General features: G+C 68.1%; 46 protein-coding genes, 1 pseudogene and 1 riboswitch (1 of these 48 running past the window's edge). Of the genes and pseudogenes, 32 read left to right on the forward strand and 15 right to left on the reverse strand.

Annotated elements, in window-relative coordinates:
• Positions 1–123: 123 nt before the first annotated feature.
• Positions 124–306 carry a Rossmann-fold NAD(P)-binding domain-containing protein gene (locus Aco03nite_RS47680; RefSeq protein WP_239146027.1) on the forward strand — a complete coding sequence of 61 codons (183 nt, stop codon included), beginning with the start codon at positions 124–126 and terminating at the stop codon, positions 304–306.
• A gap of 22 nt (positions 307–328) precedes the next feature.
• Here Aco03nite_RS47680 and Aco03nite_RS47685 read toward each other — a convergent pair whose 3' ends face one another.
• The 3 genes from Aco03nite_RS47685 to Aco03nite_RS53800 all read right to left on the reverse strand — a co-directional run bounded on the left by Aco03nite_RS47685 (position 329) and on the right by Aco03nite_RS53800 (position 2,010).
• Positions 329–817, reverse strand: coding sequence for a hypothetical protein (locus Aco03nite_RS47685; RefSeq protein ID WP_203808936.1), 489 nt, complete (start codon positions 815–817; stop codon positions 329–331).
• Positions 818–945: 128 nt separating this feature from the next.
• Positions 946–1,800, reverse strand: coding sequence for a lytic polysaccharide monooxygenase (locus Aco03nite_RS47690; protein ID WP_239146028.1), 855 nt, complete (start codon positions 1,798–1,800; stop codon positions 946–948).
• Positions 1,801–1,809: 9 nt separating this feature from the next.
• Positions 1,810–2,010, reverse strand: a complete 201-nt coding sequence (locus Aco03nite_RS53800; RefSeq protein WP_239146029.1) for a hypothetical protein — start codon at positions 2,008–2,010, stop codon at positions 1,810–1,812.
• A gap of 507 nt (positions 2,011–2,517) precedes the next feature.
• On the opposite strand from Aco03nite_RS53800, the gene Aco03nite_RS47695 reads away from it, so the two are divergent.
• Positions 2,518–3,852 (forward strand): hypothetical protein, encoded by a 1,335-nt coding sequence (locus tag Aco03nite_RS47695; protein ID WP_203808938.1) that lies wholly within the window; start codon positions 2,518–2,520, stop codon positions 3,850–3,852.
• Between the two features lie 510 nt (positions 3,853–4,362).
• Positions 4,363–9,318: a HEAT repeat domain-containing protein gene (locus Aco03nite_RS47700; RefSeq protein WP_203808940.1), complete on the forward strand. Its 4,956-nt coding sequence runs from the start codon at positions 4,363–4,365 to the stop codon at positions 9,316–9,318.
• Positions 9,319–9,435: 117 nt separating this feature from the next.
• On the opposite strand, the gene Aco03nite_RS47705 is transcribed toward Aco03nite_RS47700, so the two are convergent.
• Complete coding sequence (locus tag Aco03nite_RS47705) at positions 9,436–10,098, reverse strand: TetR/AcrR family transcriptional regulator (RefSeq protein ID WP_239146030.1); 663 nt, start codon at positions 10,096–10,098, stop codon at positions 9,436–9,438.
• A gap of 89 nt (positions 10,099–10,187) precedes the next feature.
• Here Aco03nite_RS47705 and Aco03nite_RS47710 point away from each other — a divergent pair, with 89 nt between their 5' ends.
• On the forward strand, positions 10,188–10,820 hold the full coding sequence (locus Aco03nite_RS47710) for a DsbA family oxidoreductase (protein WP_203808942.1): 633 nt from the start codon (positions 10,188–10,190) through the stop codon (positions 10,818–10,820).
• Positions 10,821–10,840: 20 nt separating this feature from the next.
• Positions 10,841–11,518, forward strand: coding sequence for an SDR family NAD(P)-dependent oxidoreductase (locus Aco03nite_RS47715; RefSeq protein WP_203808944.1), 678 nt, complete (start codon positions 10,841–10,843; stop codon positions 11,516–11,518).
• Between the two features lie 4 nt (positions 11,519–11,522).
• On the opposite strand, the gene Aco03nite_RS47720 is transcribed toward Aco03nite_RS47715, so the two are convergent.
• The 3 genes from Aco03nite_RS47720 to Aco03nite_RS47730 are packed head-to-tail and all read right to left on the reverse strand — an operon-like array spanning position 11,523 to position 13,311.
• Positions 11,523–11,753: a hypothetical protein gene (locus tag Aco03nite_RS47720; RefSeq protein ID WP_239146031.1), complete on the reverse strand. Its 231-nt coding sequence runs from the start codon at positions 11,751–11,753 to the stop codon at positions 11,523–11,525.
• Positions 11,750–12,283 carry an alpha/beta hydrolase gene (locus Aco03nite_RS47725; protein ID WP_203808946.1) on the reverse strand — a complete coding sequence of 178 codons (534 nt, stop codon included), beginning with the start codon at positions 12,281–12,283 and terminating at the stop codon, positions 11,750–11,752. The genes Aco03nite_RS47720 and Aco03nite_RS47725 overlap by 4 nt, the downstream gene beginning before the upstream one ends.
• Entirely contained in the window at positions 12,280–13,311 is a 1,032-nt protein-coding gene (locus Aco03nite_RS47730; protein WP_203808948.1) for a LacI family DNA-binding transcriptional regulator, read from the reverse strand. Before Aco03nite_RS47730 ends, Aco03nite_RS47725 begins: the two co-directional genes overlap by 4 nt.
• A 241-nt stretch (positions 13,312–13,552) precedes the next feature.
• On the opposite strand from Aco03nite_RS47730, the gene Aco03nite_RS47735 reads away from it, so the two are divergent.
• The 7 genes from Aco03nite_RS47735 to Aco03nite_RS47765 all read left to right on the forward strand — a co-directional run bounded on the left by Aco03nite_RS47735 (position 13,553) and on the right by Aco03nite_RS47765 (position 25,082).
• A complete protein-coding gene (locus tag Aco03nite_RS47735; protein ID WP_239146032.1) occupies positions 13,553–14,422 on the forward strand; it encodes a carbohydrate ABC transporter permease in 870 nt (289 codons plus the stop codon).
• Positions 14,419–15,240 (forward strand): carbohydrate ABC transporter permease, encoded by an 822-nt coding sequence (locus tag Aco03nite_RS47740; RefSeq protein ID WP_203808950.1) that lies wholly within the window; start codon positions 14,419–14,421, stop codon positions 15,238–15,240. The genes Aco03nite_RS47735 and Aco03nite_RS47740 overlap by 4 nt, the downstream gene beginning before the upstream one ends.
• Positions 15,237–17,834, forward strand: a complete 2,598-nt coding sequence (locus Aco03nite_RS47745; RefSeq protein ID WP_203808952.1) for an alpha-L-rhamnosidase — start codon at positions 15,237–15,239, stop codon at positions 17,832–17,834. The genes Aco03nite_RS47740 and Aco03nite_RS47745 overlap by 4 nt, the downstream gene beginning before the upstream one ends.
• 25 nt (positions 17,835–17,859) lie before the next feature.
• The gene (locus Aco03nite_RS47750) at positions 17,860–19,113 is read left to right on the forward strand and encodes an ABC transporter substrate-binding protein (RefSeq protein WP_203808954.1); all 1,254 of its coding nucleotides are present in this window, start codon (positions 17,860–17,862) and stop codon (positions 19,111–19,113) included.
• On the forward strand, positions 19,110–22,190 hold the full coding sequence (locus Aco03nite_RS47755) for an alpha-L-rhamnosidase (protein ID WP_203808956.1): 3,081 nt from the start codon (positions 19,110–19,112) through the stop codon (positions 22,188–22,190). The genes Aco03nite_RS47750 and Aco03nite_RS47755 overlap by 4 nt, the downstream gene beginning before the upstream one ends.
• A gap of 67 nt (positions 22,191–22,257) precedes the next feature.
• A complete protein-coding gene (locus Aco03nite_RS47760; RefSeq protein WP_239146033.1) occupies positions 22,258–23,457 on the forward strand; it encodes a glycoside hydrolase family 1 protein in 1,200 nt (399 codons plus the stop codon).
• A complete protein-coding gene (locus tag Aco03nite_RS47765) occupies positions 23,454–25,082 on the forward strand; it encodes a carboxylesterase/lipase family protein (RefSeq protein WP_203808960.1) in 1,629 nt (542 codons plus the stop codon). The genes Aco03nite_RS47760 and Aco03nite_RS47765 overlap by 4 nt, the downstream gene beginning before the upstream one ends.
• On the opposite strand, the gene Aco03nite_RS47770 is transcribed toward Aco03nite_RS47765, so the two are convergent.
• Together Aco03nite_RS47770 and Aco03nite_RS47775 are read right to left on the reverse strand one after the other, a co-directional pair.
• Positions 25,055–26,539, reverse strand: a complete 1,485-nt coding sequence (locus Aco03nite_RS47770; RefSeq protein WP_203808962.1) for a GGDEF domain-containing protein — start codon at positions 26,537–26,539, stop codon at positions 25,055–25,057. The two genes, Aco03nite_RS47765 and Aco03nite_RS47770, sit on opposite strands and share 28 nt — an antisense overlap.
• A 144-nt stretch (positions 26,540–26,683) precedes the next feature.
• The gene (locus tag Aco03nite_RS47775) at positions 26,684–27,661 is read right to left on the reverse strand and encodes an aldo/keto reductase (RefSeq protein WP_203808964.1); all 978 of its coding nucleotides are present in this window, start codon (positions 27,659–27,661) and stop codon (positions 26,684–26,686) included.
• Between the two features lie 155 nt (positions 27,662–27,816).
• On the opposite strand from Aco03nite_RS47775, the gene Aco03nite_RS47780 reads away from it, so the two are divergent.
• Positions 27,817–28,707, forward strand: a complete 891-nt coding sequence (locus Aco03nite_RS47780; protein WP_203808967.1) for a helix-turn-helix transcriptional regulator — start codon at positions 27,817–27,819, stop codon at positions 28,705–28,707.
• On the forward strand, positions 28,704–29,939 hold the full coding sequence (locus Aco03nite_RS47785) for an MFS transporter (RefSeq protein WP_203808969.1): 1,236 nt from the start codon (positions 28,704–28,706) through the stop codon (positions 29,937–29,939). Before Aco03nite_RS47780 ends, Aco03nite_RS47785 begins: the two co-directional genes overlap by 4 nt.
• Before the next feature lie 634 nt (positions 29,940–30,573).
• Here the strand turns inward: Aco03nite_RS47785 and Aco03nite_RS47790 are convergent.
• Both Aco03nite_RS47790 and Aco03nite_RS47795 read right to left on the reverse strand, forming a co-directional pair.
• Positions 30,574–31,677, reverse strand: a complete 1,104-nt coding sequence (locus Aco03nite_RS47790) for a nucleoside hydrolase (RefSeq protein WP_203808971.1) — start codon at positions 31,675–31,677, stop codon at positions 30,574–30,576.
• 302 nt (positions 31,678–31,979) lie between these two features.
• On the reverse strand, positions 31,980–32,972 hold the full coding sequence (locus Aco03nite_RS47795) for a LacI family DNA-binding transcriptional regulator (RefSeq protein ID WP_203808973.1): 993 nt from the start codon (positions 32,970–32,972) through the stop codon (positions 31,980–31,982).
• Between the two features lie 353 nt (positions 32,973–33,325).
• Between Aco03nite_RS47795 and Aco03nite_RS47800 the strand changes: the two genes are divergently transcribed.
• Genes Aco03nite_RS47800 through Aco03nite_RS47815 form a run of 4 tightly spaced genes read left to right on the forward strand, consistent with a single transcriptional unit; the run spans position 33,326 to position 37,353 of the window.
• Positions 33,326–34,210, forward strand: coding sequence for a nucleoside hydrolase (locus Aco03nite_RS47800; protein WP_203808975.1), 885 nt, complete (start codon positions 33,326–33,328; stop codon positions 34,208–34,210).
• A 22-nt stretch (positions 34,211–34,232) separates the two neighbouring features.
• Positions 34,233–35,540, forward strand: coding sequence for an ABC transporter substrate-binding protein (locus tag Aco03nite_RS47805; RefSeq protein WP_203808977.1), 1,308 nt, complete (start codon positions 34,233–34,235; stop codon positions 35,538–35,540).
• Positions 35,541–35,548: 8 nt separating this feature from the next.
• Complete coding sequence (locus Aco03nite_RS47810) at positions 35,549–36,460, forward strand: carbohydrate ABC transporter permease (protein ID WP_239146034.1); 912 nt, start codon at positions 35,549–35,551, stop codon at positions 36,458–36,460.
• Positions 36,457–37,353 (forward strand): carbohydrate ABC transporter permease, encoded by an 897-nt coding sequence (locus Aco03nite_RS47815; RefSeq protein ID WP_203808979.1) that lies wholly within the window; start codon positions 36,457–36,459, stop codon positions 37,351–37,353. The genes Aco03nite_RS47810 and Aco03nite_RS47815 overlap by 4 nt, the downstream gene beginning before the upstream one ends.
• Positions 37,354–37,387: 34 nt before the next feature.
• Here the strand turns inward: Aco03nite_RS47815 and Aco03nite_RS47820 are convergent, their stop codons facing one another.
• Positions 37,388–38,395 carry a sugar-binding transcriptional regulator gene (locus Aco03nite_RS47820; protein WP_239146035.1) on the reverse strand — a complete coding sequence of 336 codons (1,008 nt, stop codon included), beginning with the start codon at positions 38,393–38,395 and terminating at the stop codon, positions 37,388–37,390.
• A gap of 333 nt (positions 38,396–38,728) precedes the next feature.
• On the opposite strand from Aco03nite_RS47820, the gene Aco03nite_RS47825 reads away from it, so the two are divergent.
• The 10 genes from Aco03nite_RS47825 to Aco03nite_RS47870 all read left to right on the forward strand — a co-directional run bounded on the left by Aco03nite_RS47825 (position 38,729) and on the right by Aco03nite_RS47870 (position 49,653).
• Positions 38,729–39,394: a DUF2291 family protein gene (locus Aco03nite_RS47825; protein ID WP_203808983.1), complete on the forward strand. Its 666-nt coding sequence runs from the start codon at positions 38,729–38,731 to the stop codon at positions 39,392–39,394.
• Positions 39,394–40,908 carry a sugar ABC transporter ATP-binding protein gene (locus Aco03nite_RS47830; protein ID WP_203808985.1) on the forward strand — a complete coding sequence of 505 codons (1,515 nt, stop codon included), beginning with the start codon at positions 39,394–39,396 and terminating at the stop codon, positions 40,906–40,908. The genes Aco03nite_RS47825 and Aco03nite_RS47830 overlap by 1 nt, the downstream gene beginning before the upstream one ends.
• A 37-nt stretch (positions 40,909–40,945) precedes the next feature.
• Entirely contained in the window at positions 40,946–42,028 is a 1,083-nt protein-coding gene (locus tag Aco03nite_RS47835; protein WP_203808986.1) for an ABC transporter permease, read from the forward strand.
• Positions 42,029–42,080: 52 nt separating this feature from the next.
• The gene (locus Aco03nite_RS47840) at positions 42,081–43,073 is read left to right on the forward strand and encodes a D-ribose ABC transporter substrate-binding protein (RefSeq protein ID WP_203808988.1); all 993 of its coding nucleotides are present in this window, start codon (positions 42,081–42,083) and stop codon (positions 43,071–43,073) included.
• Between the two features lie 71 nt (positions 43,074–43,144).
• Entirely contained in the window at positions 43,145–44,026 is an 882-nt protein-coding gene (locus Aco03nite_RS47845) for a transketolase (protein ID WP_203808990.1), read from the forward strand.
• A complete protein-coding gene (locus Aco03nite_RS47850) occupies positions 44,023–44,985 on the forward strand; it encodes a transketolase family protein (protein WP_203808992.1) in 963 nt (320 codons plus the stop codon). Before Aco03nite_RS47845 ends, Aco03nite_RS47850 begins: the two co-directional genes overlap by 4 nt.
• Positions 44,978–46,354 carry an FGGY family carbohydrate kinase gene (locus tag Aco03nite_RS47855; protein WP_203808994.1) on the forward strand — a complete coding sequence of 459 codons (1,377 nt, stop codon included), beginning with the start codon at positions 44,978–44,980 and terminating at the stop codon, positions 46,352–46,354. The genes Aco03nite_RS47850 and Aco03nite_RS47855 overlap by 8 nt, the downstream gene beginning before the upstream one ends.
• 5 nt (positions 46,355–46,359) lie before the next feature.
• A complete protein-coding gene (locus tag Aco03nite_RS47860) occupies positions 46,360–47,340 on the forward strand; it encodes a TIM barrel protein (protein WP_203808996.1) in 981 nt (326 codons plus the stop codon).
• Positions 47,340–48,848, forward strand: coding sequence for a DUF1593 domain-containing protein (locus Aco03nite_RS47865; protein WP_275415990.1), 1,509 nt, complete (start codon positions 47,340–47,342; stop codon positions 48,846–48,848). The genes Aco03nite_RS47860 and Aco03nite_RS47865 overlap by 1 nt, the downstream gene beginning before the upstream one ends.
• A 139-nt stretch (positions 48,849–48,987) precedes the next feature.
• Positions 48,988–49,653, forward strand: coding sequence for a TetR/AcrR family transcriptional regulator (locus tag Aco03nite_RS47870; RefSeq protein ID WP_203809000.1), 666 nt, complete (start codon positions 48,988–48,990; stop codon positions 49,651–49,653).
• Positions 49,654–49,678: 25 nt separating this feature from the next.
• On the opposite strand, the gene Aco03nite_RS47875 is transcribed toward Aco03nite_RS47870, so the two are convergent.
• Together Aco03nite_RS47875 and Aco03nite_RS47880 are read right to left on the reverse strand one after the other, a co-directional pair.
• Complete coding sequence (locus Aco03nite_RS47875) at positions 49,679–50,527, reverse strand: SDR family oxidoreductase (RefSeq protein WP_203809002.1); 849 nt, start codon at positions 50,525–50,527, stop codon at positions 49,679–49,681.
• A 174-nt stretch (positions 50,528–50,701) separates the two neighbouring features.
• Positions 50,702–51,619: an NADP-dependent oxidoreductase gene (locus Aco03nite_RS47880; protein WP_203809004.1), complete on the reverse strand. Its 918-nt coding sequence runs from the start codon at positions 51,617–51,619 to the stop codon at positions 50,702–50,704.
• A 100-nt stretch (positions 51,620–51,719) separates the two neighbouring features.
• Between Aco03nite_RS47880 and Aco03nite_RS47885 the strand changes: the two genes are divergently transcribed.
• Both Aco03nite_RS47885 and Aco03nite_RS47890 read left to right on the forward strand, forming a co-directional pair.
• Entirely contained in the window at positions 51,720–52,400 is a 681-nt protein-coding gene (locus Aco03nite_RS47885; RefSeq protein ID WP_203809006.1) for a TetR/AcrR family transcriptional regulator, read from the forward strand.
• 362 nt (positions 52,401–52,762) lie between these two features.
• Entirely contained in the window at positions 52,763–54,265 is a 1,503-nt protein-coding gene (locus tag Aco03nite_RS47890) for a multicopper oxidase family protein (protein ID WP_203809008.1), read from the forward strand.
• Between the two features lie 201 nt (positions 54,266–54,466).
• Here the strand turns inward: Aco03nite_RS47890 and Aco03nite_RS47895 are convergent, their stop codons facing one another.
• Positions 54,467–55,876 carry an MFS transporter gene (locus Aco03nite_RS47895; RefSeq protein ID WP_203809010.1) on the reverse strand — a complete coding sequence of 470 codons (1,410 nt, stop codon included), beginning with the start codon at positions 55,874–55,876 and terminating at the stop codon, positions 54,467–54,469.
• 180 nt (positions 55,877–56,056) lie between these two features.
• On the opposite strand from Aco03nite_RS47895, the gene Aco03nite_RS47900 reads away from it, so the two are divergent.
• The gene (locus tag Aco03nite_RS47900; RefSeq protein WP_203809012.1) at positions 56,057–56,902 is read left to right on the forward strand and encodes a helix-turn-helix domain-containing protein; all 846 of its coding nucleotides are present in this window, start codon (positions 56,057–56,059) and stop codon (positions 56,900–56,902) included.
• A gap of 127 nt (positions 56,903–57,029) precedes the next feature.
• A riboswitch (FMN riboswitch) is annotated at positions 57,030–57,173 on the forward strand.
• A 131-nt stretch (positions 57,174–57,304) separates the two neighbouring features.
• Positions 57,305–57,671: pseudogene (gene ribB / locus Aco03nite_RS47905) on the forward strand (3,4-dihydroxy-2-butanone-4-phosphate synthase); its annotated part runs 260 nt beyond the window's last position; the annotation flags it as partial.

Genomic DNA, 57,671 nt, shown 5'->3' on the forward strand with positions numbered 1-57,671 from the left:
CACAGGATCGCATAGGAAAACCGAGACGCTGCGGAATGGTCTCTCACGAACGGTGTCCGGCTCGAACTGGCCGACCAGAAGACCCAGGTCACCGCTCTGGCCCTGGCCGTCGCCGACACCGACATGATGGCCGGTTACGACATCCCCAAACTGCCGCCCCACGAGGTGATCGCCGCGGCCCTGGACGGCCTGGAAGCCGGCAAGCTCGAAGTCATCGCCGACGCTCCCACCGCCAACGTCAAAGCATCCCTGTCCCGCGATCCCGCCCTCTTCTACGCCGACATTCCCGCCGCCCTCTTCGGCTGACCCGGTCGCGGACCCGGCGGCATCAGCGCCGCTCGCCATCGCCTCCGTCTGCGGGGCGCGGCTGTTCACGGGCGGCGGCCCGTAGCGTCTCCAGACGTGCCTGCGCACGTTGGACGGCCTCTCGGGAGCGATGCAGGAAGGCGTTGCTGCGGTCCAGGCGTGCGACTTCCCGGGCGAAGGCGTCTTCGATCTGTTGCATCGGATCGCGGTTGGTCGTCTCGGGCGCCGTCCGGTTGTCGAGAGAACGCTCGCGGGCCGTGGCGTACTCTTCCCGTCCGTCCGCGGCGAGGTCACGCTCATCGGCGACCTGTTCGCGCTGGTCCGCCGCCGTCTCGCGATCAGTGATCGCACGTTCCCTGGCCGTCAGAACGTCATTCCTGGCTGCCAGCTGCGTTTCCCGATGGGACAGGCGTTGTTCACGGGCGTCGAGCAGCCGCTCCCTGCTGTCCAGTTGTTGTTGCCGCTCGTCGAGATGGCGATCCCGCGCGTTCCATCGGTCATCGGGAAACACGAACTGATCATAGACAGCTTCGTGGTCCGGGCGCTTCGTGCCACGATGCCGACCTGACCGGCGACGATACGGCCCGGCACGACCGGTGGGTGGACGGCGGCGTGCCGGGAATCGTACCGGGAGGGGATCTATGTGGTGGCCTTGCAGCTGAGCCGGGGCGGATAGTTGGTGACCAGCCAGTAGCCCGGGAACCGGAAGGTGGCGCCGGCTCCGGCGGCCAGGGTGCCGTTGTAGCCGACGTTGGTGGCCCGCCAGTTCGGGCCGTCCGAGGCCACTGTCGCGTCCCAGGCCGAATCCATCACCTGGCCGTTCGGGAACTGCAGGGTGACCGCCCAGGCCCGGGTCGCGGCGGCTCCGGCGGTGACCGTGACCTCGGCCTGGAAGCGCCCGGTCGACGTTTCCTGCTGGGTCAGGCGGTAGGTGGCGTGGCAGCCGCTGTCGGGGTCGAGCGGGGGCGGTGTGGTGGCGTTGCCGGGGTCCGGGCGGCCGCCGGGGAAACGTACGTCGGAGCACATGTAGTAGTTCTGGTCGGCGTGCCCGGCGTGCCAGACGGCGTACACGACGTGCTGGCCCGTGCGGCCCGGCGCGCTGAGCTGGAACGAGTAGTCGACGCCGTTGAGCCACGGGTCGTTGGGCCGGGTCGGCCAGCCGGATTCCGGGAACGGGCCGGTGTCCTTGACGAGTTCGAGATCGGCCCAGGTGAGCTGCTGGGTGGCCGGGTCGAAGCCCTGCCTGGTGACGTAGAAGCGGATGTACGCGGCACCGTGCCGGGCCTGTCGTGCATCGTCCAGGTGAACGTGTTGGCGACGTCCTGGGCGCGCCAGTATCCGGGGGGCGTTCAGGGCGTCGAAGGTGTTGTCGCCGCCGCCGCAGAGCTTGCCGTCGGGTACCCGGGCCTGGTGGTTGTCGGCGACGTTGTCCTGGATGAGGCCGTTCCAGGTCCACATCGCGGCCGGGTTGGCATGCCAGGCCTGCCAGCACATCGGGTCCAGTCAGGCCATGACCGGGTTGGTCCAGGTGGTGTCCCAGCGCTTGGCGCAGCCGTAGTGGCGCGAGGGCGGGTCGATCGCGGAGCCGTGCGCGGAGGCGGGACGGGCGATGATCAGGAACGAGAACAGCAGCAGCCCGGTGAGGGCTGCGATGGTCAGGGGGCGCCGGACCCGTGGCCGGCTGAGGGTGCCGAAGGTGAACACGGTGACTCCAGGGCTGGGGGAGGGGATCGAGAGAAACTTTCCAACCGGGGATGGCTATGTTTCGCGGACGCTACGTCCTGACGTAGAAGTTCGTCAATGTCTTGAGGTCGCGAATCGCTGTCCGTGTATAAGCCCGGGCCCGGGAACGTCCCCAATCGCGTTCTTCCCAAACCCGCACAGTTCCGTCTATTCCGGTGGAGAGTGGGGCCTGGCCCGCGTGGAAGAACTCGATCTCCAGCGCCGCTGGCGGGTGCGGTGGAAACCGGCAAGGGCCGGATGTGGATCATCGTGACCCGGGCCGGAGGGTGACCCGCCGCTGGGGCATGATCGGATGCTCGACCTCCCCAAGGAGACCGACTTTCTAACCGGCCTGTACGCCAAGCCGAGAGTCTGTCCGCACAGGATTGCTCGCTTGCCGGCGGGAGATCAAACCGCCCTCGCCTCGGCGTCGGCGTCCGAACTTGTCGTACCCGTTCTCCATAGTGGTCGGCAGAGAAGGAGGCCGTCATGTCCAACCTTCGTGTGCCGGTGACCTGCTGTGTGTGCGGTCAGGTTCGGCAGGTGCGGCCGGCGCTGGTGCGGGGATTCGACGTCCTCGCCTGCTCCCGGCATCCGGCGTCCGACGTGGAACTGCCGGTGCCCGATGGCCACCACCTGGTGACGGCCGGCGGCGTCGCCGGGCACTTCACCGGGTACACCGTCGTGGCGACGACACCGTCACAGGCACGGGCGGCACACCGGGCCGCGAGCACCGCCGCGGCCGCGATGGGACGGCCGGCGCCCGAGCCGGACTTCGATCCCGGCGACACCAGCCACATCGACCCACGACTCGTCCGGGCCTTCACCGACGTGCTCGGGCCGGACGGCTGGGAGATCACCGACTGGCGCCGCGAGGGCCGGTACTTCGAGGTGAAGGTGTACACCGACTTCGGCTGGGCCGGATTCCTCGTCGGACGGCCTGAACAGATCGCCGATCAGGTGGCCCGGCTGCGAGCCGAGGCGCAGGACGTCCTGGCGACCTTACGCTGTCCGACGTGCTCCGACCGGCCGCAGGCCTGCGGGTGCGGAACCGTAGTGTGGAAGCCGGCGTCATGGACGAACGAGTGGAATGCGATTACCGGGGCCCTGGCCTATCTCGAGGATGCCGTTGATCCTGAAAAGACCGAGACACTAGCCCGGCTCACGGCTGCCCTGGACGGTGGTGACGTCTCGGAGGGGGAGTGGATCGTCTACGACTCCTTCGCCGGCGTGGTGCAGGCGTTCCGGGAGCTGGTTCCGGATGCCCGATGGACTTTGCTGCACGACCGGCCGGTGGCGGTGATACCGGTCGGGGCCGCGTTCCGGCCTGGCCCGGCAGGAGACCTGCTCGCCGCCGCTGAGCAGGCCGGCTACCGGCTTGCCATCCGCACCGAGTTCGCCCGCGATGAGCGTCGCAGTGTGTTTCGCTTCGAGTCCGCCGACGTATGGTTTGCCTGCGCTCGTGTCGACGGTCGCTACCACCTGGTCGCCGGGCAGCCCGGCTGGCAGCCGGACAACGACGACTCCGATGAGCACTGGACGGCGCTGGAGGCGACCGCGGACTGGTGGATCCTGCTGCCGGAGGACCAGCGGGGTCTAGGTGCATGGACCGTGAATGAGGGCTGTTCGGAGTTCGACATGGGCGCCGGCACGCTTGTCGCGTCCAGCGTGCTCGACTGCACCGAACTGACACCCGACGTTGTGCGGACCGCGCTGGCGCAGGCCGACTCCGCGATCCGGGACAGCCGCCAGCGCCTAGACGAGTACTATACGCGGGAGCGAAAAATCCTCTCTGCCCTGTCGGGCAGAGAGGATCGCCGGTGACGTGGTAGCCGTCGAACAGCGGACCGCCATGCTGATCGAAGACATCGTGGGTTGCCAGGAGGTCTGAGCCTGCCCGGTGTGCAGGTCGAGCTGCACACCGCTGCCGAGTGCAAGAGCGGTCCCCGGGCCACGGTCGCACGTCACCGAGAGCCGTTACGCGGTCAGGCGCCGCTCTTGCCGTGCCTCTGAAGGTGACGGTTCTTCCCGCGTTTTCCGCCGAAGGTGTTCCGCCAGCCAGAATCCGGGCGCATCCGCCGAGCGGTCCCGCGAGCTTTCGGCTGGCCGCTGTGGCGGGCTTCCCGTCGAGGAACCGACACCCGAGCTCGGAGCTGATGGGCGGAACGGGACAGGTTAATAACAGCGGCGATCAATCGTACGATGGCGGTGACCGTCGGCAGCCATTCCAGCATGTCGTGCCACATCGTGAACCTCCCACAATCCTCTGACCTGGATGTACTCGACGATCTCGTGGGCGCCCTCCACTGAGGGCCAGGCTGGAAAGGCTGGAGAGTGGACGAAGGCAGCCGGCACGAGCGCGGCAGCAGGGTCCTGCGCGAACTGCGGGAGCTCGTAGGAAGCCCGGGCTACGAAACCTTGGCTAAGAGGCACGAGGCACTGTCGAAGTCGAACGTGGGCAACCTCCTCAAGGGGAAGACCTCGCCCAGGGACGCGACGGTGGAGGCTTTCATCGAAGCGTGTCTGGGTTACGGCAACCGCAAGCTGCCCCTCGAGCTGCGCGACCGCAGGCACTGGTGGCAGCGGTACCAGCAGGCGCTCGGTTCAGCGCCGGAGCTGACCGACACCACGGTCGCCGACTACCTCGACGCGGTGCGTGAGCAGTTCGGACCACTGCAGCTTGATGCGCTCATCCCGCTCAACGACCAGGATGAGCACCTGCCGGTGCGCTTGCGGGAGGTGTTCGTAGGGCAGGACGTGCGAGCGAACCCGCCCCGGGCCGAGCTGCCCAGAGACGTCTGGCTCAGGCTGATCGACTCTGGGCACTTCAGCCCTGCCGACCTTCCCGCCGGGTTCGACCGCGACCTGCTCAACCGGCTCCGCCAGGATTACCAGCAGCGCCCCCGGCGGTCGGTGCTCGTCGTTCTGGCCCATCCGAGCGCGATGCGGACGGTGCTGCTCGGTGACCCCGGCTCGGGCAAGTCCACACTGGCCCGCTACTTGGCGCTGGCGCTGGCCGATGCGGTGACCCTGCCGCCGGACCTGGAACCGCTCCGCGGGCGGGTGCCATTGGTCGTTGAGCTCCGGATATTCGCTTACCACAGTTCCGGCGGCGGCGACTTCCTCGATCTGATCGCCCACATGCACACTTCGGAGAGTTTCGGTCTCCCCCGAGCGAATGCCGAGTCACTACTGGAGCAGGGGCGCGCGTTGGTCGTGTTCGACGGCTTGGACGAGGTGTTCGACTCAGACGAGCGCACGACGATCAGTAAGAGAATCGGGGCGTTCGCGGCAAAATATCCGAAGGTGAAGGTGGTTGTCACCTCGCGAGTGGTGGGCTACCAGCGGGCCGTGCTGGACACCGCCGGATTCGCCCACCACAAACTGGAGGACCTCACCACCGAGCAGGTGGAGAACTTCGTGCGGCGATGGTTCGACACCGCGCTGCCGAAGGACCCCGTGGAGTCGGCCCGTCTGCGGCGCAGGCTGATGGCCGCCGTGGCGGAGTCGAAGGCGGTGTCCGAGCTGGCGGGTAACCCGCTGTTGCTCACCATCCTGGCGATCATCGGCCGGCGTCGGGAGCTGCCCCGGGACCGCCGCGCGGTGCAGCAGCACGCGGTGACGGTTCTGGTGCAGCATTGGGATCCGAACAAGTACCTGCTCGCCAACCGTTTCACCGTTGACCTGCCGACGATCGTGGAGGAGGACAAACTCGAACTGCTGCGCCGCGTCGCCCGGCGGATGCAGGCCGCACCCAAGGGCCTGGCGGGCAATCACATCCCGGGCGCCGACCTCATCGAGGAGTTCGAGCAGTACCTGCACGATCGCTTGGAACTGCCCATGCATCAGGCCAGGCCGGGTGCCGAGCAGATGCTGGAGCAGTTCCGTCACCGCAACTTCATCCTGTCGCGCTTCGGTGCCGGGGTTTACGGATTTGTGCACCGGGCGTTTCTGGAATATCTGGCTGCCGAAGATCTGGTACGCCGGTTTGCCGAGCGCAAGCTCAACGAGACCGACCTACTGGAGCTGTTTACAGCCCGGTGGAACGATCCTGCCTGGCACGAGGTGCTGCGGCACACCACCGGCATGCTCAGCGAAGATTTCGCGCGGCTGGTGATCGAGCATCTCCTCGAGCTGAACCCGGACTGGCGACGGCAGAAGCGCGCCCTCCCGCACCACATCGTGCTGGCCCTGCAGTGCCTCAGCGAAGTCCGCCGGCTGGGGGCACTGGCCGACACCAGCCGGGCGGTGATGCGCACGGTGACGGAGGCTCTGCTGGTGGCGAGCCTGCGGCAGCGCAACTATGACGGTGACCTGACTCAGTTGCTGGAGAAGAACCTGCCGTCGGTGCTGGCGACTTTCGGTCCCTACTGGGCGGGCAGGGAGGTCTACCTGTCGTGGTTCGCCGAGCACCACCAAACCCTGACTCTGCAGGCGAACTATTCCAACGCAAGGTCGCTCGTCCTGACAACCCGCATCGCGGTGCTGCTCTCCGACGACGATGCCGACCTCCGTGCCGTACTGATGGAGCAGGCGAGATCGGGTTCCACGCCGGCGGTGCGCGTTGCGGCGGTCAGCGGGCTGACCAGCGGGGAGGATGAGATTCCGGAGGTCAGCACCCTACTGCGCGAGCTGGCGGCCGGCGGCCAGCATTCCGAGGTGCGGTCGGCGGCACTGACGGGGCTCAAGCGCTGGCTCACCCCTGCCGACGCGGGATGGGTACGGGCCATGGCGTCGGAGGGATCCGATATCGGTCTCGTCGACACGGCGGTAGCTGTCGTCAGTGAGAAGTGGGCGGACGACGGTGAGACCTTGCCATGGCTGGAAGATCTGCTTGCCCGCGACATTGCCGGACGGTCGGTCGCGGAGGTGCTGGCATCACGGTGGTCCCCCGACAGCGGTTTGCTGGATCGGCTGCGGGCGCTCGTGGCGGATTCGCCTTCGACCCAGGCCAAGACGCACGCGATCAAAGCCATCGGCGCAGGCTGGGCACATGTGCCAGGTGTGCGGGAGTGGCTCGTGACCTTGGCCGAGAACGGCATGAGTGACGTCCGCGAGGAGGCAGTCACCGCGGTCGGTTCCGCGTGGCGCGGAGATCGCGACATGATTCGATGGGTGCGCGGCCGGGTGCGGTCGGAGGCGGATCACGCCGTCCGCCGAGCTGCGGTGCAGGCATACGGCGAGGCGGACCTGGGTCCGGAAGCCGAGGCCGATCTGCGCCTCTGGGCACGCTGCGACCCCGGCGGCTCTGCGCGCCGAGCCGCGGCTGAGGCCTTGGCGAAGCATTCGATGAGCCCTGAACTGTGCGACTGGATCCGCGAATCCTTCGCCACCGAGCGGGAGGGATACGTGCGGACGACTTTTGTCACGCTCTTGTCGCACGCGGAGGCCCCGGGTCCTTGGGCTCGGTCTGTAGCGCTCACCGACCCTGATGACTCAGTCCGTATCCAAGCCGTGCGAACAATGGTGGGACAGGCCACAGAACCCGACCTGCTGGACTGGCTGATGGCCATCGTACGAACGGAGTCGTCGTCCTACGTCCGTTCGGAGATCGTCCAAATGATCGTGGAGGGTTGGCCGGAGCGGCAGGAGACGCTGGCTTGGCTTCGCAGCCGGGGAGACGGGGTCCTTGATGAGTCGACCGCCCTCGAAGCGCTGTCGATCCGGTGGATCGGTGAGCCATGGTTCACCCAGCAGATGCGAGCGGTCGTCACGCCCGGCAATCATTCGTCGGCTCGTCACCATGCCATCGGTTATTGGGGCGTTCATGGGGGCGAGGAAGGCAATGACCTGCTCCTGCACCTGGTTGAATCGGACATCGACCCGTCCATCCGGGGCGCAGCTTTCGAGCGGTTGGCCGTGCGCATGGGTGACTCGTGGGAAGAACTGGACTGGATGCGGACCAGGTTGGTGGAAGATCACTCCGACTATGTCCGCCTGGCTGCGTTCGTCGCCATCGTCGAGCGGAGCCGAAGGTCACCGGTCGCTCGCGGCTGGATTGAGGCCACGATCTCGGGCGGTAGCCTCGGCGAGATCCACGAGTTGTTGCCCCATCCGCTCTGGATCTACGGTCCCAAATCCACTCGTGCGATCCTGGTGCGGTTGGCCGAAGCCGATGCGTCTGACCGAGTACGCGAAGAGGCAGTGGCCTACGCGAGCGGGGGCGTGGACCTCGCTACGGCCGTGACATGGTTGCAGGAGCGATTCGACCGCGAGACTTCCCCCAGGGTCCGGCGAAGCGTAGTGCGGGAACTTGGTGCCGCGGCCTGTGACGCAGGCCTGGAGGGATGGCTCCGCGAGGTCGCAGCATCCGACGAGCCCGAGATCGTCCGCGTGGAGGCGCTGATCCACAGCGCCGCCGGTCCAGCCGAACTCCAAGCCGCCTTCCCGAACACCGTCGACAGGGACGCGCAGAGAGCGATCCTGGCCAGGATCCTCAATCGTTGGCCTTTTGACGACGGCATCCAGGAGTGGCTCATCACCATGGCCGAGAGCGCGCCACTTCCAGGAGGACGGGCGACAGCGCTCACGATGCACTCCAGGCACTGGGCAACCCGCCCCGGTCTTCTCGACTGGCTGTGGGAGCGTCTCAACGACCCCAGCTCACTGGTCCGTCACGCGGTGATCGAGGAGATCAGCACGTCCTGGACGCACCTGCCCGAAGTCGTCGAACGGCTTCGAGCCGTGGACGATGCCGACCTCACGGTGCAACTGTCCCTTCTCGAGAACCATCGATACTGGGCAAGCAGCGACATCACTGAAGAGTGGGCCCGTGACCGCGCCGAGAATCACCCGGACCCCACCGTCCGCGCAGCAGCGATATACGTTGTTGCCGCAATGACGCAAGGTCGCCCCGGGGCCGTCGAATGGCTTGTGAAGCGGGTAGCCGAGGACAACGACTGGGAGCCTCGAAGCCAAGCCATCTGGTTGGTCACGCACCTCGGCGGCCACCAACCGCACATCCTCGACTGGGTCAAGAATCTCGCGCTCCACTCCGGTGACGCCTTGGTGCGCAGCGCCGCGGTGGAGTCATGGGCGCTGGGCTGGTCGCGGTATCCCGACGAACGGGAGAGTCTGGCCAGAGTCGGGGCCGAGGACCCAAGGCCGGACGTACGGTTGGCCGCCGTTCGGGCGCTGGGCTCCATCCGGCTCGACGACCCCCTGATCTCGGCGTGGCTGAGGGAGCGAACACACGACTCCGACGAGGGTGTCGCGCGTGCAGCGCAGCGGGAGCTGGGCAGACGCCTGCCGGTACCGCCGATCGATGCGGGGGTGGTCCGCGGCCGGTGAGCGGCTATTTGCCGCGACCGGAGTGATCCTGGTCAGACCGTAGCTTGCGTGATCTTCGTCCCGGGTGGCGTGGAAGCCGGCCTATCTGTGCAACCGTCATGACCCCGTATGTGGCCGTCACGTTCGCTGGGTGCGTTGTAGTGCCCGGACGAGCGTGGCGCGGGCGGGTGGCGGGGGTAGCGGCTGGGTATCACCGGCGGTGAAGGCCTGCAGCATGTACTCGACGTGACGCTGCCAGGCGTCCGGTGCGGTGCCGGCGGTCGCGGCGACGACGCCGGCGTTGGCCATCAGCAGGACGACGAGGTCGTCGGGGTGGAAGTCGGGACGTAGCCGGCCGCTGGAACGCGCTCTGGCGACGATGGCGATCCAGTCCCGAAAGCCCGCGTCGCGGCGCTGTTCGAGATCCTCGACGGCCGGGTTGGCCGCGGCGAAGGTGATGGTGAGCAGGTCGGCGAAGCCCCGATCGCCCGACTGCATGGCGCACACCCGGCGGACGTACCCGCAGAAGCCCTGCCAGGGATCCGCCGCGGCCAAGGCCTCGGCGGCGGCGTCGGCATAGGCGGTCATCTTGTCGCCGAAGGCGGCCGCGATCAGCGCGTCGCGGTCCGGGAAACGGCGGTGCACGGTGGCTTCCCCGACCCCGGCCCGCCGGGCGATCTCGTCGAACGGCACCTGCAGTCCCTGCTCGGCGAACGCCCGTTGCGCTGCGGCGACGATCGCCGCGCGGTTGCGGGCGGCGTCGGTGCGCAGGGGACGTTCGCCGGGTGTTCGCGTGGTCACAGGATCACCATCGCACAAGTGGAGGAGCCCCGCCACTTCCGTGTTAGCGTGGAAGTGAAGGATCGGCTCCACTTATTCGAGAGGTCGTCATGAACCTGCAGGTATGGACGGATCTCGGCTGCCCGTGGTGCTACCTCGGCATCCACCGCCTGACCCGGGCCTTGGACCGGCAGGGACTCACCGACAGCACCCAGCTGCGACTGCGCTCCTTCGAACTCGATCCGGGCGCGTCGACCACGCCGACGACGATCATGGAGATCTTCACCCGCAAACACGGCGTGTCCCACAAGGAAGCGGCCCAGGCCGAAGCCGGCATCGCCCGGACCGCCGCCGAGGAAGGCCTGCCGTTCACCAGCGACCGGCCGCACGCCAACTCCGTCGACGTACACCGGGTGCTGCAGTTCGCCGAGCGGCAGGGTCACGGCGTCGCCTTCTTCGAGACCGTCCAGCGCGGCTACTTCGCCGGACGACTCGACCCCTACGACCACGACACGCTCGTCACGGTCGCCGCGAGCATCGGGCTGGATGCCGATGGCGTCCGGGCGGTGCTGGACGGCGACGCGTACACCGCCGAGGTTCGCCGTGACGAGGACACCGGCCGTCGGCTGGGTGTCACCGGAGTCCCGTTCGTCCTGATCAACGACCGTTACGCCGTCACCGGAGCCCAATCCACCGACGCGTACGCCCAAGCCCTCACCCGCGTCTCGACAGCGAAACTCTGAAACCCGAAAGGACCCCTCACATGCCCACCATCGCCATCGTCGGCGCAGGCCCCGGCCTCGGACTGTCCATCGCCAAGGTGTTCGGCGGCCGCGGATTCTCCGTCGCTCTCGTCGCCCGTGACCAGGGCCGCCTCGACGACCTCGCCGGACAACTGCGGGCCGCGGGCATCGATGCCGCCGGGTTCACCGCCGACATCATGGACCGTCCGTCCCTGGCCGCCGCGTTCACCCGGATCAAGGACCGGTTCGGTGCCGTCGACGTTCTGGAGTACTCGCCGGCCCCGCACAACCCGGTTCCCGGCATCACCATGGCCGGCCCGCTGGAGGCCACCGTCGAGAACCTTCAACCCCAGATCGACTACTACCTGTACGGCGGTCTCACTGCCGCCCAGCAGGTCCTGCCCGACATGATCAAGAACGACGCGGGCACCCTGCTGTTCACCACCGGCGGCTCCTCTGCCGACCCTCTCACCGGACCGCCCGAGTTCGCCGCGACCGCGGTGGGTTCCGCTGCCCTGCGAGCCTGGGTCCTCAAACTGCATCAAACTCTTGCCGGTACGGGTGTCTACGCCGCACACGTGCCGCTGAACGTGTGGATCGGATCGGGCGGACCGGAAACCCAGGCCGACACCATCGCCCAGCACTACTGGGACGTCTACACCCGACGTGACGGCGCCGAGCACCATTACACCGCCTGACCTGCTAAGACACCAGAGGGTCCGGCTGCTTCTTCGACTTCTGCGGCCGGACCCGATCCAGCGTGCACCGGGTTTCCGGCTCCCGTGCGGGATGCGTAGGTCGCTGGGCCTCACGGCAGGTGGCGGAGAAAGCCACCGACCCGATCCAGTCGGCGATGCGGGTGATGCTGCGGATCGCCGCGGGGTTGCCGGGTTCGTTGAGGTGGCCGTGGTGGGTGCCGTCCTCGCGGATCACGGTGGTGTCGACTCCGGCGGCGGCGAGTTCGGCGCCGTACTGCTGGCCGGAGGCCCGTAGCGGGTCGACATCGGCGGCAGTTCGGCATGCAGCACCGGGTAGACCAGCACCACACCGCGGGGAAGCGCACGGCCGGTATCACGTAACCGGAGGGTGGCTCCGGCTGCCAGGTTGCCTCCGGCGCTGGCTCCGCCGACAACCCAGCCGGACACGTTGATACCGGAGCGGCCGGCCCAGGTGAACACCTCGCCGACCTCCTCGGACGCGACCGGATAGTGGAAGCGTTCGCCGTCCTGGTGCGGTGCCTGCTCACCGGTCGCCCAGTCCATGATCGGGGCGAGCCGGTAGCCGACGGTCACGACCGTGATGCCGTGTTCGCTGAGCCGGCGGGCGACCCAGTCGCTTTCCGGCATGTCGAGGTCGCCGCCGAAGAAGGCGCCGCCGTGTGCCCAGATCAGGCCCGCACCGGAGGGCCGGTCGGGGGTGTGGACGCGGATCGGGATGTCGCCGTACGGACCGTCGACGATCATGGGAGGGCCGCGGTGGTGCGGCGGGTGACCAGCGTGGGGGACAGGGTGATCTGGGCGGTCCGCCGGTCGCGCTGGCCGATCCGGTCGACGAGCAGGCGGGCGGCGTCGGCGCCCATCTGGCGGCCGTCCTGATCGACGCTGGTCAGCGAGATCGGGCCGAAGGCGGCCAGCGCGCTGTTGTCGTACCCGGCCAGGGAGATGTCGCCGGGGATGGTCAGGCCGGCCTCGGCGATCGCCTCCATCGCGCCGAGGGCGACCACGTCGGCGCCGGCGAAGATCGCGGTCGGCGGGTTCGGGCGGGCCAGGAGCTGCTGGGCGCCGAGGTAACCACCGGCCTGGGTGTACGAGGTGGACGCCACGTCGATCTCGGCTTCCAGGCCGTGGGCGGTCATCGCCTGCCGGTAGCCGTTGGCGCGCTGGGTGTTGGGCATCTCGGCGAGGCGTACCCGGTCGGTCTCGTGGTGTTCTATGTGCGCGATCCGGCGGTGACCGAGGCCGACCAGGTGGTCGACGACCAGGGCGGCGCCGGCGATGTCGTCGTCGGTGACGGTGTCGTAGGCGGTGGAGGAGCCGTGCCGGCCGACGACGACGGTGGGGGTGTGGCGGGCGACCTCGGTGAGGCGGGCCTTGGCCGACACCGGCGCGATCAGGATCAGGCCGTCCATGCTGCGGTCGACCATCGCGTCGATGACCCGGGCCTCGGCTTTCTCACCGTTGCAGCCGGGGGCGAGCAGCACCTGGTAAACGCTGTCGCCGAGCTGGGCGGTGATGCCGTCGAGGATGTCGGCGAAGAACAGGTTACGCAGCTCGGGGAGCATCACGCCGATGGTGTACGTCTGGCCGCGCAGGCCCCGGGCGGCGGCGTTGGGCCGGTAGCCGAGGTCGTCGATGGCCTGCTGGACCTTCAGGCGCATGGCGGGGCTGGCGCCGTACGCGTTGCGCAGCACCTTGGACACGGCGGTGGTGGACACCTGGGCGTGGCGTGCGACGTCGACGATCGTGACGCGCCGGGGCGCGGGTCTGTCCACCGGTTCTCCTCTATGGGTTGATCGTTGTCCGAGCAGAGCCTACCGACCCATCGTTTGGGGCAACGTTATCCATGATGGGGATGCCGCGGAAGCGCCGTTAAACCCAGAGAACCTCTTGACGCTGTTCGGCACGCGCTCGTAAGGTCGGCGAAACATTTGGAAAACGTTACCCACATCACCCCGACGCCGTCGCTGCGGCCGGGCAACCGGTCATGAAACGATTCAGCAAGGTGGGTTCTCTGTGACAAGAACTCGTACCGCCCCGTGGTGGTTCGCTCTTCCGGCTTTGACCTTGTTCGCCTTCGTGGTGCTGATCCCCAGCGCCCGGGGTGTGTACTACGCCTTCACCGACTGGGACGGCCTCGACCCGGCCTTCACCCTGATCGGCCTGGACAACTTCACCGCCATCACCGACGACCCGGACGCCCTGCAAGCCGTCTGGCACACCCTGCTCATCGCGGTCGCCATCACCGTCATCCAGAACGGCATCGGCCTGCTGCTCGCCCTCGGCGTCAACTCGGCGATCAAGAGCCGCAACTTCCTGCGCGTGCTGCTGTTCGCCCCGGCCGTGGTCACCCCGATCGTCACCGCCTACCTGTGGCGCAATCTGCTCGGCCCGGACGGCGCGGTCAACAGCCTCCTCGCCCTGTTCTGCATCGCGGGAAAGAACTGGCTCGGCGACCCCGACCTGGCCCTCTGGATGATCGTGCTGGTGGTGGTCTGGCAGTTCGCCGGCTACTCGATGGTCATCTTCGTGGCCGGCCTGCAGTCGGTGCCGAAGGAGATCTACGAAGCCGCCGCGATCGACGGCAGCGGCCCGGTCCGCCGCTTCTGGTCCATCGTCCGCCCGCTGCTCGCCCCGGCGATCACCATCAACCTGATGCTGTCGATCATCGGCGGGATCAAACTCTTCGACCAGGTGTACGCCCTGACCGGCGGCGGCCCCGGCCACGCCACCGACACCATCAGCACCCTGATCTACAAGGACGCCTTCACCCTCGGCGAGTTCGGCTACAGCATCGCCCTGGCCGTAGTCCTCACGATCATCGTCGCCATCGCCTCGGCCGGCCAGTACACCGTCCTGTCCCGCAACGAGAGGGCGGCATCGTGAACCGCTACACCAAGGGCACCCTCGCCCTGGAGATCGTGATGATCGCGGTCGCCGTGGTCTTCGCCTTCCCCGTCTACGTCCTGATCAACCTGGCCATCCGGGCCCCGTCGGACACCTCGTCACCGATCGCGCCGACCAGTTCTCCGACCCTGGCCAACTTCGCGCAGGCCTGGCAGGAGGGCGGACTCGGCGGCGCCCTGATCAACAGCCTGGCCGTCACCGCGATCAGCGTCCTGATCGTGCTCACCGTGTCGTCGCTGGCCGCCTACCCCTTGGCCCGCTCCACCGCGCACTGGTCCCGCGGCACCTTCCTCCTGATCATGCTCGGCCTGATCCTGCCCTTCCAACTGGCCGCGCTGCCGCTCTACCAGACCGTCCGCGACCTGGGACTTCTCGGCTCGATCTGGTCGCTGGTGCTGTTCTACGCCGGACTTCAAGTTCCTTTCACCACTTTCCTGTACGTCGGTTTCCTCCGCGCCCTGCCCCGCGACTTCGAGGAGGCGGCCACCATCGACGGCTGTGGACCACTGACCGCGTTCCGCTACGTGGTCCTGCCGATGCTGAAACCGATCACGGTCACCGCCCTGGTGCTGAACACGGTCAGCGTGTGGAACGACTTCTTCACCCCACTGCTCTACCTGTCCGGCAGTGATCAGCAGACGATGCCCGTCGCGGTCGCCGGTTTTGTCGGCCAGTTCGTCTCCGACTGGAACCTGATCTTCGCCGCCCTGCTGATCAGCGTCATCCCGGTCCTCGCCGTCTACCTCCTGCTGCAGCGCAGCATCATCAACGGATTCGCCGGAGGGCTGAAGGGATGATCCCTTACGGACTGACCACCGAACAGCGCACCGAACCCCTCGGCCTCGACGAACCCCGGCCCCGGCTGTCGTGGAAACTGCGCAGCGAACGCACCGGAGCGGCCCAGACCGCCTACCGCATCACCGCCACCAGCAGCGGTTCGACCGTCTGGGACACCGGCCGCCGCGAATCCGCCGACACGATCCTCATCGACTGGGACGGCCCGCCGTTGCAGCCGTCGACCCGCTACGAATGGCGCGTCGAGGTCTGGGACGAGTACGACGACCTGGCCGGAACCGCTGCGACCTGGTTCGAGACCGGCCTGCTGCACCCGGAGAACTGGACGGCGACCTGGATCGGCCGCGACCCGGTCGCTCTGCCGCCGGTCGACCCGCCCACCAACGACGACCTGGACAATCCCGGCCCGGCCGAGGCGGCGTTGCACCTGCGGCACACGTTCCCGGTGGTCGAACGGCCGGTCCGCGCTCGGCTGTACGCCACCGCCCGCGGCGTGTACCAGCCGTACCTGAACGATGACCGTGTTGGTGACCGGGAACTCGCACCGGGCTGGACCGAATACCACCATCGTCTCCAGTACCAGACCTACGACGTCACCGACCAGGTCCGGGCCGGGGACAACACCCTGGCTGTGACCGTCGCCGACGGCTGGTGGAGTGGCTACGTCGGCTTCGACCCGCGCCGGCCCGCCCGCCACTACGGCGACGCCCCCGCACTGCTCGCCCAACTGGTGCTCGACTTCGCCGACGGCTCCCGGCAGGTCATCGCCACCGGCCGGGACTGGACCGAGCACGACGGGCCGGTCCGGTCGGCGGACCTGATGATGGGCCAGTTCACCGACGGCCGCCGCGCCCTGTCCGCCCCGCGCCCGGTGGCCGTGCTGGACACCGGGACCGGGCCGCTGGTCGCCGAACCCGACGAACCGATCCGGGTCACCGCCGAACTGCCCGCCGTCGTCACCGGCACCATCGCCGACTTCGGGCAGAACCTCGTCGGCCGGATCCGCCTCACCATCCGCAACGCCGAGCCCGGGCAGCGGATCGTGCTGCGCCATGCCGAAGTCCTCGCCGCCGACGGCACCCTCTACGTCGACAACCTGCGCCGCGCCGCCGCCACCGACACCTACGTGTGCGCCGGCATCCCGGTCGAGGTCTTCGAACCTGACTTCACGTTCCACGGCTTCCGGTACGCCGAGATCACCGGCTACCCGGGCGAACTCGACCCGGCCGACGTCACCGCCCGGGTGCTGCACAGCGACACCCCGTGGACCGGCCGGTTCGACTGCGACGACGCGATCGTCAACCAGCTGCACGCCAACATCCGGTGGGGGCAGCGCGGCAACTTCGTCGCCGTACCCACCGACTGCCCGCAACGCGACGAACGCCTCGGCTGGCTCGCCGACGCCCAGGTGTTCGCCCCGACCGCCACCCGCAACGCCGACGTGTCCGCGTTCTTCGCCCGCTGGATGCGCGACGTGGTCGCCGGCCAGAACGACGACGGCGCGTTCCGGGACGTCGCCCCGATCATCTCCTTCGACCGCGAGGGCGCTCCGGCCTGGGGCGACGCCGGGGTGATCATCCCGTGGCTGCTGTGGCGCACCTACGGCGACCGGCGCGTCCTGGAGGGCGGCTTCGACGCGATGACCCGCTGGGTGGACCACATCCACCGGCACAACCCGAACCTGCTGTGGGAACACCGGGACGGCAACTCCTACGGCGACTGGCTCCAGGTCGACGCGGACACCCCGCGCGACGTGCTGGCCACCGCCTACTTCGCGCACAGCACCCGGATCGTCGCCGACGCCGCCGACGTGCTCGGCCGGCCGTCGCAGGAATACCGGCAGCTGCACGATCAGATCCGGGACGCCTTCAACGACGCCTATGTCACCGACGACGGCCAGGTCAAAGGCGGGACGCAAACCGCGTACCTGCTGGCCATCGCCTTTGATCTTCTCCCGGCGGACCTGGTGGACCTCGCCGTCGGGCATCTCGCCACCGACGTCGAGCGCCGCGGCAACCGGCTGACCACCGGATTCGTCGGCGTCTCCCTGCTCTGCCCGGTGCTCACCGAGCACGGCCGGGCGGACCTCGCCTACGCACTGCTGCACCAGGACGAATACCCGTCGTGGGGCTACTCGATCCGGCACGGCGCCACCACGATCTGGGAACGCTGGGACGGCTGGACCGAAGAACACGGCTTCCAGTCCGCCGCGATGAACTCCTTCAACCACTACTCCCTGGGCAGTGTCGGCGACTGGCTCTACGGCCGGGTCGCCGGCATCGACCAGACCCCGGCCTCGGTCGCTTACTCCGAGCTGCTGCTGCGCCCCACCCCGGGCGGGCGGCTGACCAGGGCACACGCCGAGCAGGAGACCGCTCGCGGCCTGGTGGCCTGCGGTTGGTCGATCGACGACGACCGGCTCACCGTGACCGCCACGGTGCCGCCGGGCAGCACCGCCATCCTTCAGATCCCCACCAGCGACCCCGGCGGTGTGCACGCTGCCGGAACGCCCGGGGTTCTGCGGGCCGAACCGTCCGCCGCCGGGCTCACCCTGCGGCTGACCTCCGGCCGATACACCTTCACCGCCCCTGTCTGACTCGTCTCCAACGCAGGAGAAGATCATGAGAAAAGTCCTCGCCGCCGTCGCGGTCGTATCCCTGCTCACCGCCTGCTCCAGCGGCACCAACTCCGCCTCCAGCAGCGGCGGTGACAATCAGACCCTGACGATCGCCTCGGTCGACCAGGGTTCGATCGAGAAGGTCGTCGACGCGTTCAAGGCCGCCAACCCCGGTGTCACGATCAACCTGTCGACCAGCGGCGCCGACCAGTACCAGCAGCAGATCCGTACCCAGCTGGCGTCCGGCACCGCCCCGGACGTGATGACCGTGTGGCCCGGCAACGGCAACCCCGGCGCGACCTATGTGATCGCCAAGCCCGGCTACCTGCTCGACCTGTCCGACCAGCCGTGGGCCGGGCAGCTGCCGGACGCGTTCAAGAAGGTCGCCCAGTACGAGGGCAAGACGTACAACGCGGTCTTCGGCCTGAACGGCATCGGCGCGGTCTACAACGACGAGGCCCTGACCAAATCCGGTCTGACCGCACCCGGCACCTGGACCGAACTGCTCACCTTCTGCAAGGCCGCCGCCGGCAAGGGCACCCCGGCGTTCGCGCTCGGCATCCAGGACAACTGGGTCACCCAGATCGCCCTGTACGCGCTGACCGCCACCACCGTCTACGGCGCCGACAAGGACTTCGACACCAAACTCGCCGCCGGGCAGACCACCTTCGCCGGGTCCGCGTGGACCACGGCGATGGCCAAGTACCAGGAGATGAACACCGCCGGCTGCTTCCAGAAGGACCCCCTCGGAACCAGCTACGAGTCCAGCCAGACCCTCGCCGCCACCGGCAAGACCCTCGGCATCATCCAGGGGAACTGGATCATCGGCCTGCTCAAGGGCAAGAACCCGAACGGCAAGTTCACCATGAAGGCCCTGCCCGCCACCGACAACGCGGCCGAGTTCGTCATGCCCGCCGCCGCCGGAGCCGGATACGGCGTGAACGCCAAGGCCAAGAACTCCGAACTCGCCCTCAAGTTCATCACGTTCGTGATGTCGCCGGAGGGCATGAAGATCTTCAACGAGGCGCAGGGCAGCCTGCCGACCCTGCCCGACGCGGGTTCCGCCGTGGACCCCGGCCTGGCCGAACTGTCCACCTTCGTCAAGGACAACCGGACCGTGCCGTTCATGGACCAGCTCTGGCCCAACGCCAAGGTTCAGCAGACCATGCTCAGCGGGCTGCAGGAGGTCTTCAGTGACCAGGCCACCGCCGCCGACGTGCTCAAGGACATGGACACCGATTACAAGGCCGGCTCGTGAAGCGGCGCACCGCACTCGGCCTCTCCGTCGCCATCCCCTCGGCGACCGTCCTGACCGGCGTCCCGGCTGAGGCTCGTCAAGGCCGCAACCTGCGGGTCGTCGGCCTGCGTGTCGACGGCCGGGGTGACCAGCCGCTCGGGATCGACGCGGTGAAACCGGTCCTGAGCTGGCGATTCGCGGAGACGTCGGCGCCCGCCGCGGACCGGCAGACCGCCTACCAGATCCGGGTCCACGACCTCGGCCGCGCCCGGCTGCTCTGGGATTCCGGCAAGGTGAACTCGGCGGTGCAGTCCGGCGTGCCGTACCTCGGGCCGGACCTCATCTCCCGGCAACGCCTCGGCTGGCAGGTCCGGGCGTGGGGCGCGGACGGCCGGGCCACCGACTGGAGCACGGCCTCGACCTGGGAGGTGGGTCTGCTCCGCAACGAGGACTGGGGCGCCGCCCGGTGGATCGAATACCCCGGACATGTCGAAACCCAGCCGATGCCGATCTTCGCCCGCCGGGTTCATGTTGAATCCCGCGTCAATGTTGATCGGGCCCGTCTCTATGTATCCGGTGTCGGCATGCACCTGGTCACCGTCAACGGGTCGGCGCCGACCGACGAGGTTCTCGCCCCGAGCTATGCCAACTATCAGCTCTCCAGTGAGTACCGGGTCTACGACGTCACCGGTCAACTGCGCAAAGGCGACAACCTGTTCGGCGTACGCCTGGGCAACGGTCCCGCCTACGTGCGGCGGAGTGTCACGAACCCGGCCGTCGGGCGGAACGCGCCGTACTCGTGGTGGCAGAGCCAGCTCAAGGGGACCGGAACGACCACGGCGGCCGTCGAGCCGGGGGCGACCACGGTGCCGCTGACCAGCACGACCGGCTATCACGTCGACGGCACGATCAACATCGACACCGGTGACGGCGGCGTCAATGTGGAATCCCGCACGATCACCGCGATCACCATCGACGCGATCACGTTCACGCCCGGACTGAGCAAGCCACACCCCGCCGGGGCCACGGTCACCGGGTCCGGCAACAACGTCGCGGCCAGTGACGCCAGCGCGGGAGCCGCCGTCACGCCCCGGTTCATCGCGCGCCTCGAGATCACGTACCGCAACGGGAAAGAAACGGTGATCGTCAGCGACCGCGAGTGGCGCGCCACGCTCGGACCACTGACCACCGACGCCTGGTATTCCGGCAGCGATCACGACGCCCGCCGCGAGCAGCCCGGCTGGGACCGCCCCGGCGCCGACCTGACGGCGACCGCGAAACGCCGTGATGGCACCCCCACCGGCTGGATCGCGGCCGGGATCGCCCCGCCACCGAACCTGGCCACCCGCCTGGTCGGGCGCACCGCACCACCGATCACGATCGCCGAGACGTTCCGCCCGAAGACGATCACCAACCCGGCGCCCGGCACCTGGGTGTTCGATTTCGGGCAGAACATCGTCGGGTTCCCCCAGCTCAAGCTGGGCGGGGGAGTGCCGGCCGGCACCACCGTGCGGATCGCCCCGGCGGAATCACTGACCGCTACCGGCACCGTGGACCAGGCGTCGCTGATGGGTGGCGGCGGCAGCCGGGGTGTGGACCTGTTCAACACCTACACCACCGCCGGGCTGCGCGGCGGGGAGACGTGGCGGCCGGACTTCAACTACTTCGGCATGCAGTGGGTGCAGGTCACCGGCCTGCCTTTGTCGTATGTCCCGACGAAGGACACGATCACGGGGCTGCGGGTGCAGGCCGAGACGCCGGTCGCGGGCGCGGTCACCACGTCGAACGCCCGGGTCAACCGGATCCATCAGATGGCCTGGTACTCGTTCGCCGGGAACATCATGAGCATCTTCACCGACTGCCCCGGCCGGGAGAAACTTTCCTATCCGGCCGACTACACGATGCCGATGGGATCGATCCACCGGAACTTCGACCTGTCCGCCTACCTACGGACCCACCAGCGGCACCTGGTCGAAGGCCAATCGATCGCGGACACCCCGATGGCCGGCAACGTCGCGCTGAAGACTCCGGTCTACGACTGGGGCTACACCGGGCGCTTCGGCGACGAGATCAACTGGGGCAACGCGATCATCCTGGTCCCCGGCTTCCTACGGCAGCTCTACGGCGACACCGCCACCGCGGCCCGCTACTACCAGCCGATGGTCCGGTTCGCCGGCTACATCCAGCGGGAGAAGGCGGTCGGGCACATCGTCGACGCCGCCCTCGCCGACTGGGTGTCGGCCGAACCGGTGTCCGGACGGATCACCGGCACTTGGGGCTGGTACCTGACGGTCAAGGAACTGGCCGAACTGGCCCGGCTCACCGGCCACCAGGCCGACGCCGACCGTTACCGATCACTGGCCGCCGACATCAAGGCGGCGTTCCACACCACCTTCTGGGATCCGGCCCGGCGCCGGTACGCGGACAACGGCACCACCTCACAGACCGCCCAGGCACTCGCGCTCGACGCCGGCCTCGTCCCCGACAGCGAACGCCAGGCGGTTCTGGACGCACTGGTGGAACTCGTGGGCGCGGCCGGAACCCACTTCACCGGCGGCACCATCGGCATGGCCCCGATCGTGCGGGCACTGTCGGCGGGCGGCCGCGACGACGTCCTCTGGGACCTCATCCACACCGACGACCAGCCCGGATACGGCTACTTCATGGCCTCGACCGTCGCCAACCCCGGCGGCATGACCACCATCGGGGAGCGCTGGAACCGCGGCGACTCCAAGAACCACATGATCCTCGCCCAGATCGAGGAGTGGTTCCACGCCGGACTCGCCGGAATCCGGGCCGCCGACGGCACCACCGCCTACCGCGACCTGGTCATCCAGCCCAAGATCGTCGGCGACCTGACGCACGTGAAGGGCCACTACGTCACCCCGCAGGGCACCGCCCGCTCCGAGTGGACCCGCGACGGGAACCGGCTGCGGCTGACCGTGACCATCCCGCCGAACAGCACCGCCGAGGTGTGGCTGCCCACCCTCGGCCGCCGCCCGGCACCCCCGCCACCGCGCGCGGAGTGGTTGCGCACCGAGGGCGGCTATGCCGTACACCGGGTGCCGTCCGGCACCTACACCTTCACCACCAGGTGACCGACCCCGGCCCGGCCGCCGCCTCCATTCCCCCGCGACGGCCGGGCCGGCCTCACCAAGGAGACCCGTGACCTTTCCCGACGGCTTCCTCTGGGGCGCCGCCACCTCCGCCCACCAGGTCGAAGGCGGCAACACCAACAACGACTGGTGGGACTTCGAGCAGGATCCGACGTCCGCCGCCAGGTCATCCTCGGGTGACGGCATCGACCATTTCCATCGGTACCCCGACGACTTCGCCCTGCTCCGGTCGCTAGGGCACAACGCGCACCGGCTCTCCCTGGAATGGTCCCGCATCGAACCGGCACCCGGACAGTTCAGCCGCGCCGCCATCGCCCACTACCGGCGCGTGCTCACCGCTCTGGCCGACACCGGCATGACCGCTTTCGTCACCCTGCACCACTTCACCAACCCACGCTGGTTCGCCGCCCGCGGCAGCTGGCTGGCCCCCGATGCCACCGAGGTGTTCGCCCGCTACTGCACCCGGGTAGCGGCCGAACTCGGTGACCTCATGCCGTTCGTGTGCACCATCAACGAACCACAGATGATCGCCCTGCACGGCTACCTCGAGGGCTACCACCCACCCGGCATCGCCAACCCGGTCCGGTGGAAACACGCCGGAGCGGCCCTGCTCGACGCCCACTTCGCCGCCGTCCGCGCGGTCCGGGCCGCCGCACCCTCATCCCAGATCGGACTGGCCGTCCAACTGCCGCTGCTCGCCCCGGTCCGCACCGGCGACCCGTTCTTCGACACCATGCGTCACGAGATCGTCGACCGCTACCTGGACAACCTCACCGGCCCCGACGCCGGCGACTGGCTGGGCGTCCAGTACTACCGCAAACAGTGGGTGGACGGTGCGTCGCCCACCTTCTTCGCTCCGCCGCGGGCCGGCACCCCGCTGACCCAGATGGGCTGGGCGGTGTACCCGGACGGGCTACGCGAGATCCTGCACCGGGCCGCCCGTACCGGCCTGCCCCTGTACGTCACCGAGAACGGCATCGCGACCGAGGACGACACCGAACGCGAGCAATACCTGACCGACCACCTGACCGCCGTGTCCCGGGCCATCGACCAGGGCGTCGACGTGCGCGGCTACCTGCACTGGTCGGCCTTCGACAACTTCGAATGGAGCGAGGGCTACCGCCCGAAGTTCGGCCTGATCGCGGTCGCCGACGACTTCACCCGCCACCCCAAACCGAGCGCCCACACGTTCGCCCGGATCGCCCGAACCGGCCGCCTCGACCCCCTTCCGCCCGAGGAGATCTCATGACGACCCGCAGAGCCGTGATCGGCGGCACGCTGTCAGTGGCCGCCCTGCCCCTGCTCAGCACTCCCGCTCAGGCAACCAGCTCAACCACCCACACAACCGGCCGACGGGACGAGGCGAGCACCCGATACGGCAAGGTCCGAGGCCGCCGGGAAGACGGGATCGTCAAGTTCCTCGGCGTCCCCTACGCCACCCCGCCTCTCGGACAGCTGCGCTTCCGGGCCCCGAAACCACTGCGGCCCTGGTCCGGCGTACGGGAAACAGTTGATTTTCCGAATCCTGCCTTTCAAGCCGCGGGCGGTGAGATGGGCCCGAACGGCAACGGCCGGATGCCCGCACCGTCGGAGGACTGCCTCTACCTCAACATCTGGACCCCGGCCGCGGACCGTCGGCGTCGGCCGGTGATGTTCTACAACCACGGCGGCGGTTACATGATCGGCTCCGGGTCGGCGACCGGCCAGGATGGCACCCGCCTCGCCAAGCTCTACGACGTGGTGGTCGTCGAGTCCAACCATCGGCTCGGCCTGCTCGGCTACCTGTTCCTCGATGACCTGGCCGATAGTGATTACGCGGCCAACGCCGGGATGCTCGACATCCTCGCCGCGCTGCGCTGGACCGCGGAGAACATCGCGAACTTCGGTGGTGACCCGGACAACATCATGGTGTGGGGCGAGAGCGGCGGCGGCGCGAAGACCGCGGCCGTGCACACCATGCCCGCCGCCGCGAAGCTGTTCCACAAGGGCTCGATCGAGAGCGCCGCGCCGCTGCGGTTTCCGACCCGGGCCGGGGCCACCGCCCGTGCCGAACGCACCCTGCACCTGCTCGGCCTGACCCGCGCCGACATCCCCCGCCTGCACGACATCCCGGCCGCCCGCCTGCTGGAGATCCAGCAGTCCGAAGCCGCCAACGGCGTCGCCCCGTGGGGAGAGCCCGACCCGGTGCTGCCCGGCTTCGGCGCGTTCGTCGACGGCCGCATCATCCCGCGGCACCCGATCGCCGCTCTCGAGTCCGGCCGGAAACCGCTGATGGTCGGCACCACCCGCGACGAGACGGTGTTCTTCAGCCTGTTCGGGCCGCCGGACGTCTTCCGCATCGACGACGCCGGGCTGCGCCGTGAACTCAGCCGCACCTACCAGGGCGCCGAGCTCGACCGGATCATCGCCACTTTCCGGAGGTCACGGCCGCGGGCCACCCCAGCCCAGCTGTACTTTGCGATCACCACCTCGCCGATCTGGCGCGACGCCATCAAGATCGCCGAGGCTCACCATCACGCGCCGGTGTTCATGTACCAGCTTGCCTACCCGGACCCGACCGTGGTTCCGGGCACCGACTTCCCGCTCGGTTCCCCGCACGCCTCGGACATTCCGCTCAAGTTCGCCAACACCCCCGCCGACCGCCCGGCGGGGGAGAGGGCGACCGCCCGGCACATGAGCGCGTTGTGGGCCGGTTTCGCCCACGACGGCCACCCGAACGCGCCGCAGGTCCCGCGCTGGCCCGCCTACACGCCGCGAACCCGCGCCACCATGTGGATCGACGCCCGCTGCCGCATCGTCGACGACCCGGACCGGGCGGAGCGACTCTTCTGGAAATCCGGGACGCCTCAGGGGACGGCCTCCGGCAGGAGGTAGTGCTCTCGGTAGGTGTTCTTGCCGGCGTTCTTGGCGGCGTAGAGCGCGTTGTCGGCGTAGTGCAGGACCGTGTCGAGGCTGTCGGTGGGGGAGGTGACGACGGCGATGCCGATGCTGGCGCCGATGCGCAGCGTCGTGTCGTGGTAGGTGATGGGTTCGCTGAGCTGCTCGAGGACCCGGGTGGCGATCGTCGCGGTGTCGTCGGTGTCGGTGATTCCGGACAGCAGGATGACAAACTCGTCGCCGCCGAGACGGGAGGCCGCGTCGCTGGGGCGCACGGTGTCGGTGAGCCGCTGTCCGACACTGATCAGGACATGATCGCCCGCGGCGTGGCCGTACCGGTCGTTGACGGTTTTGAAGCCGTCCAGATCGAGCAACATGACCGCGGTCATCGCGTCGGGTCGTGCGGCGGCCAGCAGGGCGGTGGCGCGTTCCTGGAACGAGGCCCGGTTGGTGAGTCCGGTGAGCGTGTCGTGGTGCGCCAGGTATTGCAGGTTGTCACGTTGCGCGTTGAGTTCGGTCACCAGCAGCCGGATGACGACGAGGCTGATGAACTGCCGGCCGACGGCGATCGCGACGACACCGAGCAACGTCCACAGCAGCAGCACGCTCACCCGGTCGTTCGCTATCAACGATCCGGCGATCGCGATCATCGAGAGCAGCACCGGCAGGTACGGCACCGACGTCCAGAACAGCGACACCGCCCGGCGGACCGTGTGTTCGGGTTCCGGCACGTCCTGGGTGGTGGCCAGCACGACGAGCAGGGCGGGCAGCGTGACGATCGCGGCGGCCCCGGCATGGTCCACCGGCTGCTGGGCGTACTGATTGTGCAGGGCGAGCCCGGCGCCCGCCGCACGCAGAGCGGCGGCACAGCCCAGCAGATGGACGGCGTACCCGTTGCGCTGTCCCGGGGTGTTGGCGACCAGGACGAGCGCCCACGCCGCGGCGAGAAGGTACGGCATGACAGCGATCCCGAAGACCACCGGCGCCAGTTCCGGGGCGATGGGCAGGATCGGCACCACCACCCAGAGCCAGCTCAGAACCGACAACGCGGCGGCTACGGCGACGGAGTCGAGCAGCCGGGTGAGCCGGGCCAGGGGTTGCCGGCTCGGGCGGGCCAGCAGGCCCAGTTGGAGGGTGCTCGCCACGATGGAGGCGATGACCGGCAGCAGCGTGACGCCGTTGTTGATGCCGAGCAACATGAACGGGCCGGCCGCGGCCTGGGCCACCGCGATCATGACTCCGCTGACCGCACCGGCACGCCACGCCCGGGCGACACGCCCGGTGGCGGACCGGGCCCGGACGAGGCACGCCCACGCCCCCCACGCCGAGACCACCGCCGTGGCTCCGAAGACCAGCAACACCCGCGCATCCGGCGGCACCACGGCTGCCACCGCTTGCAGAAGACCGGCCGCGGCCAGCGCCGCGAACACCGCCACCCGCAGACGCAAGGTCATCACTGAAATTCCCTGCCCGGAGCCTCGTCTGGCGCCGTCGCGTCACGGCACAGGCCCGGCCTTCCCGTTTCGGCTGGCCCGGAGTTCCAGCTTAGGCACTCTGCCGCCGCGACCTCAGTCATATGGCAAGCCGAAGCCGGCGGGTCAGCGTTCCAGCATGCGCAGGCCGGCTTCGGTGTGCGTGTCGCCGGCGGCCGGAGGGAGGCTGGAGAGCCTGTTCAGGACGTCGGCGGGCAACTGGAGGCGGTCGGCGGCGGTGTTCTCCTCGACGCGGATCACCCGCTTGGTTCCGGGGATGGGGGCGATGTCGTCGCCCTGGGCGAGCAGCCAGGCGATGGCGACCTGCGCTGGGGTGGCGCCGACGTCGGCGGCGATGGCCTGGACCTCGTCGGCCAGGGCCAGGTTGCGGCGGAAATTCTCGCCGGTGAAGCGGGGATTACCGCGGCGGAAGTCGCCTTCGTCGAAGTCGTTCTCGGTGCGGACGGTTCCGGTGAGGAATCCATGCCCGAGCGGGGAGAACGGCACCAGGCCGATCCCCAGTTCCCGCAGTACGGGCAGGACACGGTCCTCGATGCCCCGGGTCCACAGCGAGTACTCGGACTGCACGGCGGTGACCGGATGCACGGCGTGGGCGCGGCGAATGGTGTCCGGCCCGGCCTCGGACAGCCCGATGTGGCGGATCTTGCCCTCCGTGACGAGTTCCGCCAGTGTCCCGACGACGTCCTCGATCGGGGTTCCCGGGTCGACCCGGTGCTGGTAGTACAGGTCGATGTAGTCGGTGTTCAGCCGCTTGAGGGAACCTTCGAGGGCGGTGCGGATGTTGGCCGGGCCGGAGTCCACCGTCCAGACTCCAGCTCCGGCGTGGGAGACCAGGCCGAACTTGGTGGCCAGGACGACCCGGTCGCGGCGGCCCCGCAGGGCCTGCCCGAGCAGTTCCTCGTTGAGGTAGGGACCGTAGATCTCAGCGGTGTCGATCAGGGTGACGCCGAGATCGATGGCGCGGTGCACGGTGCGGATGGACTCGGCGTCGTCGGTGCCGGCGCCGGTCAGGCCGTGGGACATGCCCATGGCTCCGAGTCCGATGCGCGCGACGTCGAGGCCGCCTATTTCGATGTGTTTCATGATGGCTGCTTCTCCTGACGGTGGGGTGCTCCTTCAGGTTGCCGTCCGGCGTACCCGAAAGACAGGCCGGGATCTGCGGGGGAACGGCCAGCGGGGGTGTGACAGGGCCCCCTTCAGCAGGCCCGGAACGGCTGGGAAACGGCAAGACTGGGCTGATGGCAACCGAGCACCACAGCAGCGGTGACGAGCTGGGACGTTTCCTGCGCGCCCGCCGTACCCAGACCAGTCCGCAGAGTGCGGGATTGATCCTCGGGCCCGGCGTACGCCGCACTCCCGGGCTGCGCCGTGAGGAGCTCGCCACTCTGGCCGGAGTGAGCATCGACTACTACATCCGGCTGGAGCGTGGCAAGGAGACCCGGCCCAGCCCGGCGGTCATCGACTCCCTGGCCCGGGCTCTGCGCCTGGACGACGCCGAACACCTTCACCTGCGCACCCTGGCGGTACGCGCCGCCCGTTACCTGCCCGAATCGGTGCCCGCGCCCAGCCGTACCGTAGCGGCGCACGTGAAGTTGATGCTGGAGGCGTTGCGCCCGAACCCGGCCTACGTCATCAGCCGCAGCATGGACGTCCTGGCGTACAACCCGGGTGGTCTCGCCCTCTACCCGGGCCTGGCCGACTGGCCGGCCTCGCAGCGCAACCTCGCCCGCTACCTGTTCCTGCACCCGGCCGGCCGGGACATCTTCGCCGACTGGGACACCCAGATCCGCGGGTGTGTCGCCCGGCTCCGGGCCGTGGCCGGCACCGACCCCGACGCCCCGGACCTGGCCCGGGTGGTGGGTGAGCTGCTGCTCAAGAGCGCGGACTTCGCCGGGCTGTGGGAACGCTACGACGTGACCGGGCGCAAGCAGACGACCAAGACGTTCCGGCACCCCGGGGTCGGCGTGCTCACCCTCTCCTTCCAGGGGATGGTTCTGGAAGGCAGCCCGGGCCACCGGATGGCGGTCTACACCGCCCCGCCCGGCACCCCCGACCACGACGCCGTGCTGCTGCTCGACTCGACCTCTCTCCCGGCTGAGGCCCGGAGTGTTCCCGGAGGAATCCGATGACCGGGGCGGGCACGCTCCCGGCGCCCGGCCGCCGGATGACGCCGGCCCGCACGTTCGTCTTCGCGGTCGCCGCGGGCATGGCCGTCGGTAACCTCTACTGGGCACAGCCCCTGATCGAGGTCATCGCCTCGTCCCTGGGTGTCTCGTCGTCGAGCGCCGCCACGCTGGTCACCGTCACTCAGCTCGGCTATGCGCTCGGCATCTTCCTCATCGTGCCGCTCGGTGACATCCTCGACCGCCGCCGTCTCATCCCGCTGATCCTCACCGTGTCCTCGGCGACACTGCTGGGCGCCGCCGCGGCTCCGTCGTACGGCGTGCTGCTCGCGGCGCTCGGCGGGGTGGGCCTGACCACCGTCGGCGCGCAGCTGCTGGCCCCGCTCGCCAGTGAGCTGGCCGAGCCGGAGCGGCGTGGCCGGGTGGTCGGCGCGGTCACGTCCGGTGGCCTGATCGGCATCCTGCTCTCCCGTACCGTCAGCGGCTTCGTCGCCGACTTGTTCGGCTGGCGGGCGATCTACGTGATCGCCGCCGTGGCCGCTCTCGTCCTGGCGGCGGTGCTGCGGACGGTCATCCCGCCGCTGGAGCCGCGCGAACCCGTACCGTATCCGCGGCTTCTGGGTTCGGTGTTCACCACGATGGCCGGGCACCGCGCGGTCCTGCCCACCCTGGCGATCTGCGCCGCGAGTTTCTCGGTCTTCTCCCTGTTCTGGACGTCGCTGACCTACCTGCTGACCGCGCCACCGTTCTCCTTCTCGGTCAGCCAGATCGGCCTGTTCGGTCTGGCCGGGCTGGCCGGAGCGCTCGCCGCGCGGCGTGCCGGTGCTCTGCACGACCGCGGGTGGTCGGTACCGGCCACCGGTGTCGCGCTGACCGTGCTGGCCCTGTCGCTGGGCGGGGCGTGGGCGGGCGGCCGTTCCGTCGTCGCCCTGATCGTGGTGGTCGTCATTCTCGACATCGCTGCCCAGAGCGTCATGGTTCTCGGGCAGACCCGGCTGTTCGCGCTGCCCGGATCCGCGCACAGCCGCCTCAACACGGCTTTCGTGGTCTCGAACTTCCTCGGCGGGGCGGTGGGTTCAGCCATCGCGGGCCCGTTGTGGGCTGCCGGCGGGTGGGCCGCGATCATGACAGTGTCCCTGGCCATCGTCGGTGCCGGCCTCATCGTGTGGACCGTGGGCAGCCGTCGGCTCGCGGACACCGGCCAGGAAGCCATCGATGTGCCCGGCGCGGACGGCTGAAAGGCACTCAGGTGGGGTGCCCTGTCGGTACGTGCTTCACCGGGGTCTCTCGCCGGCGCACGCGAAGGGGATTGCTGGTCTCATGGAACTCTTTCGTCGCCGACACGATGCACACCCAGACTGGCCACGCCGAGGATCGCCTTTCCGGGGGCCCAGCCGGCCGCCCGGATCATCCGAACCCGCTCCGTCGACGGCACCGACCAGCCGCCAAACCGTCTACCTGGCCACGTTCCTGCCCGCTGCCGGCGCCCAGCCGGCTGACCTGCAGAAATGGGCGAGGGCAGAATGGTTGATCGAGAATCAGGTCCATAACGTCAGGGTTGTCACCTTCCGTGATGATCTGCAGCAAGCCCGGATCGGAACCGGACCCGCCGTCATGGCCACCCTGCGTAACACCCGCTACTCTTTTGGGCAATTCGGGCAGCCGGTTCGGTCACCACTCCGTGCTCGAGAACGAAGAGGCTTTGCGGCGTTGTTCGATCGGGAGACGCGTTCAGCCCGGTCGGGTGCCGTGGTCAGATCGCCCGGCGAGTTCAGCAAACGCGGCCGTGACACGTACCGCCACACCCCGTTGACCTTCACATACGTCCCGTCGGCGAACTAGCGGTCACCGGGCAGTGCCGGGCGCTCTCATCTATCGGCGTGGGTGGCCAGGGCCGTAGTTCAGAAGCATCTTCGCGAAAAAGTCTTGAGTCATCAACGGCACATCGAGCTGGGTGTAGTGCCGGATTTTGCGTCCGTTCGGGTTGGGCTGGTAGCTACCGTCGGGGCCCAAAGTCGGGATGGGGATTTCCTCGAACTGGGTCAGGCCTTTACCGGTCCTGCCGCTCGCATCCCAGCCGCCGGTCAGGCCGGTCAACAGAACCAGCGGATTGTCTCCCATGATGTAGGTTTCACCGAAGTTACGGCCGCGCTCGCCCAATCGCGGGATCCAGTCCTCGAACAGTGAATCCCACAGCGCCGCGCCGGCCTTACCGCAGGGAAGCAGGTTGAGCTGCAGTTCGTGGTCGGACATCAGGCAGCTGAAATAGGCGTTGCGATCCACCTGCCACAGCGGAACCGTGGTGTCGTTCCAAACGACCTGCGCTGCCAGGGCATCGAGGCCGAAATTTGTTTCGCTGCCGCCCTTGGGGTATTCGGCGCCACCGATCCACACCAACGTGAATTTTGACGCGATGGACGGGTCGAGCAACAGCGCCGTTGCCACGTCGGTCAGCCCGCCGCCTGTGGTGACGTACAGCGGGAGTTTGGTGTCGATGCGGTTGGCCTCGGCGATGATCGCACGAGCTCCGGGGCTGTCTGCGGGGACGTTCTTGGCCGTCAGCGGGGTGCTGGATCCCGCGAAGGTCTTGACTCCCGTGATTCCCATTGCTTTGAACAGCGCGTCAGCCTTCTGTTTGGCCAGAGGCGCGGTGTTCGTCTCGCCACCGACCCCACCGATACTGCCGACGACACCGACGAGTTGCGCACTGGGCGACAGGGCGGCGTGCGCGAGGGCGAACAGCCCGTCGGGGTCGCCATTCAAGTCATTGACGTGGATGACACGGCAGCGTGGCCCCAGCGCGGAGCCGTAGGGCTTGCGCGGGATGGAGCCGGTGTCCTTCGACCCGGCCTCAGCGGCCCCGGAGGCCATGGTCCCGGTGAGCGTCCCTCCCGCAACGACACTCATCGTCTGCAAAACCCGGCGTCTGTTGGTTGCCATCTGCTTCGTGCCTCCCAGGGATTGATCGCTGCCCATCTCGAGGGAGCGACCCCCGCTTCTGGTGATTAGATATTCAGTGCTACATTTATATCCACCTTAGAGTGGCGGTTACGCTTACGTCAACGGTGTTACGTGCTCATGGCGGGCTCGCGTCTTCGATACCTGTGGATGGGCACCATTGCGTTGTTCCTTGTCCGTGCTGCCGGCCCGGCGCACGGGAGAGGACCTCAGTGGAAAACGGCGACACAGTAGACATGGCTGTCGACCAGATCCGGTTGACGCCAAGATCGAGGGCCTCTGTCAGGAGCGCGGCATACGTCAGCTGCTCCGCACGGACATCAGGGCGCGGGCGCGCTTGACCCGCGGGGAACGAGGTTGGGGTGGATCACCTGCCGGGCGACGCGTTCCCCGGTCGTGATGCGTTCGGCCAGCATCCGGAAGCCGACCCGGCCCAGTTCCACGAAGTCCATCCAGACCGACGACAGGGGCGGGGCGAAATGGCGGGCGTCGGGCATGTCATCCACCCCGACGATCGAGTAGTCGTCCGGTGCGATGTGGTCACGACGCCGCAGCGCGCCCATGAAGCCCAGCGCCATCTGGTCGTTCGCGCTGAACACCGCGGTGAAATCCCGCAGATCGATGCCCTCCCCGATATCGGCGCCGGACTGCGCCGACCAGTCACCGCGCAGAACCGGAAGCGGCGTTGCCCCGGCCTCGGCCATCGCCCGCCGGTAGGCGCGTTCCCGGTCGTGGGCTTCGTTGACCCGTTCAGGCCCGGCGATGTGCAGAATGCGCCGATGTCCCAGTTCGAGCAGGTGATGCATGGCCAGCAGTCCGGCCTCGCACGAGTCGACCGTCGCCGAGTCGGCGTTCGCCCAGGCCCGGCCGGAAAGAATGACGACCGGCACCGTTTCCCAGACCCGGTCCAGGGCGTCCTCGATGCCCAGGTAGGGCGACGAGATGAGGATGCCGTCGACCCGGGCCGACAGGAACCGATCCAGTGCCTCGTGGATCTCCTGAGGAGTGCCGGCGTCGGTCCAGCCGGACTCCACCCAGCTCGTGAAGACTGCATATCGGGCGTCGTGCGCAGCCTCGTTGAGGCCTTGGAGGATCGACCAGGTGCCGTAGACCGAGGGGCCGGTGGCGAGGACGCCGACGGTCCGGGTCGCGTTCACCCGCAGGTTCCGCGCTGACCCGTTGAACTGATAGTTGAGCTGAGCGATCGCGGACTCGATCCGCTCCCGTGTCTCGGCCCCGACGTACCCCTTACCGGTGTAGAACCGCGAAACCGTCTGAGCCGAAACGCCCGCCAGACGACCGACATCGACCATCTTGGGTCGCGGTTGCGGCTGGCGCGCTCCTTGCTCCGACATGTGGCTCCTCTTCCGCACTCCGCCCGCTCCAGACGTCTGGCCCAGTATTCCGCAAGGTCAAAACAAGAACATCTCGTTACACACGTGTTACATACCAGGGCCTGTCCGTGCCCACCTGTTATCGATAACCTAGCGCACAGGTTATCGATAACTCATCTGTCGCCCCGCGGTGACCCCGCCGGCCGAGGCGAGCTCGTGGAATCCCTCCTTCGCAACCCGCACCGAAGGCCTCGTCGTCAGATCCTTCCGAACAGAAGCTCTGTGTCGCATGGATATGACATCCATGATCTTGAACGTATGAGGAGCCAGCCATGTCCGCCGTCACCCGTCGCCGGGTCATCGTCAACACCGATGCCAAGAACGAGGCCGATGACCAGTTCGCAATCGTGCACGCTCTGCTCTCCCCGACGCTGGACGTCCGGGGACTGGTCGCCGCGCACTTCGGTGACCATCGGAGCGACCACAGCATGGCCGATTCCCGCACCGAGATCGACCTGCTGCTCCGGCTGATGGATCTGACAGACAAGGTCACGGTGGCCAACGGATCGGCCGGTCCCATTGCCGACGAGAGCACTCCCCAGGACAGCCCGGGAGCGCGGCTGATCATCGAGGAGAGCAAGCTCGCCGGCCCCGACGATCAGCTGCATGTCGCCTTCCTCGGCCCACTGACCGACATGGCGTCAGCGATCTTGCTGGACCCGGAGATCGTCGATCGCAATGTAGTGGTGATCTGGATCGGCGGAGTCGGCTACGGAGGCATCGAGACGTACCCGGGCGTGGAGTTCAACCTCGGCAACGACATTGCCGCCGCCAATGTGGTCTTCGGCTCCGGGATCACGGTTTGGCAGGTGCCATCCAGCGTATATTCACAGGTCTCGGTGGGTTATGCCGAGCTCGAGGAGAAGATCGGCGGCACGTCCGCGCTCGCCGACTACCTGATCCGGCAACTGGTCGAGTGGAACGCGACCTACCACTCCGAGCCGATCGAGTCACGCTCGCTCGGCGACTCGCCGGCAATCTCGCTGCTGCTCTACCCACGCGGTGGTCAGTTCCGCACCGTGCCGGCCCCGCGCTTCGGCGCCGAGGGCCACTACCTGCCGGGCACCGGCAATCCCATCCGGCTCGTCGAGACCGTGGACGTCCGGTTCCTGCTCGAAGACATGTTCGCCAAGATCCGCCGCTTCGGGCGGCGATAGCGACTCTTCAAGGAGACACCCCATGACCAAAAACCTCTTGAACCGGCGCCGGTTCCTAGGATTCACCGGGGGCGCTGCTGTCTCCGCCGGTCTGGCCGCCTGCACGGGTACGGGATCCACTGACAGCGGTTCAACCACCGGCGGCTCAGGTACCGGATCCAAGGAACTTCGGCTGTTCACCTACGAAGACAACTCGACGATCGATCTGCTCCGGGCGCAAGTGAAGGCCTTCGACGCCAAGAACGGCACCACGACCACCGTCGACTCACTGCCCGGATCGGGCGCCGCCGTCTACCCCGACAAGTTGCGCACCGAACTGCTGGGCGGCAAGGGCCCCGACGTGTGGCGGATCTGGGGAGGTCAGATCGGTGCACCGTTCGTCAAGGCCAAACAAACCATGGACCTCGGCAAGTACTACCAGAAGTACGGCTGGGACTCGAAGCTCAACTCGGCCGCCATCGAGGGCATGACCTTCGACGGCGTGAAGGGCGGTATGCCGTTCGTCGGGCTCGGCATCGGCTGCTGGTACAGCAAGACCGCCTTCGCCAAGGCCGGCATCACCGCTCCGCCCGAGTCGTACGCGGAGCTCGAGGAGGCCAACGCCGAGCTGCTGAAGTCCGGCATCACCCCGCTCGCCACGGGCGGCAAGTACGGCTGGCATGTCATGCGCCTGTTCGAGTACCTCCTCGAGACCAGTGCCGGGCCCGACCTGCACGACAAGCTGCTCATCGGCGCCGAGAGCTGGGACCGCCCCGAGGTGGTCACCGCCTTCACCAACTTCAAGAAGTGGCAGGACCAGAAGTGGCTCCCCGACGGCGTGGTCGGTCTCGACCCGACCGAGGTGGAGCTCTGGTACGTCCAAGGCAAGGCCGCCTACACCATCACCGGCCCGTGGACCGAGGCGCAGGCAATCCAGGCCGGCGGGAAGAAGGCCGCCGACTACGCCTCGTTCCAGCTACCGACCGACCAGAACCCGGCCCGGCATTCCGGCTTCGTCGAGGGTTACATGATCAACGCCAAGGCCGGCAATCCGGACATGGCTGCCGCCCTGCTCGACTTCCTGATCACGCCCGAGGCCCAGAAGGCCATGAAGATCACCGCCTCGGTGGTGGCCGGCGCCGAACCTGACAAGGCGGCACTGCCGCTGTCGTACGAGTGGTCGCAGGGCTCCGGCAAGCAGCCGTTCTTCACCATCCAGGACCAGGCATTCCCGAAGAAGCAAGCAGACCAGTACTTCGCGATCCAGAGCGACGTGCTGCAGGGCAAGGACAGTCCGGCCGACGCGGCCAAAAAGATGCAGGACGTCATCAAGGCCTGGGCCAAGAGCTGAAGCCGACGATGACCACAGCGACTCACGCCGCTCGCCGCGCCCGTAAGGCCCGGCGCGGCGGGCCGGTGGCCTGGGTATTCGCCCTGCCCGCCCTGATCGTCTATTTCGTCTTCCTGGTCTACCCGGCGCTGTCCTCACTGTGGTTCAGCCTCACCGACTGGGACGGACTCAGTGCCGCCTACAACGTCGTCGGCCTCGACAACTACCGGAGCATGGCGAGCGATCCCGTGGTCCGCCAGGCCGCGGTCAACAACCTGATCTGGGCCGTCGTCACCGTCGTCGTCCCCGTGCTTCTCGGGCTCACGCTTGCGGTCATGCTCAACGGCAAGGTCCGCGGCAAGCCGTTCCTGCGGCTGATCTTCTACACGCCGGCAGTCCTGCCGCTGGTCTCGGTCGCCTCGATCTGGGGCTGGCTCTACAACCCGCAGTACGGCGCGATCAACGCCTTTCTGCGGGCTATCGGCCTCGACGAGCTTGCGCAACCGTGGCTGGGCCAAGACTCGACGGCGCTCGGCGCGACCATGGTGGCCGCTATCTGGCTGCGCGTCGGCTTCCCGATGCTGCTCTACCTGGCCGCTCTGCAAAGCATCAATCCCGACCTGTACGAGGCCGCGACCGTCGACGGCGCGTCGCGGTGGCAGCAGTTCTGGCATATCACCATGCCCGGGCTGCGGCCGGCCCACTACGTCGTCATCGCGCTGTCGGTCATCGACTCGTTCAAGGTCTTCGACCTGATCTACGCCATGACGTACGGCGGACCGGGCACTGCTACTCAGGTCATGGGCACCTGGATGTACTTCAACGTCTTCCAATACAACCAGGCCGGTTACGGCACCGCCATCGCCGTCGTGATCACCGTCGTGGCGATTGCGGTCAGCATCCCGTACGTCCGCTCCCAGACGAAGGAGCACGCGGTATGACCTCCATCGCTCCCGGCACAGCCCTGACAGGGCCGAGGATCACGGACGCCGGCCCCTCCCGAAACACGCCCAAGCCGAAGGGTGGCATCGGCACAACCATCGTGGTGGCCCTGGTAGCACTGCTGTGGATCTCTCCTCTCGCGCTGCTCGTCACCACCGCGGTGCGGCCGCTTTCCGACTTCGTCTCCCACGGGCCGTTGTCCTGGCCCGGTGCCTTCACATTCGAGAACTTCGCCGACGCGTGGGGCATCGGCAACTTCGCCACGACCTACCGCAACAGCACGATCCTGCTGATGCTCAAGGTGCCGCTGGGTGTCTTCGTGTCCGCCATGCTCGCGTATGCGCTGGCCAAGCTCCGCATCTGGTTCGGCGCGGCCATCATGTACATCGTCTTTCTCGGCCTGACCATCCCGATCTACATCACCATCGTGCCGGTTTTCGTGATGGCACGCAGCGCTGGAATCACCGATAGCCTGATCGGGCTCATCGGCCCCTATCTGGCGTTCGGTATCCCGTTCGAGGTGCTGGTGCTGCAGGCCTTCATCCGCCAGATCCCCGACGAGATCATCGAAGCGGCCAAGATCGACGGTGCCGGTCCCTGGCGCATCTTTCTGACCGTCGTGCTACCCCTGTCCGTGCCCGCGCTGGTCACCGTGTTCATCCTGGACGCGGTAGCGACCTGGAATGAGTTCCTGTTCGCTCTGATCATGCTCAACTCCGACGCCAGCAAGACGATCCCGGTCGGGCTGCTCAACTTCCAGGGCCAGTTCGCCAACAACAGCACCGGTCTGGCCGCTGGCATCCTCATAGCCGTCGTACCCATCCTGATCGCCTACACGTTCCTGCAACGCTGGATCGTCGGCGGCCTCACCGCCGGCGCGTCCAAAGGCTGACGAACGGCCGTACCCCCGCAGCGGATCGACGACCTCAGTCGGCGGTTGGAAGAACCAGGCTGCGGGCCACCTGCAGATCGGTGATCAGCACGTTGACCCAACCGCCACGAAGGGCAGCCTTGATGGCCGCGCTCTTACGCAGGCCGCCGGCCACGGCCACGCGCCGGGGGACGTTACGGAGGGACTCTGCACCGATGCCCAGCACGCGCTCGTCGAAGGCCGACTCGATGTGGTTGCCGTCGGCGTCGAAGAAGCGCATGCAGACATCTCCGACGGCGCCCGCCGAGCGCAGGGCGGGCAGCTCGCTCTCGGCGAAAGCGTTGCCGCTCTCGCGCAGCAATGGGCTGGGCTCGATGCTGCCCACACCGATCAGCGCCATCGTCAGGTTCTCGCAGGCCCGCAGCACGGGCTCGATGTTGGGGTCGGTCACGAACATCTGCCGCATGTCGCCGGACGCCAGCAACCCCGGTGCCAGCAGGTAGACGGCCTGGGCGCCGGTCAGCGCGGACAGCCGACCGGTGATGCGGGTGGCCTGGGTCTGCGCGGTCACGTTACCCACGCCGCCGAGCATCTGGACGACCTGGTCGGCGACCGGGGTAGGCCGGGGGTGCATGGCCTCGACCGTTGCCAGGATCGTCGAGCTCCACGACGAGACACCGATGCGCTCGCCGCCCAGCAGGGTGGTCTCGAGGTACACGGCCGCGGCGGCGCCCAGGGAGCGCATCACGTGGCTCTCGTCGGCGTGGTCATCGGTGTCGGCCACGATCACCTCGGTGACCCCGTACTCCTGTTCGATCTGTTCCTCGAGCTCGGCGTACACCCCGCCGGGCGCGATCACCGTGGTGCGCACGATACCGAGGTCCACAGCCCGTTTGAGGAGGCGCGAGACGCGCGGCTGCGAGATGTGCAGCTGCGCCGCGATCTGCGGCTGCCGCATCCCACGCTCGTGATACATGCGGGCCACCTTGGTCAGCAACCGGATCTGGTCGGTGGCGACCTTGTCCAGGGCGGCCGTGCTCGCCGCCGGGTAGTGCTCTGCCACGCCGTCCTCCCGTGTGCGTCCTGCGCAGAGAATATCCATTCAGCCTGTACTCGTTCCGTCGGAGTGACCTCCGGGCCGCGAAGTCGCTCTGCAGCTCGGCCGCCCATCGTGTCTTCGGGAAGGCGTCGCGTCCCGGTTGAGGATGTTGGAGATGGCTGCCTTCTGACCGAACCTCCGCTGCACCCGCTGCCACGACGCTCTGACCGTGCCGTCGAGGACGCCGACATCGGGGGAAGACGCGCGGCGAAGCAAGACGGGAACGACCCGTTGACAAGAAGGACATCGAGCGTTCACAGTGAAAGCATGCCCAATCGCCTATGAATGGATATTCACATGACGGTGATCGCACGCCGACTGCTCGCCGCGACCACGGCGGCGACGCTGGCGCCGGCGATGGCGGCCTGTAGCAAGATCCCGGGCGTCTACGTGTACGAGAAGGACGGCCAGACCTCCGCCGCGGCATCGGCCACGGACCCCAAGACGTACGTCGACGACAATTGGGCGCAGAAGATCGTGCCGACCGTGCACGACAACGCCGTCGACATCACAACGGTGGCCGCCGCTATCGCCGACGACCAGGAGGCGGCCGGAAAGAAGTACGGCAACCAGACCGGCACCGGTAGCCCATACGCCTTCATGGTCAAGGGTTCCGGAACGGTGACCGAGGTCGACACCTCGACACCGACCGGCCCGGTCACCGTCGAGGTGCCCGCGGTGGCCGGCGACAAACCAGTCAAGGTCACCATGGCGACCGGCCCGGTCATCGCCGGCACCGCGATCCGCGACGCCGTCAAGTTCATCGCGTTCGGCGACTTCACCAACCAGATCGACTACGCCGAGGTCGCGAACCAGATCAACGACCGCGTCAAGACCGACGTCATCGCCGAGGCGGGCGATAGGGCCGCTTTGAAGGGCAAGAAGGTCACGTTCTACGGCGCCTTCTCGTCGCTCGCGCCCGGCACGATCTTCCTGGTCCCGACCGAGCTGACGAGCAGCTGATGGCCGAGATTCTGGAAGCTCGCAACATCAGCAAGAACTACGGCGGTGTCCGGGCACTGAAGGACGTCACGTTCACGGCGTACCGCGGGCAGGTCAACGTGCTGGTGGGCGAGAACGGCGCCGGCAAGTCGACACTGATGAAGATCCTTTCCGGATCTGAGCAGCCGACAAGCGGCGAGATCCTGCTCGACGGCGAGCCCGCGCAGCTCGACAGTCCTCGGGCGGCCCAGGCCCGGGGCATCGGCATCATCCATCAGGAGCTCAGCCTCTTCCCCAACCTGTCGATCGCCGAGAACCTGTTCGCCGGCCGGGAGCTGCGCCGGGGCGGCCTCTTCGTCGACGCCGGCGGTCAGCGTCGCCGCGCCCGCGAGGTGCTGAAGCGACTTGGCCAGGAGCGCCTCGATCCGGACACGCTCGTCGGGGACCTGCCGATCGGTCAGCAGCAGCTCATCGAGATCGGCCGGGTGCTGCTCGAGGACGTGCGCGTACTGATCATGGACGAGCCCACGTCGGCCCTGTCCAACCACGAGGTCGACGTGCTCTTCGAGGTGATGGGCGACCTGCGCCGCGACGATGTCACGGTCATCTACATCTCGCACAAGCTCGACGAGTTCCGGCGTATCGGCGACTGGGTCACCGTATTCCGCGACGGCCGACTGGTCGCCCACGAGTCGATGAGCAAGACCGACACCGGCTGGATCGTAGGCCAGATGGTCGGCCGCGACCCCGACTCGCTCTACGTCCGCAACAGTTCCCCGGTCGGTGACGTGCTTCTCGAGGTACGCGGGCTCACCGTCCCCGGCACGGTCAAGGTCGACGACGTCTCGCTCAGGGTGCGAGCGGGTGAGGTGGTGGGAATCTACGGCCTCATGGGTGCCGGCCGCACCGAGTTGATGGAGACGCTGATGGGAATGCGCCGCCCGATCGCCGGCAACGTCGTCGTCAAGGGAGCAACCGAGCCCAAGGGCACGGTGCAGGCGCGGATGGCAGCGGGCCTGGCACTCGTACCCGAGGATCGGCAACGCGACGGGCTGGTGCAGACCATGTCCGTGCGCGACAACATCCTGCTGGCCACTATCGCCCGGATGACCCGCGGCGGCCTGCTGGCCGGTGAGGCCGAGCAGCGTACGGCCAAGGACAAGGTCGGCGAGCTGGCCATCAAGATCCCAGGCCTGGGAGCGCTGGTGACCTCGCTCAGCGGTGGCAATCAGCAGAAGGTCGTGCTGGCCCGGGCCCTGCTCACTGAGCCGGTCGTGCTGCTGCTGGACGAGCCCACCCGCGGCATCGACGTCGGCGCCAAGTCGCAGATCGCCGGGCTGATGGCCGAACTGGCCGCGCAGGGTTTCGGGGTGCTCTTCATCTCGAGCGAGCTGGCCGAGGTCATGGCCATGGCCGACCGGGTGCTGGTGATGGCCCGCGGACGCATCACCGCCGAGTTCACCGCCGAGAACGTCACCGAGGAGGCACTCGTCACCGCCTCCGCAGCCGACAGCGTTCTGGAGGCGACCACGTGACCACCTGTTCGTTCGGCAGCGTCCTGGAGGCAACATCATGACCAACACCGACGTCGCCGCGCCGGCCTCCACCGCAGCCGCGCCTCGACCCGAGGAGCCGCGCAGCACGGCGCTCAAACGGGCCGCGCTGCTGCTCGTGCGTGGCCGTACGCTGGTCGTGCTGGTCATCCTGGTGATCATCTTCAGCTCGATCTCATCGGAGTACCTGACCCAGAGCAACCTGATCCTGATGACCAAGCACGTGGCCATCAACGCGATCCTGGCCATCGGCGTCACCTTCGTCATCCTCACCGGCGGCATCGACCTTTCGGTGGGGTCGATCGCGGGCCTGGCCAGCATGGTCGCCGGCGGGTTGCTCTTCAACGGGCTGAACTTCCCCGGCGGTACGGTGTTCTTCTCCGTCGCCATGGTCCTCCTCATCGGCATCGTGGCTGGGGCGCTGGTCGGCGCGGTCAACGGGTTGCTGATCACCCGGTTGAAGGTGGCGCCGTTCATCGCCACGCTCGGCATGCTCTACGTGGCCCGCGGCGCTGCCCAGCTGCACAGCGACGGCGGCACGTACCCCGACCTGGCCGGCACCGAGGCCCGCGGCAACACCGGCTTCGGCTTCATCGGGGCGGACAGCGTGCTCGGCATCCCGGTCGCCGTCTGGATCATGGTCGTGGTGGCGGCGGCCGCCATCGTCGTCACCACCAAGACGCCGTTCGGCAAGCGCATCTACGCGGTCGGCGGTAACGAGCGGGCCGCGGTGCTGTCGGGGATCAGGGTCAACCGGGTCAAGATCGCGGTGTACGTGATCTCGGGTGCCTGTGCCGCGCTGGCCGGCCTGCTGCTCACATCGGAGCTGGGCGCCGCCTATCCGGACACTGCTACGACCTATGAGCTGAACGCCATCGCGGCCGCGGTGCTGGGCGGCACCGCGCTGGCCGGCGGGCGCGGCACGATCATCGGCACTGTCATGGGCGCCTTCGTCATCGGCTTCCTCAGCGACGGCCTGGTGCTGGTCGGCGTCTCCACCTTCTGGCAGTCGGTGGTCAAGGGCGCCGTCATCATCGTCGCCGTCATCACCGAGCAGGCCCAGCAGCGTTTGCAGTCCGACCTGACCAGACGCACCGCGTAAGCGCTTCTACCCCGCCTCTCCCGTTCCATCGCACCCGAAGGGACACATAGTCATGAAACATCTCCCCGCCCGCCGAGCCCTGCTCGCCGTCAGCGCCGCCTCGGTCCTCGCCCTTGCCGCATGCGGCGGTGGCGGAGACGGGTCCGGATCGCCGGGCGAGAGCGCGGCCCCCGCCGCGTCCAAGTTGATCGTGATCATCACGCCGTCACCCGACAACGTGTTCTTCAAGGCTGAGCAGGACGCCGCCGCGGCCCGGGCCGAAAGCCTCGGCTACGAGACGCTGGTCCTCAGCCACGACGACGACCCCACCAAGCAGAGCCAGCAGTTCGACACGGCCATCTCCCGTAAGGCGGCCGCGATCATCCTCGACAACGCCGGCGCCGATGCCTCGGTCACCGCCATCCAGAGGGCCAAGGACGCCGACATCCCGACCTTCCTCATCGACCGAGAGATCAACAAGACCGGGGTCGCGGTCGCCCAGATCGTCTCCAACAACGCCCAGGGCGCCGGGCTCGGCGGCCAGGAGTTCGCCAAGCTGATGGGCAACAAGGGCGAGTACGCCGAGCTGCTGGGCAAGCCGACCGACACCAACGCCGGCGTCCGTTCGAAGGGCTACCACGGCGTCCTCGACCAGTTCCCCGATCTGAAGATGGTGGCTCAGCAGAGCGCCAACTGGGACCAGGCCGAGGCGCTGCAGAAGACCCAGACCATCCTGCAGGCCCACCCGAACATCAAGGGCATCATCGCCGGCAACGACACGATGGCCCTCGGCGCGTACGCGGCGGTGCAGGCGGCCAAGAAGGACATCGTCGTGGTCGGCTTCGACGGCAGCCCCGACGTCGTCTCGTCGATCCAGAAGAAGGCCATCAGGGCGACCGTCCTGCAGCCGGCCAGCAAGATCGCGCAGATGGCGGTGGACCAGGCCGACGTTTACATCAAGGCCGGCGGCAAGACCGACCAGCCCGAGAAGCAGTCGATCGACTGCGTACTCGTCACCGCCGACAACGCCGACACGGTCAAGAACTTCGCCGTCGAAGGCTCCTGACCTTGATTCCCGGGTGGCCTCACAATGCCCGCCCGGCCAGGTCGTGTCACCACCCGTAGAAAGGCACACCCATGCTGGTCGCCGATCCCCGTACCGCCGCCGCCTGGCGCCGATTCCGGCAGGAGTTCACCGAAACCAGCCCCGAGCGCCGCCGCGAAATGCTGCGGGAGCGGGCCAACCAGTCCCGCACCACCGACCTGCACATGATCGGCCGGGCCGGCCTGGGGCATGTGGGCGGCGACATGTCCGTCCTCGACATCCTCACCACGCTCTTCTTCTCGGTGCTGCGCATCGACCCCGAGAAGCCCGACTGGGACGACCGCGACCGCTTCGTGCTCAGCAAGGGACACACCGCCGCGGCCCTGTACGCGACCCTGGCCGCGACCGGGTTCTTCCCGACCACCGAGCTCGACATGTTCGCCGCGCCGCTCTCGGCACTCAACGGCCACCCCAACCGGGTCAAGGTGCCGGGCGTCGAGACCAACACCGGCCCCCTCGGCCACGGCTTGCCGGTCTCGGTCGGCATGGCCATCGCGGGCCGGCTCTCGTCGTCGTCACGTCACGTCTATGTGGTGCTGGGCGACGGCGAGCTGCAGGAAGGCAGCAATTGGGAAGCGGCGATGACTGCCGGGCACCGCCGCTTGGCCAATCTCACGGCGATCGTCGACCGCAATCGCCTGCAGCAGGGTGCCCGTACCGAAGAGACGAACGCCCTCGACCCGCTCGACGACAAGTTCCGGTCCTTCGGCTGGGACGTCCTCGAGGTCGACGGTCATGACCATCTTGCCCTGTACGACGCGTTCACTGCCCCGCCCGGCGAGCGCCCGACCTGCGTCATCGCCAACACAGTCAAGGGAAGAGGCGTCTCCTTCATGGAAGACCGCGTGGAGTGGCACCACAAGGTGCCGTCGGCCGAGCAGATCGTCACCGCGGAAGCGGAGCTGGCCCGATGAACGCGCCCGCCGTCTCGCCGAGTGAAACGTTCGATTGCCGCGTCGCCTTCGCCGAAGAGCTGAGCGCATTGGCGCGCGAAGATGAGCGCATCGTCGCCGTGTGCAACGACTCGGTCGGATCGAGCAACCTCGTGCAGTTCCAGAAGGAGTTCCCCGATCGTCTGATCAACGTGGGCATCGCCGAGCAGGACATGGTCGGTGTCGGGGCCGGGCTGGCGCTCAGCGGCTACATCCCGTTCGTTTGTGGCGCTTCGCCGTTCCTGACCGGGCGCGCGCTCGAACAGATCAAGGCGGACGTGGCGTACAGCCAGTCGCCGGTCGTGCTGTGCGGGATGAGCCCCGGCATGGCGTACGGGGAACTGGGGCCGACGCACCACTCGATCGAGGACCTGTCGTGGCTGCGAGCGATCGCCGGGCTCGACGTGGTCGTGCCGGCCGACCCGGCCGAGACCCGGTCAGCAGTGCGCTGGGCGGCTGATCCGGCCCGGCCCGTCTTCCTACGCGTGGGCCGGTTCAAGGTCCCCGCAGTGACCGGAAATCGTCCGTTCACCTTCGGTAGGGCGACCACGTTACGCGATGGCACGGATGTCACGGTGGTGGCGGCCGGAACCATGGTCTCCCGCGCTCTCGAGGCAGCCGAGGAAGCAGCTGAGCAGGGAGTATCCGTGCGAGTGCTGAACATGTCGACAATCGCGCCGCTCGACGAGGACGCGATTCGCCGGGCGACGACCGAGACTCGGGGCATCGTGACCGCCGAGGAGGCGACCACCACCGGCGGCCTGGGCGCGGCGGTCGCGGCGGTCGTCGTCACCGAGCGCAATCCGGTGCCGATGCGGATCCTGGGCATCCACCGCGAGTTCGCGCCCACCGGCACAACCGCGTTCCTGCTCGAGCACTTCGGGCTGACCTCCGACGACGTCCGGCAGGCCGCGATCGGGCTGGCCCGCGCCGATGTCTGACGACCTCGTCCTCGCGATCGACCAGGGCACCAGCTCCACCAAATGCCTGCTGGTCGATCCCTCGGGCACTGTGGTCGCCACCGGATCGGCGCCGGTGCCGATCCGGTACCCGCGGCCGGGCTGGGTGGAGCAGAACGCGGACGAGATCCTGACGAGCGTGCTCACGGCGGCCGGTCAGTGCCTGGCCGAGATCCCACGCGGCCGTGTATGCGCGGTCGGGTTAAGCACACAGCGCGAATCGGCGGTGGTGTGGGACAGGCGGACCGGCGAGCCGGCCGGGCCGGTGCTGGGATGGCAGGACCAGCGGGCGCTGCCCATCTGCGACGCTCTACGGAAAAAAGGACAAGCGGCCCGCGTACGGGAAATCAGCGGGTTGCCCCTGGACCCGATGTTCAGTGCGGCCAAGCTGCGGTGGTTGCTCGATGAGACACCGCACGCGGCAGTGGGCACGATCGACTCGTGGCTGCTGTACGCCCTGACTGGCAGCCACCAGGTCGAGTCGGGGAACGCGTCGCGCACGCAACTGCTCGACGTGCGCGCCGGGACCTGGAGCCCGGAACTGCTCGACCTGTTCGGCATTCCCTCGACCGCCGTGCCAGTTGTCACGGCGTCATCCGGCAACCTCGGGCACATCGGGGCGCACCGAGGAGTACTGGCCGGGTTGCCGATCACCGCTGTGCTCGGCGACTCGCACGCCGCACTCTATGCCCATGGGGCCCGGACTGACGGTGGCGTCAAGGTCACCTACGGAACGGGCTCGTCGGTCATGCGACTCGGCGAGCCGCTCTCGGAGGGCGTCTGTTCGACCATCGCTTGGAACGATGCTTTGGCGGCGGAGGGCAACATCCGGTCGTCCGGCGCGACCGTCGCGTGGCTGGCTTCGCTGTTGGGCGTCGACCCCGACCTGATCGGGCACATGGCTGCCGGTACCGCTAGTGACGGGGTGGTCCTGGTGCCGGGCTTCGGTGGGCTGGCCGCGCCGTGGTGGGACGACACCGCGGTGGGGTTGATCAGCGGGCTGACGCTGGGAACTCGTCCGGAACAGCTGGCCCGGGCCACCATCGAGTCGATCGCCCACCAGGTGGCCGACGTCGTGGACGTGATGGGCCCGGTCGACGCTTTGCTGGCCGACGGCGGCGCGAGCGGGAACGACGTGCTCATGCAGATCCAAGCCGACCTCACGGGGGTACCCGTCCTGCGGGCCCGGTCCACCAACCTCTCCGCCCTCGGCGCCGCGTTCCTGGCCGGAGGTTTCACCACGCCCATCTCCTACGACGAGTTCCGTCCCCAGCCGGGCGACGCCGCCGCGCAGCGCTCCGCGTGGCGCGCGGCGGTGGCCCGGGCCCGCACCCCTCACCACAGGAGCTGAACACCATGACCGAGTACCCCCGCTTCGGAGCCGGCCTCTGGCACTTCGCCACCTACGTCGACCGCTATGCCTCCGATGGTTACGGCCCGGCGCGCACCACGCTCGACGCGATCGAACTTGCCGGGCAGGTGGACGACCTCTCGGTGGTCGACCTCAACTACCCCTTCACACCCGGCGTCGGTCTCAGTGAGGTCAAGGACGCACTGACCGCCCAGGGACTGTCCGCGATCGGCATCACACCCGAGATCTACCTGCGGAAGTTCAGCCGCGGCTCGTTCACCAACCCCGATCCCGGCGTACGCAAGGTGGCCCTCGATCTGATGCACGAGGCGGCGGGCGTCGTGCGCGAACTGGGCGCCGACTACGTGAAGATCTGGCCCGGGCAGGATGGCTGGGACTACCCGTTCCAGGTCGACCACCGCACGCTGTGGAAGCTCGCCGTGGAGGGGATGCGGGAGCTGGCGGGCGCACACCCGGACCTGAAGTTCGCGATCGAGTACAAGCCGCGCGAGCCGCGGGTGAAGATGACGTGGGACTCGGCCGCCCGCTCGTTGCTGGGCATCCAGGAGATCGGACTGGACAACGTGGGCATCCTGCTCGACTTCGGGCACAGCCTGTACGGTGGGGAGTCACCCTCGGACGCGGCCCAGCTGATCATCGACCACGGCCGGCTGTACGGGATGGACGTCAACGACAACTTGCGCGGCTGGGACGACGACCTCGTGGTCGGCACGGTCCACCTCACCGAGCTCTTCGAGTTCTTCTACACGCTGCGCAAGAACAACTGGGACGGGGTGTGGCAGCTCGACCAGTTCCCGTTCCGCGAGGACAGCGTCGACGCGGCCAACACGGCCATCGGGACGCTGAAGCGGATCTACCGGGCACTGAACCGCCTCGACACGACCGCACTGGCCGAGGCCCAGGAGCGGCAGGACGCCATGGCGGCGCAGCGGATCGTCCAGAACGCGCTTTTCGGGGAGCTGTGATGCGTCTACGCGCTTTTGCTACGGCCGTTGTCGTCGGCGCAGGCGTCTTATCGGTTTCGGCTTCTGCTTCTGCTTCTTGGTCCGCGTCGAAGCCGCGTACGGTCGTCACCACCGACATGGAGTCGGACGACATCGCTTCGTTAGTGCGCTATCTCCTCTATACCAACGAGTTGGACACCAGGGGCATCGTCTACACCAGTAGCAAGTTCCACTGGGCCGGGGATGGCCAGGGAACCGAGTTCTTCCTGCCCAACCGCGAATACAAGACGCCGCAGACGTCGTGGCGCTGGACCGGGAACACGACCATCGAGGATCAGCTGATCCCTTCGTACGCCAAAGTTTATCCGAACCTGCGCCGGCACGACCCGGCCTACCCCAGCCCGGGCGAGCTCAAGTCCCTTGTCAAGCTCGGCAACATCGACTTCGAGGGGGAGATGACCAAAGACACAGCGGGCTCGAACCTGATCCGGGATCTGTTGCTGGACAATGATCGGCGGCCACTGTATCTGCAGGCCTGGGGTGGAACCAGCACCATCGCACGAGCGTTGAAGTCGATCGAGGAACGCTACCGGTCGTCGCCGCGGTGGGCGTCGGTCAAGGCAGCCGTCTCGGGGAAGGCGGTCATCCTGGCCAGCGGATTCCAGGACGAGACGTACGCGAACTACATCTCACAGGCCTGGCCGGCGATCCGCGTCGACGAGCTCTCGGCGGGCTACGCCACGTGGGGTTTCAACTGCAACAACAACGGGCAGGGCAACGTACGGGGTCTGCCGGCCGACCGGTTCTATTTCACCGGGGCCTGGATCAAGCGGAACATTCAGATCGGGCCGTGGGGTTCGCTTTACCGGTCGTGGCTCGACGGCCAGACCACGCCGGGCGATCCGCTCGACGTCTTCGGCGACCCGGTCAAGGCACCGGGCGGCTGGTGCAAGCCGATGGCCGAGTACGACTTTCTGTCCGAAGGTGACAACGTCGTCTTCAACCAGCTCCTGCGAACGGGCTTGCAGAAGCCGGCCGACCCGGCCACCGGCGGCTGGGGTGGACGGGCGTATCAGGTCAGCGAGTCGCCCAACCTGTGGCGGCTGATTCCGGCCGAGAAGGACGCGACCGGCGCCGACGTGGCCAACCTGACCACGTTGCGCTGGGCAGGGGCGGCCCAGAACGACTTCGCCGCCCGCATCCAGTGGACGCTGACGTCCCGGTACTCGGCCGGCAATCACCCGCCGTCGGTCCGGGTGGCCGGTCCCGGCACAGTCAAGGCCCGCCCCGGCGCAACGGTGCGGCTCTCCGCCCGTACATCGGACCCTGACCACGCCCGCGTCAGCACGACGTGGTGGCAGTACCCCGAGGAAGGCGCTTACCCCGGCACCGTGACCACCTCCGGCGGCAAGGTAACCGTCCCGGTCGACGCCAAGCCCGGCCAGACCATCTCGGTCATCCTGCAGGGCACCGACAACGGCGAGCACCCCCTGACTCGTTACGACCGGGTGACCATTCGCGTCGGCTGATCGACGCACAGTCCTTTCCCTGCCAGTGGAGTTGGACGGGCGTTCTCTCGACATGGCGAGAGGCGCCCGTCTCCGACGCGCCGTCCGGCCGGGCCAGCAAGTGGAGAAGTGATTCCACTTGTCTCGCTATGCTGGTGGAATGCTGCAGAAGCCCTCGGCGGTGGACCGTGACCTACGCGTCGATGCTGAACGTAACCGCGGCCGCATCCTGGACGCCGCACGGGTTGTCTTCTCCGAGCAGGGGCTACAGGCACCGATGATCGCGGTGGCCCGGCGTGCCGGCGTCGGTATCGCCACCCTGTTCCGTCGGTTCCCTACCCGCGACGATCTGATCACCGCAGTCTTCGCCGACAAGATGCAGGCCTACGCCCACGTCGTCGAGGTAGGACTGGCTGACCCGGACCCGTGGCACGGCTTCTGTCGTTGTGTGGAGACCATCTGCCAGATGCAGGCCGACGACCGCGGTTTCACCGATGTGCTGACTGTGGTCTTCCCGTCCGCGGCCGCGTTCGAGGCCGAACGCAACCGGGCCGCCGCCCGTTTCACCGAGCTCATCGAGAAGGCCAAGGCCACCGGCAAGCTGCGCGACGACTTCGTCCACCAGGACATGATCATGGTGTTGATGGCCAACGCCGGTGTCCTCGCCGCGACCACCGAAGCCGCCCAGGAAACCTGGCGGCGGCTGGTCGCCTACCTGATCCAGTCGTTCACCGCCGAAGCAGCCGCGCCGCTGCCACCTCCGGCCACACCCGAAGAGGTGACCGAGTCCCTCGTACGCCGTAGCGGGGCACAAGCCGAAGCCTGAGCCGGACCACCGCCGGTCGCCGGAATCAGACCTGGCGTAGACCTTCGACCAGCGACATCGTCGGGTGCCCGATCAGCCGGCTCAGGCCGTCCCCGGTGCGGGCCATGATGCCGGCGCCCAGATTGCCGTCGAGGGCGGCCAGGAATCCGGCGGTTCCCTCGTCCAGGCCGGCCTGGGTCAGGACGGTGCTGTACTGCTCGCCGGAAACGGACTGGTAAGTGATCGGCGTACCGAGTACCTCGGTCATGGCGGCGGCGAGATCGACGTAGGTGTAGTCCCGGTCGCCGCTGAGGTCGTACGTACGATTGTCATGGCCGTCGCCGGTGATCACCGTGGCCAAGGCTTCGGCGAAGTCACGGCGCCCGGCCGGCGCGATCCGCCCGTCACCGGCGGCGGCGAGGAAAACGCCGTTCGATGCGGCACCCTGCATGGCTTGGATGTAGTTCTCGATGTACCAGCCGTTACGCAGGATCGTGAAGGTCAGCCCGGATGCCTTGAGGTCGTCCTCGGTGGCCTTGTGGTCGGCGCCGAGCGCGAAGGTCGGGTCGTCGATGCGCAGGCCGCTGGTGTAATAGAGGTGCCGGACACCAGCGGCCTTGGCCGCGCCGATGACGTTCTGGTGTTGCTGCAGCCGGTCGGGCTCGATACCGGAGATGAGGACCACCCGGTCGTGGCCGGCGATCGCCCGGTGCACCTGTTCGGTGTCACCGAGCTCGACCTGGACGGTGCCATAGCCGTTGATGGCCAGGGTGTCGAGGACGTCCTTTCTGCGGCCTGCCGCGGTGATGTCGGCGGCGGCGAGGCCGCGCTTCTGAATTTCGGGCAAGAGCAGGCGGCCGAGTTTGCCAGTGGCGCCGAGGACGAGAACGGACATGACAGGTCGCTCCTGATGGTGACTTGACGGAGGGCGGATCCGGGGTCTTTCCCGATGAAGGGGCCGAGCCGGTTGGCCGCGGGCAGGTTCAGCCCGAGCTCGCCGAATAGGTCGGCACCGCCGATGAGCTGTGCGGCGTCGCTGGAGGTGTCCTGGTTCCAGGGCAGCTCTGCGTCAGACTGTGATGGCAATCTTGCCGAGGGTGCCGCCGGCGAAGTCGTCGAACGCGGCGGGCACCTCGGCCAGGGTGTAGCTCTTGGCGACCGGCACGGTGAGACGGCCGGCCGCGAGGTCGGCGGCGAGCCGGTCCAGGGTTGCGGGTGCCGGGTTGGCGTAGACGAAGGTCGCGGCCGGGTGCTGGTCGGCGCCGAAACCGAGGAGGGAGGCGAGCCGGCCCTTCTCGGTCAGCAATGCGGCCAGAGTAGCGCCGTCTCCGGCCAGGTGCAGGATCACGTTGACGCCGTCCGGGCTCACCGCGCGCACCTGGGCCGGCACGTCACCGGAGTGGTCGACGACCTCGTGCGCGCCGAGGCCACGGACGAAGTCCGTCTCCGCACCCGGGCGGGCGGTGGCGATCACCGTGGCGCCGGCGGCGACGGCGTACTGGATCGCGATCGCGCCGACGCCACCGGTCGCGCCGCTGATCAGGACGGTCTCACCCGACTGCGGCGCGGTCGCGGCGAGAGTGTCGACGGCGGCGGTTCCCGCCAGCCCGAGCGCGCCGGCGGACTTCGGGTCGGCGCCCTCGGGTAGCTTGGCCAGGCCGACCTGCTCGCTGACGGTCACGTACTCGCCGAAGCCCCCGTCGCCGAGGTAGGCCTTGGTGACCACACCGAACACCGGGTCACCCGGCTGGTAGGAGGTCACGCCTTCACCGATCGCCTCGACGACGCCGGCGAAGTCCTTGCCCAGCACCACCGGGTAGCGGTGCTCCATCATGGCGGCCAGGTGGCCGCCGGCCACGGACAGGTCGAAGCCGTTGACCGACGACGCCTGCACGCGGACCAGGACCTCACCGGCGGCCGGCTGCGGCGTCGGCAGCTCGGTCAACGTCGGCTGGGCGCCCTGCGCGGAAAGAGCGATTGCCTGCATGATTGCTCCCCATCAAGGAAGTGGAATGTGCTTTCCACTTGATGGAGCGACTGTAGCAGACAAGTGGACGATGCTTTCCACTTCCTCGTAAGCTGGGCACATGAGCTCCCCGCCGGCACCCGAGGCCCCCCGCCACACCGGCCTGCGCATCGACGCGGAACGCAACCGCCAGCGCATCCTCACCGTCGCCCGGGAGACCTTCGCCACCCACGGCATCGACGTGCCGATGGAAGAGATCGCCCGCCGCGCCGGGGTCGGCGTCGGCACCCTCTACCGCCGCTACCCGACCCGCGGCGACCTCGTCACCGCCGCGTTCGCGACCAAGATGTACGCGTACGCCGACGCCGCCCGGCAGGCCCTGACCGACCCGGACCCCTGGCACGGGTTCTGCACCTACGTCGAGCAGATCTGCGCCATGCAGGCCGGCGACCGTGGCTTCACCACCGTGCTGACCATGACCTTTCCGACCGCCAAACAGTTCGAGGCGGACCGCAGCCGGGCCTTCGCCGATTTCACCACGCTGATCGATCGCGCCAAGGCCGCCGGCGGTCTGCGCGCCGACTTCGTCACCGAGGACATGCCGGTGTTCCTCATGGCCAACGCGGGCGTGCTGACTGTCACCTCCGACGCCGCCCCCGACGTCTGGCGCCGCCTCGTCGGTTACCTCATTCAGGCCTGCGCCGCCCGAACCGCACAACCGCTGCCCGACCCGCCTGCACCCCGGCAGATGTACCGGGCGATGCTCCGCGCCACCCATCACCAACGCGCCGGGAAACGATGACACCAGAGGCGATCAGCTGCGCGACGTGGATGCCGGTGCCGGAGTTGTTCGGCATCCGGGTAGCACCTGCCATACCGCGCTGAGCGGGCCGAGGACGGCGAACTTTACCGCCACGACCAGGACACCGACGGCGGTTCCACCACCGGCTCGAGGAACTCCTGATACGGAAGGAACGGAAGGTCGTCCCGGTGAATCCCTGAGCGCTTTCGACTGGCAGTTTCCTGAGAAACAAGGGGGTACTGCCATTACCTGTATCGGCAGCCTCTTCCTACCGGCCGCGCCGATCGCTTCGATTGTCTGATCGAATGCGGCATCGAATACCGGGAGACAAATCGTTGATGACACCCCCGACCCGAAACGGAATGGACCGGCGTGCCCTTCTGAAGCTCACCGTGGCCGGTCTCGGCGCGGGCGCCACCGCCCTGCTGTCCGGATGTGCCGAAGACAGCACCGCCGCCGATGGGCCCCAGCCGGGCCGTGACAGTGCCGGTGACCGGAACCGACTGCATGTCCCGCCGCTCGTCGAATCCTCGCCCGGCGCCGGACAACCCCGTACCTTCGACCTGATCGTCCAGGCCGGGCGTTCGGCCATCGTGCCGGCCGGGGAGACCGACACCTGGGGGTACAACGGCACTCAACTGGGCCCGACTCTGCGGGTCCGACGCGGCGAACAGGTCCGGGTCAACGTCCGTAACACCCTCGGCGAAGCCACCAGCGTGCACTGGCACGGCATGCACGTGCCCGCCACCGCTGACGGCGGCCCGCATCAGAGCATCGACCCCGGCGCCACGTGGTCGCCGGTCTGGACGGTCGATCAGCCGGCCGCCACCCTCTGGTACCACCCGCACCCGCACGGTCAGACCGAGGCACACGTCTACCGCGGCCTCTCCGGAATGTTGATCGTCGATGACGACGACGAAGCCCGGCTGGCATTGCCCCGCACCTACGGCGTCGACGACATCCCGGTCATCGTGCAGGACAAGACCTTCGACGAGACCGGCCGGCTTATCGACACCACCCACGTCGGCACCGGCATGCTCGGCGACACCATCCTGGTCAACGGCACCGCCGGCGCACAGTTCACCGCGACCTCCGACCGCGTCAGGATGCGGCTGCTGAACGCGTCCACGGCCCGCAGCTATGCTTTCGGTTTCGCCGACGACCGCGAGTTCGATCTCATCGCCACCGATGGTGGCTTGCTCGCGGCACCACTGCGAACCGCCCGGATCACCTTGACGCCCGGCGAACGTGCGGAGATCATCGTCAGCTTGACCGGCGGGGAACAGGTGATGTTCCGGTCCTACCCGCAAGACCTCGGTGCTTCCGGAGCGGGAACGGGCGCGGACGACATGTTCGACGTGTTGCGCTTGGATGCCGCCGCCGGCCTGCGGTCCTCGCCGCCGACGCCCGACCGGCTCACCCGCCTCGACCGGCTCCCCGCGTCGGCGGCGAGGACCACGCGCCGGTTCGAGATCAACCTCGACCGCATCAACGACGAGAAGATGGACATGTCCCGCGTCGACCAGGTCGTCACCATGAACACCACGGAGATCTGGGAGGTCGCCAACACGACCAGGACGCCGCACAACTTCCACGTTCACGGTGTGCGGTTCCAGATCCTCACGATCGACGGGCAGGACCCGCCCGCGGAACTGGCCGGATGGAAGGACACCGTCTACACGCCGCCGGGGATCCCGCTTCGGCTCATCATGCGGTTCACCGGCTCCACGGACCCGGTGACGCCGTACATGTACCACTGCCACATGCTCTGGCACGAGGACATCGGCATGATGGGACAGTTCGTGATCGTAGCTCCGGGCGAGCAGGCGGCCACAATCCCCACCGCCGAGCACCAGCACGACTGACGGCACGCTGCCGGCCGTATCGGTTCTTCTCACCGAACATCGGTGAGAAGAACCGATGTCCGTTGCCACCGTCAGGCCTGCATCGGAAGCCCGACAGGTGCGGCCCGACCCGGTCCGGCCTCCTTATACGTGGCACGGTTCTGGTGGAAGGCAAGTTGTTGGTGCCGCCGTAGGACAGCAGGCATGCCACGGTATTCGAACTCATGCGACTGCCTCCTCGACCGGGATCCGTGCCTTGAGCACCAGCGCGGCAGCAGCGGCGGCGGCCACACCGAGCCCGGCAGTGACAATCAGGCTGATCCGGGCACCGTGCAGGAATCCGCTGGAGCCGGAGATCAGCGCGCCGAAGACGGCGACGGCGAGCGCCCCGCCGACCTGGCGGCTGGTGTTGAAGACCCCCGAGGCGACGCCGGCCCGTCGGGCAGGGACGTTTTCCAACAGCACCGCGGTAGTCGGCGGCATGATCATCGGCCCGGTGAGCCCGACCGGTACCAGCAGTACCGCGACCAGCCACACCGGTGTTGAAACCGGCATCATGGCGAGCACGACCGCGCCGGCGGCCAGCAGCAGCAATCCGGCGGCCACCGGAACACGCGGGCCGACGCGTTCGACGATGCGTGCGGTGAACGGCGTCAGCGCGGCGCTGAGCAGCATCATCGGCAGGAACGCCACCCCGGCGGCCAGCGGAGACAGGCCGCGTGCGGTTTGAAAGTACAAGCTGAACAGGAACGGCAGCCCGTAGAAGCCCACCATGAAGACGAACCCGATCACGACCGAGACGTTGACGGTGGCCGAGCGGAACAGGCTCAACGGCACCATCGGATGCCGCTTGCGCGCCTGTACAACCAGGAACGCGGCACTGGCAAGCACTGCTACCGCCAGCGCGGTCAGCACCAGCGGGCTGGTCAGCCCACGCGGGCCGGCCTCGATCGCGCCGAAGGTCAGCGCGCTCATCGCGGCGATCGCCAAGACCTGCCCGGTCCCATCGAACGGCACGACGTGCCGCGGACTGCGCCGGGTCCGCACCAGCAGCGCCAAGGTCACCGCGACAACGGGCACGTTGACCCAGAAGATCAGACGCCACGAGGCCAGGCTCAGCAGGCCGCCCAGGACAGGTCCGGCCGCCGCGGCGACCGCACCGCCCATCGCCCAGACCGCGACCGCCCGGCCCCGCGCTGCGGGCTCGTCGTAGGCGTGGCGAACCAGGGCCATCGAGGCGGGCATCACCACCGCGGCTCCGGCACCCTGCAGGAACCGCGCTGCGACGAGGACGACGAGGTCCGGTGCGATCCCGCAGATCACCGACGCCACGACGAAGATCAGCAGCCCGGCGCCGAAGGCACGTTTGGCGCCGATCCGGTCGGACAGGGCGCCGGCCGACAACAGGAGTGCGGCGAACATCAGCGTGTAGCCGTCCACCACCCACTGCAGGCCGGTGATGCCGCCCCCGAGCCCGGACTGGACAGACGGCAACGCGACGTTGACGATCGTCGCGTCCAGGGTTATCACGAAGAAGCCGAGTACCGCGGCCGCCAGCGTCCATGCGGCATGGGCCTCGATGCGCGGCGCGCCGGGCCGCCGGGGTGTCTCGGTAGCAACAGAATCCGACATGACAGCAGCGCCTTTCAGAACGAACACGTCTGGGACAGGACCACCACCGCTGAGCCCGGCACGCGAGCTCAGCGGTGACGCTCCCAGGCAAACATTTGGATCGGCGGGGTGGCAGACGCTGCTCATAGGGGGTACTACCAGCAACCCCCTATCCTCGGCCGGGCGTTCTACGCTCAGACGATGACCGGTCCGGACGTGCGTGGCGACATCCGCCAGTTCCTCATGACGCGCCGCGCCCGCATCACCCCGCAGTTGGCCGGCCTACCCGATTACGGCGGCCGGCGCCGCGTCCCCGGGCTACGCCGCGAGGAACTCGCGCTACTGGCCGGCATCAGCGTCGAATACCTCACCCAGCTCGAACGTGGCCACGCCCGCGGCGTCTCCGACGAGGTCGTCAACAGCCTGTCCCGCGCGCTGCAGCTGGACGACGTGGAACGCACCCACCTGATCGATCTGATCCGTGCCGTCAATACACCCCCATACCGGGGGCTACGCCACGCGGCCACCGATCCCGGACTACGGCGCAGCGTCCGGCAGGTCCTCGACAGCATGACCGGCGCAGCCGCATTCGTCCGCAATCAGCGCCTTGACATTCTCGCCGCCAACCGGCTCGGTGGCGCCCTCTACGCACCAGTCCTGGACAATCCTGAACTCAGGCGGAATCTCGCCCGGTTCGTCTTCCTCGACCCACGCGCCACCAGCTTCTATCGTGACTGGACCGGCATCGCCCACGACGCCGTCGGGAGTCTGCGCACCGCAGCCGGCCGCGAACCCGGTGACCCCGCCATGACCGAACTGGTCGGCGACCTGTCCATCCGCAGCGAACGGTTCCGCATCGGCTGGGCCGACCACGAAGTGAAGTACTACCGCAGCGGCGTCCAGCAGTTCCACCACGCCACCGTCGGCGACCTCGACCTCGACTACGACGCCCTTGAACTGCCCGCCGACCCCGGCCTGACCATCGTCACCTACACCGCACGCCCCGGCTCACCCGCACACGAAGCCCTGCACCTGCTGGGCGCCTAGCTGACAGGCGACTGCGAATTCTCCGGCGCCACGGCTGCAGCGAGCGCTGGGGCGAGACCAGTCGAACCGCACACCCCGCCCCGGCCGGGATCCGACGTCGTGCGATGCTGTAGGACAACTACCCACCACGCGCTGGCGGGATCGGTGAAATTCCGAACCGGCGGTGACTCGGCCTCGGCCGACAGCCCGCGACCCGGTCGAAGCCATCGTCCGGTGGACCCAGTGTGATTCTGGGGCCGACGGTGAAAGTCCGGATGGAAGCACAGCGCGCGGGAGTCGGCTCGTCTGCTGCCAAGGCTGGCGGCTTGAGTGCCGTCGGCGGGGATGGCGTACGTCATTCGTGCCGCTCTCCCGCCGTGTGCGCCTCCGCTCAGCGCACCCGACGTGCGTGAAGGCGAGCAGATGGTGACGACAGAAATCGAGCCCATCATCCTGGACTCCGTAGAGCAGGCCGTCGCGGACATCGCGGCTGGTCGGCCGGTGGTCGTGGTCGATGACGCCGGCAGGGAGAACGAGGGCGACCTCGTCATTGCTGCTGAATGGGTCACTCCGGAGATGATTGCGTTCATGATGACGCAGTGCCGTGGCCTGATCTGTGCCCCGATGACGTCCGCGATGCTCGATCGCCTGGAGATAGGCGACATGGTCGACCAGAACACCGAACGGCACGGCACGGCTTTCACCGTCTCGGTGGATGCTCGGGAAGGCATCACCACCGGTATTTCAGCGATTGACCGTTCCCGAACGATCCGGCTTCTTGTGGACAACG

Origin of the sequence: Actinoplanes couchii (assembly GCF_016862075.1) — a bacterium.
Lineage (GTDB): Bacteria > Actinomycetota > Actinomycetes > Mycobacteriales > Micromonosporaceae > Actinoplanes > Actinoplanes couchii.

Bases quoted from the DNA above. Each gene is read 5' to 3' on its own strand.
- Aco03nite_RS47680 (WP_239146027.1), top strand. From the start codon at position 124: ATGATGGCCGGTTACGACATCCCCAAACTGCCGCCCCACGAGGTGATC.
- Aco03nite_RS47690 (WP_239146028.1), bottom strand. From the start codon at position 1,800: ATGTGCTGGCAGGCCTGGCATGCCAACCCGGCCGCGATGTGGACCTGG.
- Aco03nite_RS47695 (WP_203808938.1), top strand. From the start codon at position 2,518: ATGTCCAACCTTCGTGTGCCGGTGACCTGCTGTGTGTGCGGTCAGGTT.
- Aco03nite_RS47710 (WP_203808942.1), top strand. From the start codon at position 10,188: ATGAACCTGCAGGTATGGACGGATCTCGGCTGCCCGTGGTGCTACCTC.
- Aco03nite_RS47715 (WP_203808944.1), top strand. From the start codon at position 10,841: ATGCCCACCATCGCCATCGTCGGCGCAGGCCCCGGCCTCGGACTGTCC.
- Aco03nite_RS47725 (WP_203808946.1), bottom strand. From the start codon at position 12,283: ATGATCGTCGACGGTCCGTACGGCGACATCCCGATCCGCGTCCACACC.
- Aco03nite_RS47745 (WP_203808952.1), top strand. From the start codon at position 15,237: ATGATCCCTTACGGACTGACCACCGAACAGCGCACCGAACCCCTCGGC.
- Aco03nite_RS47750 (WP_203808954.1), top strand. From the start codon at position 17,860: ATGAGAAAAGTCCTCGCCGCCGTCGCGGTCGTATCCCTGCTCACCGCC.
- Aco03nite_RS47765 (WP_203808960.1), top strand. From the start codon at position 23,454: ATGACGACCCGCAGAGCCGTGATCGGCGGCACGCTGTCAGTGGCCGCC.
- Aco03nite_RS47770 (WP_203808962.1), bottom strand. From the start codon at position 26,539: ATGACCTTGCGTCTGCGGGTGGCGGTGTTCGCGGCGCTGGCCGCGGCC.
- Aco03nite_RS47775 (WP_203808964.1), bottom strand. From the start codon at position 27,661: ATGAAACACATCGAAATAGGCGGCCTCGACGTCGCGCGCATCGGACTC.
- Aco03nite_RS47780 (WP_203808967.1), top strand. From the start codon at position 27,817: ATGGCAACCGAGCACCACAGCAGCGGTGACGAGCTGGGACGTTTCCTG.
- Aco03nite_RS47785 (WP_203808969.1), top strand. From the start codon at position 28,704: ATGACCGGGGCGGGCACGCTCCCGGCGCCCGGCCGCCGGATGACGCCG.
- Aco03nite_RS47790 (WP_203808971.1), bottom strand. From the start codon at position 31,677: ATGGGCAGCGATCAATCCCTGGGAGGCACGAAGCAGATGGCAACCAAC.
- Aco03nite_RS47795 (WP_203808973.1), bottom strand. From the start codon at position 32,972: ATGGTCGATGTCGGTCGTCTGGCGGGCGTTTCGGCTCAGACGGTTTCG.
- Aco03nite_RS47800 (WP_203808975.1), top strand. From the start codon at position 33,326: ATGTCCGCCGTCACCCGTCGCCGGGTCATCGTCAACACCGATGCCAAG.
- Aco03nite_RS47805 (WP_203808977.1), top strand. From the start codon at position 34,233: ATGACCAAAAACCTCTTGAACCGGCGCCGGTTCCTAGGATTCACCGGG.
- Aco03nite_RS47810 (WP_239146034.1), top strand. From the start codon at position 35,549: ATGACCACAGCGACTCACGCCGCTCGCCGCGCCCGTAAGGCCCGGCGC.
- Aco03nite_RS47815 (WP_203808979.1), top strand. From the start codon at position 36,457: ATGACCTCCATCGCTCCCGGCACAGCCCTGACAGGGCCGAGGATCACG.
- Aco03nite_RS47825 (WP_203808983.1), top strand. From the start codon at position 38,729: ATGACGGTGATCGCACGCCGACTGCTCGCCGCGACCACGGCGGCGACG.
- Aco03nite_RS47830 (WP_203808985.1), top strand. From the start codon at position 39,394: ATGGCCGAGATTCTGGAAGCTCGCAACATCAGCAAGAACTACGGCGGT.
- Aco03nite_RS47835 (WP_203808986.1), top strand. From the start codon at position 40,946: ATGACCAACACCGACGTCGCCGCGCCGGCCTCCACCGCAGCCGCGCCT.
- Aco03nite_RS47840 (WP_203808988.1), top strand. From the start codon at position 42,081: ATGAAACATCTCCCCGCCCGCCGAGCCCTGCTCGCCGTCAGCGCCGCC.
- Aco03nite_RS47845 (WP_203808990.1), top strand. From the start codon at position 43,145: ATGCTGGTCGCCGATCCCCGTACCGCCGCCGCCTGGCGCCGATTCCGG.
- Aco03nite_RS47850 (WP_203808992.1), top strand. From the start codon at position 44,023: ATGAACGCGCCCGCCGTCTCGCCGAGTGAAACGTTCGATTGCCGCGTC.
- Aco03nite_RS47855 (WP_203808994.1), top strand. From the start codon at position 44,978: ATGTCTGACGACCTCGTCCTCGCGATCGACCAGGGCACCAGCTCCACC.
- Aco03nite_RS47860 (WP_203808996.1), top strand. From the start codon at position 46,360: ATGACCGAGTACCCCCGCTTCGGAGCCGGCCTCTGGCACTTCGCCACC.
- Aco03nite_RS47865 (WP_275415990.1), top strand. From the start codon at position 47,340: ATGCGTCTACGCGCTTTTGCTACGGCCGTTGTCGTCGGCGCAGGCGTC.
- Aco03nite_RS47870 (WP_203809000.1), top strand. From the start codon at position 48,988: ATGCTGCAGAAGCCCTCGGCGGTGGACCGTGACCTACGCGTCGATGCT.
- Aco03nite_RS47875 (WP_203809002.1), bottom strand. From the start codon at position 50,527: ATGTCCGTTCTCGTCCTCGGCGCCACTGGCAAACTCGGCCGCCTGCTC.
- Aco03nite_RS47880 (WP_203809004.1), bottom strand. From the start codon at position 51,619: ATGCAGGCAATCGCTCTTTCCGCGCAGGGCGCCCAGCCGACGTTGACC.
- Aco03nite_RS47885 (WP_203809006.1), top strand. From the start codon at position 51,720: ATGAGCTCCCCGCCGGCACCCGAGGCCCCCCGCCACACCGGCCTGCGC.
- Aco03nite_RS47890 (WP_203809008.1), top strand. From the start codon at position 52,763: ATGGACCGGCGTGCCCTTCTGAAGCTCACCGTGGCCGGTCTCGGCGCG.
- Aco03nite_RS47895 (WP_203809010.1), bottom strand. From the start codon at position 55,876: ATGTCGGATTCTGTTGCTACCGAGACACCCCGGCGGCCCGGCGCGCCG.
- Aco03nite_RS47900 (WP_203809012.1), top strand. From the start codon at position 56,057: ATGACCGGTCCGGACGTGCGTGGCGACATCCGCCAGTTCCTCATGACG.